48 protein-coding genes are annotated in these 50,229 nt (G+C 46.6%); 39 read left to right on the top strand and 9 right to left on the bottom strand.

Annotated elements, in window-relative coordinates; all coding sequences use genetic code 11:
• Positions 1-465: 465 nt before the first annotated feature.
• From HMPREF0650_RS00470 to HMPREF0650_RS00550, 17 genes are all read left to right on the top strand, one after another.
• Positions 466-1,155 carry a ParA family protein gene (locus HMPREF0650_RS00470; protein WP_004347456.1) on the top strand — a complete coding sequence of 230 codons (690 nt, stop codon included), beginning with the start codon at positions 466-468 and terminating at the stop codon, positions 1,153-1,155.
• Positions 1,152-1,559: a hypothetical protein gene (locus HMPREF0650_RS00475; RefSeq protein ID WP_004347457.1), complete on the top strand. Its 408-nt coding sequence runs from the start codon at positions 1,152-1,154 to the stop codon at positions 1,557-1,559. Before HMPREF0650_RS00470 ends, HMPREF0650_RS00475 begins: the two co-directional genes overlap by 4 nt.
• Positions 1,552-2,154: a hypothetical protein gene (locus HMPREF0650_RS00480; RefSeq protein WP_004347459.1), complete on the top strand. Its 603-nt coding sequence runs from the start codon at positions 1,552-1,554 to the stop codon at positions 2,152-2,154. The genes HMPREF0650_RS00475 and HMPREF0650_RS00480 overlap by 8 nt, the downstream gene beginning before the upstream one ends.
• 12 nt (positions 2,155-2,166) lie before the next feature.
• Positions 2,167-2,547, top strand: a complete 381-nt coding sequence (locus HMPREF0650_RS00485) for a hypothetical protein (protein WP_040561909.1) — start codon at positions 2,167-2,169, stop codon at positions 2,545-2,547.
• A gap of 103 nt (positions 2,548-2,650) precedes the next feature.
• Positions 2,651-3,013, top strand: coding sequence for a DUF4134 domain-containing protein (locus tag HMPREF0650_RS00490; protein WP_004347460.1), 363 nt, complete (start codon positions 2,651-2,653; stop codon positions 3,011-3,013).
• A 61-nt stretch (positions 3,014-3,074) separates the two neighbouring features.
• The gene (locus HMPREF0650_RS00495; RefSeq protein WP_004347461.1) at positions 3,075-3,353 is read left to right on the top strand and encodes a DUF4133 domain-containing protein; all 279 of its coding nucleotides are present in this window, start codon (positions 3,075-3,077) and stop codon (positions 3,351-3,353) included.
• Between the two features lie 5 nt (positions 3,354-3,358).
• A complete protein-coding gene (locus HMPREF0650_RS00500) occupies positions 3,359-6,238 on the top strand; it encodes a TraG family conjugative transposon ATPase (RefSeq protein WP_004347462.1) in 2,880 nt (959 codons plus the stop codon).
• Positions 6,226-6,954 (top strand): hypothetical protein, encoded by a 729-nt coding sequence (locus HMPREF0650_RS00505; protein WP_040561910.1) that lies wholly within the window; start codon positions 6,226-6,228, stop codon positions 6,952-6,954. The genes HMPREF0650_RS00500 and HMPREF0650_RS00505 overlap by 13 nt, the downstream gene beginning before the upstream one ends.
• A 13-nt stretch (positions 6,955-6,967) precedes the next feature.
• Complete coding sequence (locus HMPREF0650_RS00510; RefSeq protein WP_004347464.1) at positions 6,968-7,663, top strand: hypothetical protein; 696 nt, start codon at positions 6,968-6,970, stop codon at positions 7,661-7,663.
• Positions 7,660-8,340: a DUF5045 domain-containing protein gene (locus HMPREF0650_RS00515; protein ID WP_040561912.1), complete on the top strand. Its 681-nt coding sequence runs from the start codon at positions 7,660-7,662 to the stop codon at positions 8,338-8,340. Before HMPREF0650_RS00510 ends, HMPREF0650_RS00515 begins: the two co-directional genes overlap by 4 nt.
• Positions 8,341-8,344: 4 nt before the next feature.
• Positions 8,345-9,703, top strand: a complete 1,359-nt coding sequence (locus HMPREF0650_RS00520) for a TraJ family protein (RefSeq protein WP_004347468.1) — start codon at positions 8,345-8,347, stop codon at positions 9,701-9,703.
• A gap of 17 nt (positions 9,704-9,720) precedes the next feature.
• The gene (gene traK / locus HMPREF0650_RS00525) at positions 9,721-10,317 is read left to right on the top strand and encodes a conjugative transposon protein TraK (RefSeq protein ID WP_040561914.1); all 597 of its coding nucleotides are present in this window, start codon (positions 9,721-9,723) and stop codon (positions 10,315-10,317) included.
• A gap of 4 nt (positions 10,318-10,321) precedes the next feature.
• On the top strand, positions 10,322-10,798 hold the full coding sequence (locus tag HMPREF0650_RS00530) for a hypothetical protein (RefSeq protein ID WP_004347472.1): 477 nt from the start codon (positions 10,322-10,324) through the stop codon (positions 10,796-10,798).
• A gap of 4 nt (positions 10,799-10,802) precedes the next feature.
• Positions 10,803-12,191 (top strand): conjugative transposon protein TraM, encoded by a 1,389-nt coding sequence (locus tag HMPREF0650_RS00535; protein ID WP_004347474.1) that lies wholly within the window; start codon positions 10,803-10,805, stop codon positions 12,189-12,191.
• A gap of 30 nt (positions 12,192-12,221) precedes the next feature.
• Positions 12,222-13,157: a conjugative transposon protein TraN gene (gene traN / locus HMPREF0650_RS00540; RefSeq protein WP_004347476.1), complete on the top strand. Its 936-nt coding sequence runs from the start codon at positions 12,222-12,224 to the stop codon at positions 13,155-13,157.
• Positions 13,158-13,161: 4 nt separating this feature from the next.
• Positions 13,162-15,495, top strand: a complete 2,334-nt coding sequence (locus HMPREF0650_RS00545) for a type IV secretory system conjugative DNA transfer family protein (protein ID WP_004347478.1) — start codon at positions 13,162-13,164, stop codon at positions 15,493-15,495.
• 1 nt (position 15,496) lies between these two features.
• Positions 15,497-16,159 carry a TraX family protein gene (locus HMPREF0650_RS00550; RefSeq protein WP_004347480.1) on the top strand — a complete coding sequence of 221 codons (663 nt, stop codon included), beginning with the start codon at positions 15,497-15,499 and terminating at the stop codon, positions 16,157-16,159.
• Positions 16,160-16,208: 49 nt separating this feature from the next.
• On the opposite strand, the gene HMPREF0650_RS00555 is transcribed toward HMPREF0650_RS00550, so the two are convergent.
• Both HMPREF0650_RS00555 and HMPREF0650_RS00560 read right to left on the bottom strand, forming a co-directional pair.
• The gene (locus HMPREF0650_RS00555) at positions 16,209-17,141 is read right to left on the bottom strand and encodes a replicative DNA helicase (RefSeq protein WP_234181318.1); all 933 of its coding nucleotides are present in this window, start codon (positions 17,139-17,141) and stop codon (positions 16,209-16,211) included.
• Between the two features lie 186 nt (positions 17,142-17,327).
• Entirely contained in the window at positions 17,328-18,380 is a 1,053-nt protein-coding gene (locus HMPREF0650_RS00560; protein ID WP_004347483.1) for a peptidoglycan DD-metalloendopeptidase family protein, read from the bottom strand.
• A gap of 83 nt (positions 18,381-18,463) precedes the next feature.
• On the opposite strand from HMPREF0650_RS00560, the gene HMPREF0650_RS00565 reads away from it, so the two are divergent.
• The 8 genes from HMPREF0650_RS00565 to HMPREF0650_RS00600 all read left to right on the top strand — a co-directional run bounded on the left by HMPREF0650_RS00565 (position 18,464) and on the right by HMPREF0650_RS00600 (position 26,115).
• The gene (locus tag HMPREF0650_RS00565) at positions 18,464-19,231 is read left to right on the top strand and encodes a DUF4099 domain-containing protein (protein ID WP_004347484.1); all 768 of its coding nucleotides are present in this window, start codon (positions 18,464-18,466) and stop codon (positions 19,229-19,231) included.
• Positions 19,232-19,389: 158 nt separating this feature from the next.
• On the top strand, positions 19,390-21,162 hold the full coding sequence (locus HMPREF0650_RS00570; RefSeq protein ID WP_040561931.1) for a MutS N-terminal domain-containing protein: 1,773 nt from the start codon (positions 19,390-19,392) through the stop codon (positions 21,160-21,162).
• Between the two features lie 48 nt (positions 21,163-21,210).
• Positions 21,211-21,438 carry a hypothetical protein gene (locus tag HMPREF0650_RS00575; RefSeq protein ID WP_004347487.1) on the top strand — a complete coding sequence of 76 codons (228 nt, stop codon included), beginning with the start codon at positions 21,211-21,213 and terminating at the stop codon, positions 21,436-21,438.
• Positions 21,419-22,738, top strand: a complete 1,320-nt coding sequence (locus HMPREF0650_RS00580; RefSeq protein WP_004347489.1) for an ArdC family protein — start codon at positions 21,419-21,421, stop codon at positions 22,736-22,738. Before HMPREF0650_RS00575 ends, HMPREF0650_RS00580 begins: the two co-directional genes overlap by 20 nt.
• Positions 22,739-22,760: 22 nt before the next feature.
• Positions 22,761-23,960, top strand: a complete 1,200-nt coding sequence (locus tag HMPREF0650_RS00585) for a toprim domain-containing protein (protein WP_004347490.1) — start codon at positions 22,761-22,763, stop codon at positions 23,958-23,960.
• Positions 23,957-24,679 carry a hypothetical protein gene (locus HMPREF0650_RS00590; protein ID WP_004347491.1) on the top strand — a complete coding sequence of 241 codons (723 nt, stop codon included), beginning with the start codon at positions 23,957-23,959 and terminating at the stop codon, positions 24,677-24,679. The genes HMPREF0650_RS00585 and HMPREF0650_RS00590 overlap by 4 nt, the downstream gene beginning before the upstream one ends.
• Positions 24,680-24,800: 121 nt before the next feature.
• Positions 24,801-25,598: a topoisomerase C-terminal repeat-containing protein gene (locus tag HMPREF0650_RS00595; RefSeq protein ID WP_040561918.1), complete on the top strand. Its 798-nt coding sequence runs from the start codon at positions 24,801-24,803 to the stop codon at positions 25,596-25,598.
• A 13-nt stretch (positions 25,599-25,611) separates the two neighbouring features.
• Entirely contained in the window at positions 25,612-26,115 is a 504-nt protein-coding gene (locus tag HMPREF0650_RS00600) for a hypothetical protein (RefSeq protein ID WP_004347493.1), read from the top strand.
• Positions 26,116-26,213: 98 nt separating this feature from the next.
• Here HMPREF0650_RS00600 and HMPREF0650_RS00605 read toward each other — a convergent pair whose 3' ends face one another.
• Positions 26,214-27,467 (bottom strand): ATP-binding protein, encoded by a 1,254-nt coding sequence (locus HMPREF0650_RS00605; RefSeq protein WP_004347494.1) that lies wholly within the window; start codon positions 27,465-27,467, stop codon positions 26,214-26,216.
• Between the two features lie 433 nt (positions 27,468-27,900).
• Between HMPREF0650_RS00605 and HMPREF0650_RS00610 the strand changes: the two genes are divergently transcribed.
• Both HMPREF0650_RS00610 and HMPREF0650_RS00615 read left to right on the top strand, forming a co-directional pair.
• Complete coding sequence (locus tag HMPREF0650_RS00610) at positions 27,901-28,380, top strand: hypothetical protein (RefSeq protein ID WP_004347495.1); 480 nt, start codon at positions 27,901-27,903, stop codon at positions 28,378-28,380.
• Between the two features lie 4 nt (positions 28,381-28,384).
• Complete coding sequence (locus HMPREF0650_RS00615; protein ID WP_040561937.1) at positions 28,385-28,606, top strand: hypothetical protein; 222 nt, start codon at positions 28,385-28,387, stop codon at positions 28,604-28,606.
• Positions 28,607-29,108: 502 nt separating this feature from the next.
• On the opposite strand, the gene HMPREF0650_RS12945 is transcribed toward HMPREF0650_RS00615, so the two are convergent.
• The gene (locus HMPREF0650_RS12945) at positions 29,109-29,291 is read right to left on the bottom strand and encodes a hypothetical protein (protein WP_155813533.1); all 183 of its coding nucleotides are present in this window, start codon (positions 29,289-29,291) and stop codon (positions 29,109-29,111) included.
• Positions 29,292-29,955: 664 nt separating this feature from the next.
• On the opposite strand from HMPREF0650_RS12945, the gene HMPREF0650_RS00635 reads away from it, so the two are divergent.
• Positions 29,956-30,327, top strand: coding sequence for a DUF2958 domain-containing protein (locus HMPREF0650_RS00635; RefSeq protein WP_040561922.1), 372 nt, complete (start codon positions 29,956-29,958; stop codon positions 30,325-30,327).
• A gap of 606 nt (positions 30,328-30,933) precedes the next feature.
• Here the strand turns inward: HMPREF0650_RS00635 and HMPREF0650_RS00640 are convergent.
• The 5 genes from HMPREF0650_RS00640 to HMPREF0650_RS00660 form a co-directional block, all read right to left on the bottom strand.
• Positions 30,934-31,242, bottom strand: coding sequence for a helix-turn-helix transcriptional regulator (locus tag HMPREF0650_RS00640; RefSeq protein WP_004347501.1), 309 nt, complete (start codon positions 31,240-31,242; stop codon positions 30,934-30,936).
• 14 nt (positions 31,243-31,256) lie between these two features.
• Positions 31,257-31,805, bottom strand: coding sequence for a hypothetical protein (locus HMPREF0650_RS00645; protein WP_004347503.1), 549 nt, complete (start codon positions 31,803-31,805; stop codon positions 31,257-31,259).
• A gap of 63 nt (positions 31,806-31,868) precedes the next feature.
• Positions 31,869-34,982, bottom strand: a complete 3,114-nt coding sequence (gene dnaG, locus HMPREF0650_RS00650) for a DNA primase (protein WP_004347505.1) — start codon at positions 34,980-34,982, stop codon at positions 31,869-31,871.
• Positions 34,983-35,090: 108 nt separating this feature from the next.
• Complete coding sequence (locus HMPREF0650_RS00655) at positions 35,091-35,294, bottom strand: helix-turn-helix domain-containing protein (RefSeq protein ID WP_040561925.1); 204 nt, start codon at positions 35,292-35,294, stop codon at positions 35,091-35,093.
• A complete protein-coding gene (locus HMPREF0650_RS00660) occupies positions 35,287-35,622 on the bottom strand; it encodes a hypothetical protein (RefSeq protein WP_004342086.1) in 336 nt (111 codons plus the stop codon). Before HMPREF0650_RS00660 ends, HMPREF0650_RS00655 begins: the two co-directional genes overlap by 8 nt.
• Before the next feature lie 507 nt (positions 35,623-36,129).
• Between HMPREF0650_RS00660 and HMPREF0650_RS00665 the strand changes: the two genes are divergently transcribed.
• The 11 genes from HMPREF0650_RS00665 to HMPREF0650_RS00705 all read left to right on the top strand — a co-directional run bounded on the left by HMPREF0650_RS00665 (position 36,130) and on the right by HMPREF0650_RS00705 (position 49,709).
• Positions 36,130-37,542 carry an ATP-binding protein gene (locus tag HMPREF0650_RS00665; protein WP_040561939.1) on the top strand — a complete coding sequence of 471 codons (1,413 nt, stop codon included), beginning with the start codon at positions 36,130-36,132 and terminating at the stop codon, positions 37,540-37,542.
• A gap of 760 nt (positions 37,543-38,302) precedes the next feature.
• A complete protein-coding gene (locus HMPREF0650_RS12950) occupies positions 38,303-38,461 on the top strand; it encodes a hypothetical protein (protein WP_211205565.1) in 159 nt (52 codons plus the stop codon).
• A 191-nt stretch (positions 38,462-38,652) separates the two neighbouring features.
• Positions 38,653-40,149 carry a TrkH family potassium uptake protein gene (locus HMPREF0650_RS00670; RefSeq protein WP_004347509.1) on the top strand — a complete coding sequence of 499 codons (1,497 nt, stop codon included), beginning with the start codon at positions 38,653-38,655 and terminating at the stop codon, positions 40,147-40,149.
• 56 nt (positions 40,150-40,205) lie between these two features.
• Positions 40,206-41,327, top strand: a complete 1,122-nt coding sequence (locus HMPREF0650_RS00675) for a universal stress protein (protein WP_004347510.1) — start codon at positions 40,206-40,208, stop codon at positions 41,325-41,327.
• A gap of 14 nt (positions 41,328-41,341) precedes the next feature.
• Positions 41,342-42,799: an ATP-binding protein gene (locus HMPREF0650_RS00680; RefSeq protein ID WP_004347511.1), complete on the top strand. Its 1,458-nt coding sequence runs from the start codon at positions 41,342-41,344 to the stop codon at positions 42,797-42,799.
• 18 nt (positions 42,800-42,817) lie between these two features.
• Complete coding sequence (locus HMPREF0650_RS00685) at positions 42,818-44,155, top strand: sigma-54-dependent transcriptional regulator (protein WP_004347513.1); 1,338 nt, start codon at positions 42,818-42,820, stop codon at positions 44,153-44,155.
• Between the two features lie 393 nt (positions 44,156-44,548).
• Positions 44,549-44,629, top strand: a complete 81-nt coding sequence (locus tag HMPREF0650_RS12535) for a potassium-transporting ATPase subunit F (RefSeq protein ID WP_004347514.1) — start codon at positions 44,549-44,551, stop codon at positions 44,627-44,629.
• Positions 44,630-44,636: 7 nt separating this feature from the next.
• On the top strand, positions 44,637-46,343 hold the full coding sequence (gene kdpA, locus HMPREF0650_RS00690; protein ID WP_004347515.1) for a potassium-transporting ATPase subunit KdpA: 1,707 nt from the start codon (positions 44,637-44,639) through the stop codon (positions 46,341-46,343).
• Between the two features lie 3 nt (positions 46,344-46,346).
• The gene (gene kdpB, locus HMPREF0650_RS00695) at positions 46,347-48,365 is read left to right on the top strand and encodes a potassium-transporting ATPase subunit KdpB (protein ID WP_004347517.1); all 2,019 of its coding nucleotides are present in this window, start codon (positions 46,347-46,349) and stop codon (positions 48,363-48,365) included.
• A 13-nt stretch (positions 48,366-48,378) separates the two neighbouring features.
• Positions 48,379-48,969 carry a K(+)-transporting ATPase subunit C gene (locus tag HMPREF0650_RS00700; RefSeq protein ID WP_004347518.1) on the top strand — a complete coding sequence of 197 codons (591 nt, stop codon included), beginning with the start codon at positions 48,379-48,381 and terminating at the stop codon, positions 48,967-48,969.
• Complete coding sequence (locus HMPREF0650_RS00705; protein WP_004347520.1) at positions 48,966-49,709, top strand: TorF family putative porin; 744 nt, start codon at positions 48,966-48,968, stop codon at positions 49,707-49,709. The genes HMPREF0650_RS00700 and HMPREF0650_RS00705 overlap by 4 nt, the downstream gene beginning before the upstream one ends.
• The last annotated feature ends 520 nt before the right edge of the window (positions 49,710-50,229 follow it).

The raw sequence follows: 50,229 nt of genomic DNA on the forward strand, positions 1-50,229 counted from the left end.
AAGGACGTTCAAGGGCTTAGTTGCGGATTTGAGGTAAACTACAAGAAGAATGTTTTTGTTATTATCCCATGATATCGTTTACAATTAGAATCATAGCAGAGCATTACCGGATATTTTCATCTCCTGTAGTTAAACTACGTTAAAGAAAAAGGATTGCAACCTATAATCCATATTCCCAATAAGTTGTGCGTACTATCACTACCTTACTATAAATATTATTATGGCTTGAAACCATCACCAGAATATCGGCATTATCGTGCTTGCTGACGAGTTAATAGCCTCTTGCAAATTTCATTTCCATTTTTTATCTTTGCCAATGATTTCACGATTTAGCATCTTCCTCATTTACCTAATTCGCAAGATACTTATTTCTCGAAATAATGCTACTGGGGCCCAACTCCATTTGATAACCGGCCTTCCAAAAAGGAGTTTGTTATTATCACACAACTAATAACAACTTCGACAATGAGAGACAACATCATGATCACCTTTGCCAATCAGAAGGGCGGTGTCGGTAAGACTACGCTCTGCACTATGTTTGCCGATTACCTGGCGGCAAAGGGAGAAAGCTTACTTGTTGTGGATTTTGACCGACAGCAGACCATTTACTCCAAACGAAAGGAGGATGTAGAGAAATATAGAGGGGTACGTTTGCCTTATACCGTACAGCCTTTCGACATCAAAGACACCAATAGCGTCAGGGAGTTTCTTACCAGTCTGCGCGAGGGTTACAAAGGCATCGTGCTGATGGACACACCCGGCAACCTGTCGCAACAGGGACTGGTGCCTATCTTTGCCCTCAGTCATTACATCGTATGCCCCTATCAGTTCGAGGCAACTTCCATCAATTCCACCGCTACTTTCATCGGCTTCATCGCCAAGCTCCAACGTATGCTGCCCATCATGAAGTGCCAGTTCGTCTTCGTGGTTAATAAATGGGACAAACGGTATGGCAAGAAAGCGGAACTGGAGTTGTGGGATAAAACAGAGGAAAAGCTACGCCACTTCGGACTGGTTACGCCACGCATAGAAGTCAAGGCGGACATGCAACGATACAACACTATCGAACTGATGGGACCACAAAAGGACATCGTATCACCTACCTTCGACTTTATGTATCAACAGATATTCAAACCTAAAGAGCAGACAAAATGAAAGTAGACATTCCCCATTCGCAGACGCCGCCTACCAACGACCTGCTCAACCTGCCCGATATAGACGGGGTGTTTAATGAGGTGAAAGGACCATCTGTTCCACAACCCTCGCAAACTGCACCCCAAACAGTGCAGCCCAACATCCACAAGTCTGATGACAGTTGGCAGCTTTTCCAGCAGTATGCACAACAATACGGCTACCGTGTCAAGAAGTACGACCGCAAGAACTACGAGATAGACAACGAGGTGGTGGAGCTGCTGAAGCTCTGCAATATCAACAACATGTCGGTTACCGACATCATCAATGCCGCCCTTCGTGCCTTTATCGGCACCAACAGTGGCTACCTCAAAGAGTTTCTACGCAGTAACGATTATATTGTCAATAACCTTCAAAGTCATGTATAGGCAAAATATTATCTGGACCGTATCTATGGTGGATTTCCTTATCAACCACCACAAGGAGATGAACAATACCGCTTTAGCTGGACATTTGGATATTTCTCTGAGCTGCCTACGGCGGAAGTTGCATGAGTTGGGCTTGCGTAAACGTCCTGTCACCAAGGCGATGGCGGCGGCTGACACGGTCAGGCGGTTATATAACAATCACTCTCATAGTGAGATAGCACTGCTTACAGGTATATCTACTAGGTCGGTTTCACGAATCGTTAAGAAGTACCACCTTGAAAGAACGGCAGACGAAACCCGACAGATACGGTCGCGCAGCAGGAAGAGCATCATCAAACGGGAGAAGGCCCGCGTGTTGTTCGGACTACCACAAAAAACAAACATCAAGGTGGTGGGCAACAAGAAACGTGTAGTCTTGAAGAGCATCCTGAAATCGTATGGCTATCTGACCATTCCTGGCCATAACACCTTATATTATAATGAACAGCTGAAGCGCAGACCGATCCGTGAGAGCAATGGGCAGAAGCTGGGATTGCAGTTTCAGCCAATGAGTGTCTATCTTGCCATGTCGGTTCAATGCCCATCGTTCACATAATGCCTTTTGCGTATGAGTTTTCAAATATTCCTTGGTTTTATTGTGGCTTGCTACCTCTGCTATTACTTGGGTACGGTGGCCTACGACCTGCTGGCAAACAGAAAGCGTGCTACCAGCGAAGACGATAAGGTACAGGAGGAAGCCATTGACATCTCCGATGAAGTAAGGGAATTTACGCCTATCCTTATCACTCGCCCCATCATCAAGAAACAGAAGACAGCTGCCCTGAAACGAAAGCAGACAGCAGAGCTCTTGATGAGCGGCGGTATTGAAGTAAACAACCTGCTGGTCAAGGTGGAAGACCTGTCGAAAGACGGTGAGAACAGCGAACTGGGCAGCTTGCTTGCCAAATGGAAGGAGTTTGATCCCGAAAGAGGGGACATTTCTTCATAAAACATACCAACCTTTTATCTTTAATATTTCTGACCTAGCACTTTAACTTGTTTGACTTTCGGCTTTAACATGGAATTGAAGTTCAAATTTAATCCATTCGATTATGTCGCAATTGAGAAAACAAGCAGTAAAATGCGTGGGACGTGCTTGGAGTTTTGCGAAGTGTCAGTCTTTGAAATTAGCAGTAAGCGTGGGAATGTTCGCCATGAGTACTGGAACAATGCTGGCCAACAGCAAGGGTGCTGGCGGATTTTCCAAAGCTACCACGGAGATCTCTTCGTACCAAACCCCTGTTTCCAACCTGATGAAGGCCATCGCAGCCGTCATCGTGTTAGTAGGAGCGTTCAATGTGTATTTCAAGATGCAGAACGGCGACCAGGACGTGAAAAAGACTATCATGCTCACCATCGGTGGCTGTGTGGCTTTCATCGCCATGTCGGAAGCTCTTCCGCTCTTCTTCAAGTAATCAATCGGTGGGAGCCGGACCTGCAACCAAGCGTCTGGCTCCTACCAAATTTCAAAGTTTTATGGAAGATTTCTTTCCTATATACAAAGGCATACAGAAACCGTTGGAGTTCATGGGCATCAGAGGGCGTTTCCTAACCTTTGCCGCCATTGCCATTGGTATATCCTTTCTCGGTTTCATCCTTTTTTCCATCATCCTGGGCAAGCTGGCTGGCTTTATTGCCATGATTGTTCTAGCCTTTGTCGGACTGGTCACCATCTACATACGGCAGCGAAATGGGCTTCACGCCAAGCATCGGAATAAGGGTATTTACATCTATCATGGGATTTTCAAACACTAACGGTTATGGCACAGCAAAGAAAACCTTTCGATAAACTTTTCTCCCAGTTGCAGGACATCAGGGATAAGGACGGGAAACTGCTCAATACGGTGCTCTGGTCCCAGAAGGGGAATCCGTCCGTACTCTTCGAGATTGAGAATCCCGTGCAGCAATATTGTACCGATGCTGACCTATATTGTCTCTTCCAGGACGTACTGGCCAACATTATAAAGACACTCGGTGAGGGGTATGCCCTACAAAAACAAGACATCTTCTGCAAGCAGGAGTATCACCATGAGCCGGAGGGAGAACAGGAGTTCCTGACAGAAAGTTACTTCAACTACTTCGAGGGACGGGAATATACCGACATACGCACCTTCCTCATCGTTACGCAGGAGTGTGCGCACAATGCCTTTGTGAAATACGACGCCAAACGATGGGAGGACTTCCACGTCAAAGTAACCAAGGTAGCTGACATTCTGCAAGAGAAAGGTATCGCCCACCGCAAGCTGAGCAAGTCGGAGATAGACGAGTATCTTCACCGCTTTATGGCATTCCAGTTCAAGCAGGGTCCATTCTCCATGACCAACTTCAAGTGTTCTGACGAGAACCTGAAGATAGGCGACCGGACGGTAAAGTCTTTTCCCTTGGTGGATATAGATGAAATCAATATGCCCAACTTCGTGAGGCCGTTCCTTTCGGTCAACATCAACGGCACCTACATTGCCACTGACCTCTTCTCTTTCCTAACGGAGATACCTTATACTGACTGCGTCATCTACAATCAAGTCATACAAATACCTGCCCAGCGCAGACTTATGCGCAAGCTGCAAAGCAAAGCGAAGCGCCACGGCTCCATGCCCGATCCGTCGAACCGCATCGCCAAAGAAGATATAGAACGCCTGTTGGACACACTGGCTGTGGATAGCAAGCTGATGGTTTATACCAATTTCAATATCCTCGTCAGTTGTCCGCATGACAAGATAACGCCGGTTACATCGTACATCGAGACGAAACTCTACGACTGTGCCATCATGCCCTCTCGCTCGGCATATAACCAGCTGGAGCTCTTCACGTGCAGCTTTCCTGGCAATGGCTATGCCTTCAATCCTGATTACGACCTTTTTCTTACGCTGTCGGACGCGGCACTCTGCCTATGCTTTAAGGAGCATCTGAAACATTCTGAGGAGACGCCGCTCAAAACCTACTATACAGACAGGCAGGGACTTCCTGTGGCGATAGACATTACCGGCAAGGAGGGAGTACACAAGTACACTGACAATGCTAATTTCTTCTGTATCGGACCCAGTGGCAGCGGTAAGAGCTTCCACATGAATAGTGTGGTGCGCCAGCTTCTGGAGCAGAATACGGATGTGGTGATGGTAGATACTGGAGATAGCTACGAGGGTATATGCAGCTACTTCGGTGGCACCTATATCACGTACTCCAAAGATCATCCCATCTCCATGAATCCGTTTAAGATTACCAAGACGGAATACCGACAGAACTTCGGAGAGAAGAAGAACTTTCTCAAATCGCTTATTTTCCTCATCTACAAGGGAAGCGAGAGGCCTTCAAAGATTGAAGATGCCATCATCAATCAGGTCATCGTGGAGTATTATGACGCTTTTTTCCACCCCTTCCGTGGTTTTTCCGCAGAAGAAAAAGATAGGTTGCGACACCGACTCTTGCTGGAGGATAAAAAAAACGGTGAGTATGAGAAGTATGGTGAGAAGGTGGAGCATAGCTACTATCAAGATTTTGAGGGATATCAGGGAAACACTTCTGCAAGTGTAAATTCAGAAAGCAGAGATACCATCTTTTCTGAAGCCGAGGTTGCGCATCACATCAAGGCAAAGCGCCAGGTGGAAAAGCTGCATGCTCTGGTCAATGACCAGGCTGCGACGGAGGGTGAGAAGGTGGCTGCCAACCGTCAACTCATGCGCCTCATGGCTGAGGTTATCGAAGGCAGCTACCTTATGCGCATCGAACAGAAAATCGAGAAGATGGAGCAGCGTAGACGTAAGATGACGGTCTGGAAGCTGTCCTTCAACACTTTCTATGAATATGCGCTGGAACGTATTCCACAGCTGATGACCGAAAAGAAGATAGCCTTCGACATTGACAACTTTGCTGCCATTCTCGAACAGTTCTACCGTGGTGGCGAGCTGGAGTGCACGCTGAACAACGATCTGGAACAGTCACTCTTCGATGAACGGTTTATTGTCTTTGAGATTGACAAAATCAAAGATGACCCTGTGCTGTTCCCTATCGTGGTGCTCATCATCATGGATGTGTTTCTCCAGAAGATGCGTATCAAGAAAGGCCGAAAAGCTCTCATCATCGAAGAGGCATGGAAAGCTATCGCCTCGCCTACGATGGCAGAATATATCAAGTATCTCTACAAGACGGTGCGTAAGTTCCACGGCATCGCTGGAGTTGTGACACAGGAACTGAACGACGTGATTGATTCTCCCATTGTCAAGGAGGCTATCATCAACAACAGCGACGTGAAAATTCTGCTTGACCAGGCCAAATTCAAGGATCGGTACGATGACATTGCGGCTATCCTCGGACTGACAGCGGTTCAACGACAGCAGATCTTCACCATCAACAGTCTTAACAACCACGAGGGCCGGAATTACTTCAAGGAGGTATGGATATGCCGTGGACAGGTATCGGATGTGTATGGTGTGGAAGAACCGCCTGAATGTTACTGGGCCTACACCACGGAACGGGCGGAAAAGGAGGCCCTCAAGATTTACACGAAGCATTATGGTGGTAACATCCAACGTGCCATCACAGAGATAGAGAAAGACCGCAGAAAGGCAGGAATAAGCAAATATCTCGATTTCGCGCGGCATGTCAACGAACATCAAAACATTATGAGCTTATGGAAAAGTTAAGGTTAATTTTCGTTCTGGCGATGCTCCTTGCCTCGCTGAACATTCGGGCTGGATGGCGAGTGGTGATAGACAAGAAAACCACGGCCGCCGTTATGTCCAATGCTGCTTCGCAGAAACTCATAGAGGACAGGCACAACGGGCGTCTGGATTCCATCAATACCAAGCAAGAGAAGCTGATGAAGTATACCGCTACGATGGCAAGCATCAAGGAACTTTACCAACTCTCCATGCAGAACATCACTGGTTTTGGGGAAGAAAGCAGATACTACGGTGAAATCGTCTCGCTCACTGCCAGCATCTTCAAGGATGTGCCCATCGTGCTGAAACAGCTCGGCAAGTCACCGGGCAAGAACTATGTGGTATGCCTCAATGAGATGACCAATCTCGTGTCCGAGACGCAAGGATTGGTACACGACTTTGTGGATATTGTAAACAACGGCAAGGTACGCAATCCTTTGGACACGGCCAAAGATGATGGCAAGGACGACGGATATAACCTGCTCAACCGCTATGAGCGGCTGACGATGGCCAACAAGATTTACAGTCGTCTGCTTGAAATCCACTATAAGCTGGAGGTTATGGTGATGATGTGCCAGTTCGGTAACAACTGGGGGGATGTACTCATGGCCATTGACGTGGAGTCGTGGGCTGCCTATATCACGGCTCAAAACTCCGTTGACGGATTGATTGATAATTGGAACGGCTTGGATGTCTAAAGAAGTTTGGCTTATGAAAAAGGCATGGAATATAAAAAGATATGGGCTGTTGTTATGGTGCTTCATGGTAGCAGCTCCCATCTTTGCCGATGTTATACCGACGCCGAGGGATCCGCTAACCATTGAAGCCCTTATCAGTCTGCATAAACTCATCAAGGGTGAAGAGGACAAGGCCTTGGCAAAGGTGGCAACGAGTTTTGGTGAACAGAGCATCATCACAAAGGGTGCTACCAAGTTCAATGATGTCAGAACGACCTTGGACAGTAAATTGAATAATGGCTATTCCTACGTCATCTTAGCCAGCGCATTGGGTTCGACAGTCAACAGCATGTATCGCTTGATACAGGAGTACTCCCAGTTTACACGCTCCACTTTTCAATATACCTCCAAGAAGCCGATGGTGGCATGGTACTATACAGAAGCGAATATGGCTTGTGCAAGAGAAATCAAAAACATCAAAGCCCTTTATGCATCGCTTGCCGCCAGCGGTGTCAATGTAATGAAGGCCTCGATGGACGAGAAGCTTCACCTTATCATGGAGTTGAAGACTTCCATAGAAAACATGAGAGGTATCATCGACGGTGCCAACGTCTGGTGTAGCATCATTACCGTCGGCGGGGTCAGATACGATTATATTTGGGACATCCTCAACAGTGAGGTGACGGACAAAATAGCAGAAGGAGTAATTAACAAATGGAACAGTATATGAGAAAATTTCTATTCATCATGACAGGGTTACTTTATCTTTCCCTGTCCACATTTGCTCAGCATCCGACCTACGATGACCAGAAGGAAAAGCAGTGGAAGTCAATGGAGAACGGACCATGGGACTTTGCTCCAGCATGGTATTATTACTTATTACACAAGAAATATAGCGGCGGTGAGGCTTACTGGCAATGGAGATTTCTCAAATCTGGCTGGAGAGTTAGGTTTAAGGAAAGTAAGTCCAGCGTGAAACGCATCATGCCCACTCGTATCACCGCCGAAGAGACGCAACGACAGAAGATGAAGGAAACCGAGCAGGAACGTGCGAAGATAGAAGAACTCTACAAAGAGGAAGTGGCGCGTGCCGCTGACAGGAATGTCGATTTGGTTTATTCCTCCTTCAAAGCCGACTTCGAACGCATGCAGAAATCTATTTCCGACGGACTGCTCTTCTGTATGCAGAGGAGCAGCGGCAAACTGAAATTTCAGGTCGATGAGCTGACCCGGCAGAACGAGATGATTTGCCAGGATATAGCCTATATCCATCGGACGGGTGTGGGATATGAACTTGAAAACGCCAAACGGCAGAAAGCCTACCAACAATATAAGAAACAGATGGAGGAAATTGTCAGTCGCGTGGCGCATCTTGTAGGCATGGCGCAAAACTATTACAAACGATAAAATTATGGTTACAGATATTTTGATGAATATTGCAAGTCAGCTACTCACCATGGGACTGCCCTCTATCGACCAAAGCCTTGAGAAGCTGCTGGTGGCGATGGAGACTTTTCCGAAGTCGGCGGTGCTGGGCAACACCGTGGGTTACGCCCGTGTCATAGGCTTGTGCCTCGCCCTTTGTGTGGGTTCCTACGAGTGCTGGATGATGATGCTTGGGCGTAGGGCGATGGACGTAATGAAACTTCTCCGCATCGTGGGACTGTCCATCTGCATCACTTACAGTTCTTGGATCTGTCAGGAACTGGCCCGACCGGGTAAAGCGTTGGAGGCGACCACCAAACAGATGGCGAGCAGCAAGAACAAGGAAGTGGCTGCGCTGGAACTCAAAGTAGCACAGAAGCAGTCGGACTATCTCAAACGACTCCGCCAGGTGCAGGACAGTATTGAAACGGCGAAGCAGGTACAGACCATCGGGGAGGATGCCCATTGGTGGGATAAGCTCATCTACAACATGGAAAATCTGGGCACGACCATCAACAATTATGCGCAGCGAGCCACCGTAGCCGCTGAGACAAAGGTGTCGGAATGGATAAACGACGTGATACGTTTCATCGGTGAACTGATATTCCAGATGTCGTATTATGGCATCTTGGTAGCCCAGCGTATTTTCATGGCTATACTGGCCACATTTGCCCCCATCATGTTCGCCCTCTCGATAGTACCGCCATGGAGCAGTGCATGGTCGCAATGGATCAGCAAATATCTGTCCTTGTCGCTATGGGGATTTGTCACCTATATGTGCCTGTACTATATCGACTTCATCCTGATGTATAACCTCGGAGAGGACCTCAATGCCTATGGCAGGCTTCTGCAGGGACAGGTGAACTCTTGGGGACAGATAGGCGCTTTGGGCATTCAGGGCATCGGCTCCAACTGCATGTATGCTATGGGTATGCTGGTGGGTGCCTATATCATCCGTTTCGTCCCTGAAGTGGCATCATGGCTAATTCCAGGGGGTGTGAGTTCAAGTGCCGGCAGTGCAGCCGGAGGTGTCGTAGCAGGAGCCGTGGGCGGAGTTGTGGGCAGTGCCGCTTCTACTGGAGTGGGTATCGCTTCAGTGGCTACACCAATGGCGGGTGCGGCAGTCTCTGGTGCGGCGCATCTTGGCGCAGCTGGTATGGCTGGAGCCGTGAGCGGCGCAAGTGGCTATTCCGATGGCGGAGTGGCTACTATGGCTGGAGTCATGGGAGGCGCTGCCTCAGGTGTGGCGAAAGAGGCCAAACACATGTTCAAAGAAAGCTCTGCTGGCAAGGCGGCATCGAAGATGGGCAACTCCATGAGAGATTCTTACAACAGAGGAAAATAAACTAAAAACGACAGGATATGTTAATACAAAGTTTGGAACAGAAAACAAGGCTCGCACTGACAACTGTACTGCTGACCATCATCGGCAGTGCGGTGGTCTGTGCCTGCTGCATCTTCTACTGTGCCAAGTTGGTAACGGAAGAGCGTAATCAGATTTATGTCCTCGATGGCGACATTCCTTTCCTCGCTGAAAGGAGTAAGCAAGAGGCGAATTTTGTCATGGAGGCAAAAGCACACATCCAGCTCTTCCATCAGTATTTCTTCAACCTGCCGCCCGACGACGACTATATCAAATGGACGTTGTCCAAAGCCATGTATATGGCGGACGGTACGGCTCTGAAACAGAAACAGGCGATGGAGGAAAACGGTTTTTACTCGGACATTGTCTCTTCTTCGGCCGTGTGCATGATCATCTGTGACTCCATCAAGCTGGACGAACACACTCGGAAATTCAAATACTACGGTACGCAGATTATTAAACGTCGTTCACGCGACATGAAACGCTCTCTTATTACGGTGGGCGGCATTGAGAATGTACCCCGGACAAGGAACAATCCGCACGGTCTGCTGATTACCAACTGGAGAACATTGGAGAACAAAGACTTAGACTACTAAGGGTATGAGGAAGAAAATGAAACGTGCGAAAGAAGCCAAAGGCAGATGGGAACAGGAAACCAAGGGGAAGCTGGAGTCCTTTGTAAGGAAGCTCTCTTTGCAATGGAAGATACGGGAACGGATAGATGCTGCCAACGCATGGGCTGTGAAACACCCGAAGCGTACGGCGGCCATGACCATCGGTGCGCTGGTCTGTTCGCTCTGCTTGGGGATAGTCGTGTCACTCTATACCCCGCAACCCAGCAAGGATATTGTGGGGGAGATAGAGAATGTGCAGCCTATGTTCGCCGGACTGCAGAGCATACAGAACGGCAAGAACGTACAGGTTCGAGAGGTCGGACAACTGGCTCTGCGAGGACAGCAGCTGAAATGGGAACTGGATTCCTTGGTGCGTATTCCTATCAAGACGCATCAGGATTCCACGCTTATCATCTATAAATATAGGCAGCTCGAAATGATAGTGACAAACTTAAAACATTAATGATATGAAAGAACTGATTAAGAAATTCTTGCTTAAAGCTGGACTGACAAAGGAGGATGCTCCGTCAAACGCTGCACGGACGGAGGCTAATGCAGAAGCGCAGGGCGAAAATAAGGAAGAGTCCGACGAAAGGGAAAAGACTATTCCGAAAGAACCTCCAGTGGTGAAGCCCTTATCACAGGGCAAGAGTTGGTGGCGCATCGATTTCAAGCAGCCCAAGTATATCTTTCCATTGGCCATCCTCCTGCCCATCTTGTTCTTAGGCTATGAGCTGATTGGTGTGTTCGGAGGGCAGGGCGATGCCCAGAAGGGTGTTGCCACCGACAGTATCAACGCTTCGCTGCCCACAGCAGCCAATGATGAAATGGGGGACAAGATGGCGGAGATGAACAAACGTTATAACGAGGAAGATGCGGCATCGGCAGTGAACGGCATCGGTGAGGACCAGCCACAGCAGGACTCGCTCAGCAACAGTTATCAAGAGCATGAGCTGGACGATATAGACCGGCAGAATGCCATCAATGCGCAGCGGCAGAAGGACATGGAAGCCTTGCAACAACGACTGGAACAGTCTCGGAAGCACATCAATGCCTATGAGGGTGGAAGTTACGGCGGTGCATCCAGATACGGTTCGGGCAGCAGCTACGGCCGTAGCTCCCGACAAGCTGAGATGGATGACTATGCAAGGGAGGTGGAAGCGATTCAGAAGAGAAGCCTTGCCCGGCAAAAATCCTTGGAGAGGAGCATGGGCATCGGCGATGAGGATGAAAGTGGCAAAGAATCAAAAGTGTCACAACCCTTCAATGCACCTAATCGTAAGCCCAAAGAGAAACCTGCCATTGTCAAGAAGGTGATGGAGGGTAATGCGGATAAGTTCAACACTGTCAGTGCCGAGTCTACGGCGGAGGTTCCGTTGATCCGTGCCATGATAGACAAGACGACCAAAGCACACGAGGGTACGCGCCTCCGGTTCAAACTCCTCGATGATGTGACGCTCAAAGGGACAAAACTGAAGAAGGGTACCTATCTCTATGGTACGGTGACGGGATTCGGTCAGCAGCGTGTCATGGCTTCCATCACCAGCATCTTGGTTAAAGATAAGTTCATCAAGGTGGGACTATCCGTCTATGACAATGACGGCATGGAGGGCTTTTATGTGCCGGAATCGGCCTTCCGTGACTTGATGAAGGATGCCAAGGCGAACGCCTTGCAGAGCAATATCAACTTCGACGGTGGGTATGGCGGCGGACTGAGTTCTGAGGCAGTGGCTCTGCAGGCTCTACAGAACATGTACCAGTCAGCAACCTCTGCCGTGTCTGCCAATATCAGAAAGAACAAGGCACGGATCAAGTACAACACCATCGTCTATCTGGTCAATACCAATGCTGAGTAGCATTCAACAATTCATCAAACATTAGAAAATATGAAGCAGTTTTTAGTTATCTTGGTTGCCCTCATGGGATTGTGTGGCAGCCTTCAGGCACAGAAAATGTATAAGAACATTGAGGCAGACTCGGTTTCGGTGAGATATATCCGCAACGCAAGGCTCACGGACAGCTACATCTTTGACGAGAACAGACGCAAGGATGTGGTGTTTGTCAACGAAGAGGTGACAACGCATCTGCTGATGCCAGAGAATATCAAGCTCGTGGACATTTCGACGAACAAGATTGTAGGTAACCAGTGTACGGACAATATCGTGCGTATTAAACCCTCCAGGAGAATGTACGACAATGAGTTGGTAGGTACAGTTACCGTTATCGGTGAGCGACATATCGTACAACTCAACGTGGTTTATACTGCCGGACCAGCGAAAGCCAACTCCATCTATCGCATCAAGACCAGGGATATGGGCAGATATGAGAATCCCGACGTGACGATGCCACGTAAAGAAATGGCAGCCTACGCCTGGGCTATCTTTGCCAGTAAACCGCAAAAGCATATCCGTTCCCATGAGTATGGCATTAGGGCAAGAGTGAACAATATCTTCAGCATCGGTGATTATTTCTTCATCGATTATTCACTCTACAATGCCACCAAAATCAAGTATGACATCAGTGAGGTACGCATCAAACTCACGGACAAGAAGGAGCTGAAGGCCACCAATTCGCAGACAATTGAGCTGACTCCAGTCTATTCCCTGAACAGTGCCAAGAGCTTCAAGAAGGCATATCGTAACGTGCTGGTACTCGACAAGCTGACCTTTCCTGAAGAAAAGGTGCTGAAACTGGAGATTTCGGAGGAACAGATTTCTGGTCGTGTCGTCACACTCAACATTGACTATAAGGATATTCTTCATGCCGACGGCATTGGTGAACAGATAATGGCGTTCCTCCCGGTTCTTAATTCTCAAAAGTAGCATCATGGCAGTAGAAGAGACAAGGGAACAACAACAGATGTACAACACGTTCAGGAGTTGCATCTACCTTTTCTTGATTGTAGAGCTAATCATGAATCTCCCCATCACGGCGGACAACCGTGTGACGGGATTTATCCTGGAACTCATCACACGCTTCAAGGTTTTCAACAATGTAGCATCGTGTAAGCTCATCGAACTGATATGTATTGGTGTGACCTGCATCGGTACACGTCCACAGAAGGCGTTGAAGTTCAACGTCAAGACAATGGTGCTTTACCCTATCGGCATCGGCATTACGTTCATCGCGCTCTGCATGATGCTTCATAAAGGCGTCTGGGGCGGAGTTTCATTTGGCTTCCCTACCAATCGCGTGCTCTACGCCATGACTTCCATTATCGGTACGATGCTTCTGCATCAGGGGTTAGATGGTATCTCTCGCTACTACAATTACAAATTGGGTGAAGACCGTTTCAACTTTGAGAATGAGTCGTTCCAGCAGTCGGAGGACCTGAATGAGAATCCTTATTCTGTCAATATCCCGATGATCTACTATTTCAAGGGACGCATGCACAAGGGATGGATCAACATCATCAATCCGTTCCGTGGAACCATTGTACTGGGTACGCCCGGTTCTGGTAAGTCGTTTGGCATCATCGACCCATTTATCCGTCAGCATGCGGCCAAAGGCTTTGCCATGATGGTGTATGACTATAAGTTTCCAACATTGGGAAAGACGCTATTCTATCAGTACTGCAAAAACAAGAGACTTGGCAGGCTGCCGGAAAACTGTGGTTTCCACATCGTGAACTTTACCGATGTGGAGTATTCCAACCGTATCAACCCTATACAACGGAAGTATATCCCTGACTTGGCAGCAGCGGCAGAGACAGCTGCAACGTTGCTTGAATCGCTTAACAAGGGGGGCGACAAGAAAGGCGGCTCGGAGGCGTTTTTTCAGAACTCGGCCATCAATTTCCTTTCGGCTATCATCTATTTCTTCGTCAACTTCCATCCAACGGGGTTCAAGGACGGCAAGAAACTCACTCGTTACATCAAATACAAGGGGAAGAAACTAAGGCTGATGACAAAGAATTGGCATGACTACCGAGCTGTCGATAAGAACGGTAACATGATTCTTGACTTTGTGGATGAGCTGAGCCACGATGTGTCGGTGGATGAGGATGGCATGTTCGTGGATCTGAATGATTTCACTTATATCAGCCGTAACGGACAGAAAGTGCATATCGCTTCGTCCTGGTATGAGGATGAGCAGGGGCAGGTAGTGGAGCCTGACACCATTACAGGAGAATATTCGGATATGCCACATGTACTATCCTTCTTAGGTAAGCAGTACAGTGACGTATTTGACATCCTGATGCAGGATCAGAAAATACTCTCGCTCATGGCTCCGTTCCAGTCGGCTTATACCAACAAAGCGATGGACCAACTCGAAGGTATGGTGGGTACGCTCCGTGTCAATGCAGCTCGCTTGGTTTCACCGGAAGCCTACTGGATATTTACGGGGGATGACTTCGACCTGAAGATTTCAGACCCTGCCAGCCCTTCCTATCTCGTGATTGCCAACGACCCGGAGAAAGAGCAGATTGTGGGGGCACTGAATGCGTTGGTGCTCAACCGTCTCGTGACCCGTGTGAACAGCAGAGGGAATATCCCTGTTTCCATCATCGTGGATGAGTTGCCAACCTTGTACTTTCATAAGATTGACCGACTGATCGGTACGGCGCGAAGCAATAAGGTGGCGGTGACACTGGGTTTTCAGGAACTGCCACAGCTGGAGGCGGACTATGGCAAGAACGGTATGCAGAAGATTATCACCACTTGCGGTAATATCTTTATGGGTGCCGCCCGTAACAAGGAGACACTGGAATGGGCACAGAACGACGTGTTCGGCAAGGCGAAGCAGACGTCCAAGTCTATTACTATCAATGACCAGAAGGTTTCCACATCTATCTCGGAGCGGTTGGACTTCCTAGTCCCTGCTGCCAAGATAGCGGACATGGCGACTGGTTGGCTCGCTGGTCAGTCAGCTCGTGACTTTACTCCGACGGAAGGCAGCATGATGCAGGGCTTCGACATTGAGAAGTCGGAGGAGTTCAAGACCTCGAAGTATTTCTGTAAGACCCACTTTGATATGGAACAAATCAAACAGGAGGAAAGTCTGTATGCCGACCTGCCAAAGATTTATCAGTTTGCCTCCAACCGTGAGAAGGAAATCATGCTGGGGCGTAACTTCAAGCGTGTCAATGACGAGGTGGATGCGATGATTACTGAGCTTTTGGGTAAGGACAGGAAAAATAAACAGGAAACTAATCAGTAGTATGGTACTTCATCAGTGGAAAGGTTTGTCAGGCAGTGCCCTGAAGATAATAGCATTGGTGTCCATGACCGTGGACCATATCGCTTATTACCTGATGGAACATGGTAGTTGGACGTATGACATGATGCGGACGGTGGGGAGAATGGCGTTCCCCATCTTCGCCTTTCTACTGGTGGAGGGGTATGACCACACTCGTTCCACAAGGAAGTATGCGCTCAGTCTCTTGGCTTTTGCGCTCATATCTGAAATCCCATGGTGGTTACTCAATCATGATAATTCTCACAACGTGTTCTTCACGCTTTTGTTGGGATTGATTGCAATAGAAGGTATGAGTAAGATTGACAATAAACCTTTGTTATGGTGTGTTTTGATGATTACCATTTGCGCCATAGCTACATTTCTACACGTCGATTATGAGTATTCCGGCATCCTGCTGATATGTGCGTTCCATATCTTTCAGCCAGACAAGGTGATGAAATGCCTTTTAGCCACCCTGTTCATGTATCAGTATGGTGTAGTCGGTTTGTGGTTGGGCTTGGCTGTTATACATTGCTATAATAGGCAGAGGGGATTTATAAAAGGGCAGTATGCGAAGTATTTGTGCTACGCATACTATCCTTTACATTATATTGCTCTTTTATTATACGCAAATTTTTCACGATAGCTACATATTGGTAGGCCAGAAATCATTGGAATATAATGCTCCCAAAACTTTAGAAAAAATCACCTTTGGGTATATTTGAGAATCTTGCAAATTTTGCTTCAAACTTCAAGGATAACTGACCAGTATAACCCATGCGATGCTTTGCAATAATAATCTGTGCTATACCACGCATATCATTGCCCTTTTCGTCTTCATAACAATGATAATATTCTGGACGATGTATGAAGATTACGATATCGGCATCATCTTCGATTGTTCCCGATTCTCTTAAATCCGTTAATTGAGGTAAGTTATAAAATGATTGATCGCGGTTTTCAAAATAGCGATTCATTTGAGACAAAACTATTATAGGAATATTAAGTTCCTTCGCAAGAGCCTTGAATGAATGCATAATATATGCAAGTTCATCATTTCGTGTAAAATTTGCTGATATTTTGAATGGTGTTTGTATCAACTGAATATAATCTATAATAGCTATCCTTGCATTATTGTGTTCAACCATATTTCTGATACCATCGCAAATTTGGTCAATATCAAAAGTTTGATCGTCTAAATAAATTGGAGCTGTTGAGATTTCTTGAGTAAATTTATCAAATTTCTCCCAATCCCCTGTGGATAATCTTCCTGACATCAATCCAGAGATTAGAATATCGGAATAATTTGCAATGAGCCGATTAGCAACTTCGCGTGCTTTTGTTTCCAAACAGAAGTATACACATGGAATTGATTTTCCTACTGCAATATACTTTAGCATACTTGTAGCAAATGAGGTTTTACCCATCGAAGGCCGACCTGCCACAACAATGACGTTACCATCTTGCCAACCAGAGGTTAACTGGTCTAATTCGTGAAATCCACTTGGAATTCCACTTAATCCAGATGGATCATTAGAAATCTTAGCAAGTTTTTCTATTGCTATATTTATGACCTTATCCATTGATACAGACTCCGCACTGTACATTTTATTATTCGCATTTTTCATCTCTATCCTATTTGTGAAGTAATTCTGTTTTCTTAACGCATTTATAACTATAGTCAAACTCACTATAGCCCATTGGAAATACGAGATTATGCTTATCTCGGTATTATGTTCATTATCTAAACACCAAACAAAGATAGTATATTATTTTCCAGTTTCCAAACATTTCCGCCACTCTTTATGCAAAAGTCATAAGCTCTCGACAATTCTCTTCACTTTAATAAGATATGCTTGATCCTCAGCATACCCAATCTTATTTAGGAAATCGTAATAGCTACCCTCTCTGTACTTGTACTGCACATAGTACTTGTATGCCTTCACGCTTTCTTCCCATGAGTTGAAGGTGTAGTAGCCGCCGTTGCTGGGACGGCGGAGTCCGAAGAGGTTGTTGTTCTCTAAGCATACCCGTGAAGTGAAGTAGCCTGTCTCAAGCAGGGCTTGTGCAGCTACTATCTGTGGGAACTTCATATCATACTGCCGGAGAACGGCCATCAGATTCTTGATGTTCAACTCTTTGTCGGGCTTTGTCCCGAATCTGACGTATGCCATCTTATCCTGTAGCTGTGTGATGTAACCGTTAAGATAATCCACAAAAATATTAGGATCGACACTCTTCCCACCTTTCCTAATTCTGATATGGAGGTGCGGGCCTGTGCTTTTGCCTGTGTTCCCTGATATTCCCACGATGGTTCCTGCCGAAACGGCATCGCCAGCTCTTACGGTTATCTGGTCAAGATGCCCATAAAGACACTCAAAGATGCCATGTTCCAAAACAACATAGTTGCCATAGCCTCTATTCCCAAAATGTACCTCCTTGATGATACTGGGGAGCATCGCATAAACTCGTGCATGGTTGCATTGCAGGTCTATGCCGTCATGGAACGCTGTGCATTTACTTACAGGGTCTTTGCGATAGCCGAAAGCTGAATTGATTTTTAGGAAGTCGAGCGGAAGGCAGACATTCATGCGCTGGCTGATCAGATTGAAAAGCAGGGAGTCCTTCACATTGACAAACAGTGGTACATCCTTCTCTATGGTGATTTCCAAGCCACGACCAGTTTGGAAAGTTACGTCAGGATGTTTTGTATCTATGCTATCTGCATTTTGCTTTGTAACTATTTGTTTTACAGGCTTTACCTGTTTGCGAACTACCTCCGGACGGAGAGTATAAAACTGCGCTGCCATCTTCATGCTGATTGCGGTAGCGACGAAAACCAATAGAAATAATCTGTATCGTCTCATCTTATCATCTTGCTTTTTGATAATTTTGTTTGGTGAGAAGCGCAAGTCTTCTCTCGACAAATTTACCGATAAACATTCAACGTATGGAAAATGTGATGACTTTTCAAGCTCAGGGAGCTGTCTTAGAGAAACTGATGCAGTTGGGAATCGACAGGGAAAAAATGGAGTTGATGCCTGATGGTCTGAAAGTTCCGCTGCTTTGTGGAGAGGTAACGCCTGTTTTCATGGCCAACACGGAAACATCAAATGGCAAGGTGATACAGTTACCGATGAAAGCCCAATTCGTACTGGATGATAACGGGCAAGTGTTACTAATGACTTACCCACTCCGTAGAGAGATTGCCAATGAATTAGGACTTAACCAGAATGAACTCCAACGAGTGCTGTCTGGCGAGGTAATACGCAAGGAAGTGGACGTGGAGGGAGAAAGGAAAGTAAGATTTGTTCAGTTGGATAAGGAAACAAACTCGCTCATGCACCGTAATGTGGCCAGCATTCCTATCGAGACAGAACTACAAACACGAGATAAAGTGAAGGACATCGAGTTGGGTGCCAATCAAAAGGAGGCTTTGCAGGAAGGTAAACCTGTGGAACTGGCTCTCGGCGACACCAAGGTAACGGTGGGCGTTGACCTACGTGAGCCACAAGGCTTCAAAATTGTCAACGGCGACATGAGGGAGTGGGAACGATTGCAACAGACGCGCTACGATGATGTTCACGAGGATTTTATGGGTTATGTGATGACCGACGAAAACCGCTGGGAATACCAGAAAGTGGTGGAACGCCAAGCCATGACCAACAACCGCTCAGAGTCTATCGAAAAGAAGCAACATACAGGCTTGATTCGATAGCAAAAGACGAATAACCATCCTCCCAACAAGGGATTCTTTAATATTCTGCTCCCGGCTTGTCACTTTCATAAGAGCCAGTGAGTGCTTTAACATTCTTCTCTATTGGCGAGTTCTTCTGTTGTAGAACCGTAGCGTTAAAGCATATCACGACAAGCAAGGTGGGTAGAAAGAAATACAAAAATCTTGATTTTGACTACATCGTCAGCTCCGTGGCTGGCTATGCCAAAGTTGCTCCTATTGCCCGAAAGGTGAAAGCTGGGGACGACATGGCCATTGCCAAGGCTGCGGCGATGATGACTGCGGCAGTCAGGAATGTCATGCCTAAAGACAAGCAGGTGGTACTGGTACCTATCCCAAACCGCACCGGCAGGGCCGGTTACACCAAGACGCTGGCCGAGAAAATAAGCGAAGCACTGCACCTGCCTGTCATAGATGCGCTGGCAAGCAATACTCACGATCCGCTTTATCTTGTGAAGAAAACCAATGGCTCGCTCGATGAGGTGCCGCTCTACTTTTATCGCATCCGCAGGCTACCCAGGAACAAGATACCCATACTCATTGACAATGTACTCGACACCGGGCATACGGCAATGGCCGCATATGAAGCAATGGGCAGACAGGACACGCTGATGGCGGTACTCGGTGATACGCATAAATTCACGCCCAACAAATGGAAGTCGGATATTTACCCTTTAATTGACAACAATATGGCAAGTAAGAAAAAAGAAGAGGTGCAGCAGCAAGCTACCCTGAAGGAAGAGCCGACGGCTCAAACCGAGAAAAAAGCTGCAAAGAAAACGACAAAGCTCCCGAAGTCAAAGACGCTGGCAGAGCTGTACGAGAACATGAAGGAGATGCACCCTGATGCCATCCTGCTCTTCAGAACGGGAGACTTCTACACAACCTTGAACGCTGATGCCTCCAAGGTGGCTGACACATTGGGGCTCAAAGCGAACAAGCCTGCCAAGGCAGGAGACGGCTCTCTGCAGGTTACATTTCCCCATCATGCGCTGGACACGAATCTGCCCAAACTCATCCGGGCTGGTCTTCGTGTGGCTATCGTGGACAGTCTGGAGAAGAAGCAAAATGTGGAGAAAGCCGTGTCTGAGAAAACGGAAACCACAACTCAGGAAAAGAAAGAGGAAGGAAAATCCGTGGAGAAAACGGCAACCGTCAAGCAGGAACACCGGCCGCGTGAGCCGCAGATGGTTACGGTCAATGGCGACAAGGTTTCCCATGCCCATGCCTTCCAGTCCAAGGTGAATCCTGCCGACTGGTTCTATGTGGCGCAGCTCAACGGTAAGCAGCTCAACCCCATGAAGATGGACGCTGCCGACATCGCTGCCTATCAGAAACGGGAAGCGAAGGTGGAGAATATGATGCAGAAATATTATCCCACAAAGTTGGCTCCTAAAGTATCTGCCGAGGAGTACAAGGCCGCCAACATCCTATCTGACGGCAGGGTGATTGACAAGATGACAGTGTATAAGGAGAAAGATGAGCAGCGGGCTGACTTTGGCAAGTATAAGCTCTATGCCCAGGTGGGCGACCAACGAATGTCGGCTCCTATGACCAAAGAAGACCAGAGTGCTTTCTTCGACCGCGTGACGACACCGGCGGCATTGGTGGAAAAGAACTTTGGCGAACGGCTGCACCTGGCATCGGCCTATGCCGTCTATCAGCTCCCTGCCAACATCAAAGTGGAGGATATTCGGGTGGCAAAGGACAACATGGACGGCAAGTGGAAGATTTCAGCAGCCGTGGGCGAGAACGGACGCACGGACAAGAAGGCGATTTCCTTTGACGACGGCTTTTCTCTCTTCCAAGCCAAGACCGTCACTCGTGAACAGCTGGCAGCCAAGTATCTCTCAGAGGACATCAAGATGCTGTCGGGTCAGAAGCAGGCTATCAGCAATGGACTGAAAATGTAGCCTTGGGGAATTTCTATAATGAACACAGATAACATAAATTCAAAGAAAATGGCATATAGTTTTGAAGAGCTGGTCCAGCTCAAACAGGACAGACGGATAGGATGGCTGCAGTTCACGCTTGAAGGTGAACATGCGGACGACTTCATGCAGTGGTGCAAGGAACACAACACCCATCCCAGCGAAGATACCGCGGAGTTCTATATGGAGTCGGTGGAACTGAGTATGCAGGATAAGCAAATCTTGGCGGAGGACGACTATGACTACAGCTGGAACTGAAACAAAGACGCTCGGTCAGAAAGCCGTGGACAGGTTCACGGAGATGATGATTGAGCGCATGGAACAGATGAAGTCCGTTGGCTGGCATAAGGGGTGGATTGGCAGTGCTACTGCTCCTGGTGCCATGCCGCAGAATGTATCTGGGCGTGGATATTCGGGAAGTAACTCTTTCTTCCTCCAACTGGACACGGCTCTTCGTGGCTACTCCATGCCCGTGTACCTCACTTTCAAGCAGGCCAACGACATGGGAGCACATGTGAAGAAAGGTGAGTCGGCTATGCCAGTGCTCTACTGGGATATCATGGCAAGGGACAAGGATGGTAAGAAAGTTTCTAAAGAGGCCTACCGCAAGATGAGCCTTGCAGAGCGGATGCAGGTGCAGACCATTCCTTTCCTGAAAGCCTTCAATGTGTTCAATGTCGATCAGACCAATCTGGCTGAGGTGAAGCCTGACAAGATGGAAGCTCTCAAAAAGCTGTTTGCCCCACCGGAGCTGCGTGATGCCGAGGGGATGTTTACCAGCAAGGCTCTCGACCGTATGTTTGAGAAGCAGGAGTGGATTTGTCCTATCCAATATGATAAGCAGGTACCCGGTGCATACTTCTCTCCCTCCAAGGATATCATCGTCATTCCAAAGAAAGAGCAGTTCAACATCGGCAAGACACTGGAAGAGGTCTATAAGGACGGTATGGAATACTACTCCACGGCCCTGCACGAGATGGCTCACTCCACCGGTACGGAACCTCGGCTGAATAGGGGCAGCCATGAGAAGTTCGGCGATGCGAAATATGCCAAGGAGGAACTGGTGGCTGAGCTGACGGCAGCGATGGTAGGCAACTCGATGGGCTTTGACAAGCGTATTCTGGACAACAATGCGGCTTACCTCGATAGTTGGATCTCCACTCTCAAGGAAAATCCTAAGTTCATCGTGTCGGTGATGGCCGACGTGAACAAGGCTGCTAACATGGTACTGGAAGAGGTGGACAAGCAGAAAATGGCATTGGGTGAAGAGCCCTTGCTCGATAAAAACAGAAACCTTTCTAACGACATTCCCAAGGACAAGGTCGTCTTTGAGAACGCCTCCATCATCAAGCAAAACGACGGCAACTATGCGGTGCGAGCCTCATTCCAAGGTCAAGATTTGGGACTCAAACCGATTGACCGAAATGTGGGCATCCTCTATTTCTCTCTCTCGGAAGAAACGGAGAAGGTGCGTCTGCTCTCCCATACGCTGGAAAAAAGTTTTGGCGATGTGGTCATGGCACAGACGCAGCAGCATGCTCATCGTATGAAAATATAACCCTTTATACTTGTAGGCAGTTATGAAACAGAGTGTAAACTACAAAAGCCTGAAAACAAAGGTAGGCGTAGATGATATTGCCTATTATCTGGGCTATCGTCTCGACCGTTCGGCTGGTGTGGGAAAATACATTGAAATGGTCTTGGCTGACTCCACGGGTCATCAGGACAAGCTCATCATCAAGAACCCGAAGGAGAAGGCGGCGCAAACTTATTTCCGGCGTAACGGGGCAAGAGGCGGTGATGTGGTTTCTTTGATACGTGAGAACCTTAGCAGCTTCCACGAGTCTGGAAGAAACGAGTGGGAAATCATCGGCAAGGTGATGGCCCACTTCGCCAATGAGCCGATTCCTGACTATGGAGATAGCCAGTATCTTGCGAAAGCTGGGTACACGGGTAATACCGTGTTTGATCCGAAACGCTATGAAACGAAGGATGTTAATGGTGCGCCTTCTGAAGTGATGGCGTTCTTTGCCCAGCGTGGCATCAACGAGGAGACGGTGAGTGCCTTCGCACCATTTATCAAGCAAATAAGGGACAACAGCCATACCACCTACAAGCAGTTCAACATCGGCTTCCCTTATACGGAGGCTGGCAAGGACAAGGTGGTGGGCTATGAAATCCGTGGCTTTGGCTCATTCAAGAGTAAGGCAGCTGGTACTAACTCGACGACGGGGGCATGGATTGCTGATCTCTCACAAGGTGGAGAGCCTACAGACATCAGAAATATCTATTTCGCTGAAAGTGCCTACGACATCATGGCGTTCTATCAGCTGAATCACCTTCGCTTAGATGGTACTCATTCGGTATTCGTATCGTTGGGTGGCACGTTCTCCGACAGTCAGATCAAGGGTATCATGGCGCATTACCCGGAAGCCAAGGCGATGGACTGTTTTGATAATGACCTTGCCGGGCGTATCTATGGAATCCGCATGGCTGCCTTGCTGGAGGGCATCCGCTTGAATGTGCATAAGGAAGAGGACAAGGTGAAGATTACTGTTGGCGCGAAGAACTTTGCCATTGCTAATGAACAGCTGTCCATCCGTGAGCTTCGCAAGCATATCCACATCCGCTATAATGTAGGTGAATGGAAGGCTGCTGCGAACTACAAGGACTGGAACGACCAGCTGATGGGTAAACAGATGGAAGTTGTGGCGGTAGAAAACAAGTTTGCAAGAGATCGGAATCTGGCTGACCGCCGAGAGAAAGGGGTGGGCTTATGAAACGAATCTTCATCATATCATTGTTGGGTAGTTTAACTTTCTGCCCTATGATGGCACAACAGACGGACCCGACGCTGACGGGTGCAGTGATAGCGCAGAGCGGAATGCTGAAAAAGATTTTCAAGGACCGCGAGAAGACACAGAAGAAAATCATTGCTGCGGAAACGGCAGTCACTGTGGCGATGGACAGAATGCACAAGGTGGAGGACAAGATGCTGGCGTATCTCTCCAATGCACAAGGAGCCATGCAGAACCTTTATCAGATCAAGCGAGCGGCAGAACTGACAACAGTAGAGATTCCACGAAACATGAGCCTGTTGCGCCAGTCGCTGCCCGGTCATCTGAAAGGAACGGCCATTGCTCTCTTGGTGTCTGATGAACTGACGGATGCTGCCACGCAAATGGCTTCGCTCTATCCGTTCATGAAACAACTGGTAACGAGCGGCACATACAACGTGAGTGGCTATGATGTCACCGGCAAGTCTGTGAATGAGAAGCATAAGGTAAACCTACTGTCATCGGCGGAACGGTATTACATTGCCAATGAGGTGGTGACGAAACTGGAGACGATCAACACCGATCTGTGGCTGCTGGCATGGCAGATAAGGACGTACTCGTGGAATGACCTGTGGTTTGGACTTGACCCTGAAGGTTGGGCCACGGTGATGTCAGGAAAGGCGATTGTGGATGGACTAATCTATGAGTGGAAATATATTTGAGAGGTCTGAATATGGGCATTTTTCTGTACTTTTGCATGGCGACACTTTGTTATTTCGAGGAAGAGCAGTGCAAACAACGGATTTGTCTGGTAATCATTAAACTTTAAGAAATAGCAAAGATATGAGTGATACAAATAACTTAATGATTTGCCCCGTTTGTGGCAGAGGTACAATGGTGCACGACGAGCAGGACTGGAAGTGCAGTGAACAGTCCTGTGGATTCGTTATCCCTAATCGTTTGTTTAATTTGGAGGTAACGGAGGAACTGGTGGCGCAACTTGTCAAGCATGGTCATACGGGGGTGCTCTCTCTGCAAAACAAGGACAGACAGTATTTTAAGGCGGCTCTCGTCATCCGTAATGGAAAAGTGATGGTATCATCAGGTGTACATTATATCGACGGAGTATGTCCTATCTGTGGAGGTAAGATGCGCAAGACCTCGAAGGGCTACCGATGTGAAAATTCCATCGGTGAGCATCCATCGTGTGACTTTATGATTCCGGGTATTATCTGCAACCGTAGGATTACGGAGCAGGATGCCGTGGCGTTCTTGAATGGCAAGCATATTGCCCTGGAGGGCTTTGCCTCGAATGAGTGGAAGATGTTTGCCTCGTCGTTGTCGATAGCTGAAGGCAAGGTGAAGCTGGAATCGCGCATCGCAAAGTGTCCGCATTGCGGCGGCGACCTGCATGTTGGACTGAAGGCCTACAACTGTGCCAACTATCGCAATGCCGAATATCCATGCAAGTTCTCTATCTGGCGTAACATCAGCGGTCATGCCGTATCGGTGGAGGAGGTGAAGCAAATTTGCGAACAGGGCGTAACCAGGGACTGCATCGAATTTTACAAGGAAGACGGTACGGTGTACTACAAGCGGCTGCAACTGACACCTGAAAAAGACAGAATAATCATGATTTAAGCAGTTATTAGTGATGAAAAGAAAAAGTATTATATATGTAGTGGTGGCATTGTTATGCCTCACTGGTTGTACGAATAAGCGTCATGCGTTGAAGCAGTTGGCTGTGGAGAATCTGAAACAGTCGGTGGAATATCCTAAGCAATTGCAGGTGTTGGCTATATCAGAGCCTGATTCGGCTTTTGGTTTCTGCTACTTCTCGCAACAAGAGAAGGCGGGCATCATCCGTATCATGAAGTCGGTCACGGACAGTATTATGAAACGTACCAACAATATGCAGTCGCTGGACATCAATGACTTCTACGTGATGGATCTCGCCGAAAGGCAGATGCGTGCTAACTCGGACATTCGACAGATGCTCAGTCAGGCTACTGGCAAGAAGGAATGGACGGGATGGAAAGTGAAGATCGACTATCAGGCGGTAACGCATCACGGCATGAAATACAATGCTGAACGGTGGTTTTTCATCAGTAAGGACGGCAAGTCAGTGGTGAGGACGTTTGAACTACCGCTGCCATAAAAGTTCTTTCATGAAGATACATGGTAAAAAAATAGCAGGGGAAGTTATCTGTAGCTTCCCCTGTTTCTTCCTTTAGTATTATAGACTTGCTGTTTATACTATTTCCAGATATTCGCTTTTTCCAACAGAAAATCGTAAAGTCCAATTACCAAGATTCCATTCTCATTGTAACCAGTACTGTAATGATCGCCGGCAATGATAATCTTGCGAAAGCCGTCTGACACTTGCAAGAGTGAGGCTTGTTCCTGATCAACTTTCTCCTTTGAAGGTAAAGCATAGGCAGACTGAATGTATAATCGTTCATCATGTCGATTGACGACAAAATCTATTTCGAGGTTTCGTCTTGTTAGTTTGCCGTTATTATCGCGTTTGAAACTTTCAACTAATCCGACATCAACCGAGAAACCATTGCGGCATAAGTCGTTATATACAACATTCTCCATAATATGGGTTGGCTCAAATTGGCGGAATTCAACAACGGCATTCCTTATCCCTAAATCCTCGAAATAATACTTGGTTTCTGTGCCGATATATTTCCTACCCTTGACATCATAGCGTAATGCTTCGCTGATGATGAATGCATCTTGCAGACACGCGATGTATTTGGCTATCGTTGCAGGGGCAACATCTATGTCTGCGGCAGTCTTGAAAGTGTTTGAAATTCGTCGCACGTTGGTACTCGCCCCCATAGTAGAGGCAAGAATACGAACCAGCTCCCGTAAGCCGTCTGCATTCTTTAGATGGTTGCGGTCAATAACGTCTCTTAGATACACCGTCTCAAAAATCTCGCGGAGGTAATTCTGCTTGTCTTTAGCTCGTTTCATTCCTGCCACAGCTGGCAGGCCACCATATTTATAGTATTGATCCAGGGCTTCTGCCTTTTCACCACCTATCACCTCATAATATTCTGCAAAACTAAGTGGGTGGATGCGTACTTCCCATCCTCGTCCACGAAATTCCGTTATAATATCTCTTGAAAGGAATTTTGCATTTGAGCCGGTAACATACACTTCTGCATTGGGTACGTCAAGGTAAGAGTTAAGAACATCCTCAAACTCACTGACCAACTGCACCTCATCCAACAGAATGTAATACTTCTCTGTATCTGTCATCAATTTATCGATATGTTCAAGAAGTGCATCTGGATTACGTAGCTTCTTATTTCGGCGATCCTCCAAATTGACTTTAATAATGTGATCTTCGTGAATGCCCCTTTCAAGAAGACTCTTTCGGAAGATATTGAAAAGGAGGAATGACTTGCCACAGCGTCGCATCCCGGTGATGATTTTGATCATACCGTTTCCATCAGCATTCTGTAGCTGGCTTAGGTAATACTTCCGTTCAAATAGCATTTTAGAATATATTTTTGTGTCACGACACAGATTTATGCAGCAAATATAACTATTTCATGTCATTTAAGCAAGAAAACAGTAATTATTTTCTTGTTTTCCCTATTATCAGAGAAAGGTACGTCATGATGTGCGGTATTTACTTTCTATCATTTCCATGTTTGCGGTTGCCTCCTTGCTGCAAGTACTCATTTTCTTTGCAAAGTTACGGCATAGGAAAGAGCGGCAAGCACCGCTGCGACTATACGCAGAAAAATAGACGGCAGCCTTCCTCAAATCAAGATTTGGGTATTCCGTCAATTTTTCCGTGCATTGCTTGCCTTGTCTTTCCCGCTTATGCCGTCCTGTTTTGCTCGAAAATCAAGTACCTGCAAGAAGTCTTTCGACTTCACAAAAGGGAAAAGATTAAGATTGATAACCTTTTAAAATGATAAGTATGCACGCATGGATTTTTCAATTATCGGAAGAACGCATTGAGGGCTATCTTTGTGAAGATACCTTGTTGCAGGGTGATGGCAGCGATTATGACTATTGTGCCGCCATATCAGAAGAAGAACGGAAGAGAGCCGTTTACTCGCTCATGACTCATATTCTGCCATTGGGCATGTTTCGCCTGAAAGATGAAACGACCTTGGTGTATCAAGGCGGGTTTGAGCAGTGGAAACGTGAATGGGTTGAGCGTATTCAGACGAAAGCGGCAAAGGTAAACACGGAAAACGTGATGAACTTTTGCGGTGAGTTGTACCAGTTGGAGACCGAGCTGCAAAATCCGCTGGACACTGATGCCCAATTCTACCTTTGTAATGACGACTATCAGACCTTTGCGGAAAAGTCGGCGGAGTTGATGCGCATGGTGGAGCATCTGACGGAGGGTGACGAACTTTATATCGGTGGTATCATTGATTTTCATTTCTAAAGGCATGGGGAATATCAGTATTTTTTCGATAGAGGGCGTTGATGCAAGAGAGATTTGCAATGCGCAGTTGGGCGATGCACTATTTGCACCCTGTAGTGTGTGCGACAAGTGGAAAGAAGATTTTCCATCAGTGGACAATCAATTTTACGGATATGTGGAAGATGACATCTTCTACAGCTATTCAGACGACGAGTTTGAAACCCACGTCAATGCGATGTTTGACTAAGTAGAACCAGGAGTGTGCCGAGTTTCAGGCATACTCCTTCAAAAGGAAATACAATGAAGAAGATTTATAGCGTATCGGCTCGATACATCTTCGAGGGTACTTTCAAGGTAGAAGCAGAGCGCAGCGAGGAAGCCAAGTGTTATGCAAAATCCTAAAACACTGTGGAATGGTCATGGACAGTGGCATAAAGACCACTTTTTCATACCGTGAGATTGATTGGGTGCTCTGCACCATCCTTGTAAGCAGGTGGGCAGAATAAGTAGGGAGAAGTAAGGTGCGGCTGGGCATATCAGGCTGGTTTGCCCAGCTTTCAAAATCGGGCAGCGGTCACAGTCCGCTGCCTGTTTGGGAGATATTTGTCCTCCTGAATAATTCTTGGTCGAAGTGAAAGCCTTGTTTTTTATGTCAAAAACAAGACAAATATATTAAACAGTTTTGTTTTCCCCTAAAAGCCGTGTTATGCTATCACGTCATAAATGAGTGTGATGGCTCCACACCGCTTTCATCGCTCTGCCGGGACACAGAGCGACAAAGGAGAGTGGTTAGGTCGTTTTGTGCTGGATGGAGTGCATAGCATGGTACAGGAAGGATAGGCTGCCGCTGTTACGCTGGTGATGGACTGTCGCCCATGACCGCTCCACGGCTCCGCCCATCTTACTTCCTGCTCCGTGCCTATGCACACCATATCGCACATTTTTCCTGTGTAACGTCAGTGCATCTCCAGTGTAACCCAATTCTTGTGTTGCAGTGGAGTTACACAGACTACCTATGTGGTTTTATCTATATTGCAGAAGTCTTTTCACTGAAAGCCGTATCTCCATTCTTTGCGCATGGAGCAGCAATCATTACAATACCGCTTTCATCATTCTTCAGAGACGTAGAATGACAAGGGAGAGAGGTTAGGTCATTTCGTGCGCAACAAGGCCAGTGATGAGTTGAAGATGCCACATTCCATTTCAAACTTGCAGCAAGATGCCCAAGCATCCCTGCATGCAGTTCTTCCATTCCATTTCCGGTTCTCTTCAACTCATTACCTGCCATGGCGCTCTCTTTTTGCTGCGAGAAACTAAACTTCTTCGGTGTTCATCCATTTTCTTCGCGAAGTTCGCTATTGGCACATTATGATCAAGTACCAGTGCCTTATTTTTCAGGTTTTTATGGGCCGCTCTTTATTTTATCATGGTATGTGAATAAAAACTTGAAAAATTCCTTGCCCTTGAATGTTCCATCCAATAGCAACTGATATGCTCGAAAATAGTTTTCCCCGAAGAAGTCATTAGACTTCACAAGAGGGAAATGAGTCAGAAGGTAACGGGGTGGCTCACCACTGCTCCACAATAGCATTTTATATGGCAAATCGTTTGATGACGGCAAAACTCGCCGAACAGTTGAAAAACTTCCCTCTTTATTCTCAAGACGGGAAGCAGAAGGACGCCACTTGCGTCTGTGTGTTTGAAATTGGACTCATCCGCTGGTATGTACTGGAGGGGCAGCCAGAAGACGACGACTTTACTTTGTTCAGTATCGTTGTAGGGATGGCTGAAACGGAGTATGGCTATGCCTCTGTAAAGGAGATGGAAGACATCAAGGTGGATGGCTCACGGTATGGACTGGACATGTTGAGCATTAGGCAAGTACCAGGCTTTAAGCCCTGTCTACTTACCGAGATACAGGATAAGCGACTACAGGACTTCCTGTCAAGGCTATATGATGAGCAGTAACGAAAGGCTTTGCAAGCGAGAGCCATGAAAGCTAGCTTTCAAATGGCCGAGTGCTGCTAAGCGTTATAGAAAAGGCGGAGCTTCCGCCTTTTTATTTTTTGTAGGACACATATATTTTGGCTGTCTTTTCTGTCTTATTTGTCATAAACACATAAAGTGTTGATATACAATAATATAATATTCTTTGTTATTAGACAAGACTTATATTATTTGACTAAAATAGAAAGATTGTCCACTTCGACCTCTATCTAAGACAAGTAATGACAAGTCAAGACAACATCAGAGTCATATAATTTATTGATACTCAACGACAAGACATATAAGACAAGCAAGACAAGCATTTTCGGGGTTTACTGAGATTTTTTTAGGGCAAAAATGAAGCCGCCATTACCAGGACAAATTACCTGATAATGGCGGGTAGCCTATCATGACTCACAAGCAGTTCTTAAGGTATACAGAGTGATTCCTGTTACTTCTCTTTTTTGCTCAAAGAGCGTCTTTTATCTTTTCAAGAAGCGATTCATTTTCTGCTCGTAAGCACTACGGGCAGGCGTGTTTTGCTGCCCAACACTCGGTTGAGCTTCTCGTCATGTGAGTATAACTTCATCAAACCGTTTCTACCTCGCTGGGGAGTAAATGGAGTGAGAGGGCATCTTCTATCTTGCAAAGCGTCTCGATGGAGAGGTTCTCTTTCCCTCGGAGTATCTTTGACACATACTGCTGCGAGCAGCCCATGCGTTGGGCAAGTTCTGTCTGTGTAAGATGGAGTTCGTCCATCTTATCGAGCATAAGCATCGCAATACGCTGCGAGTGGCGGAGCCACGACTTATTGGCCTGTCGGTACTCGGCAGCCTCACGCCAGCGAGAGGGTGTCTTGCTCTCATGCGCCTCCAGTTTGCTTATAATTCGGTTCATACTTACCTCCTTTTTTATATTGTGGTAACATAATCTATAAAAGAATCATCGTCGATAATATCCTCATTCAGGAGAAAACGGCGGACTTTTTCCAGTTTTGCCAATTCCGCCTTTGTGTGGTTTCGCTCTTCCATTTTGAGCGTAAGTTTAATAGCCCCACCTGTGATGACATACACGCCTTGTGATAACTTTATAGCATAGATGCGAAGCCACGAAGAATGACGAATCGTTCGTTTCAGCCTGGCTTTTTCTTTGCCGAGCACCACCTCCGAGGTGCGGAAGTTTTCCAGTGGGTGAAATAGCAATTCTAAGTCTGAATCAGGATTTAAGTCCAGCATCAAACATTGCAGTTGATCGCTGTCCTCAATCGTGTCTTCTATGGCTTGGTTGATGTCTGTCACCTTGAAGTAGGCTATCAGATCATCCCAATTATCACGGAAGAATTGTCTAAGCCATACTACGTCGCCCCACTTGTCAAACAGCGTATAGAGTGCATTATCGCTCTCTCCATTGTATCGCACAGCCCATAGACGACCGTCGTCAGTAATTTTATCGAACGTCATGTTCTTTCTTTTATGTTGCAAAGATAAGTTATATATTTGAATTATACAACTCATAGGTTGTATTTAACTATTATTTTCTTCCCTTGCCATCTCCAGATTGATGTCAAACGCCTTGACGAGCTTCTCATAATCAAAGCAATAGGAACGTTGTTGGACGGACATTTTGGTGGGCTGCCCCTTGGCATCACGGTGATCGAAGTCAAGGACCTGATTACCCTTTTTGACAACATGATACGTCATGCGCTGCTCGCCCAGATACTCTTTGCTGTTTTCTAAATAGTAACGGAGCGACTCTTCGGGCAGTGAGGTCTCTCCGTTGCGGTGGGCATTGAGCTTATAGAGCATGAAGATGCGGGTCTTCTGAAGATAAAGTATCTTGTGCGGCTCTGCCCATTCCGTTTCATTGATGATACTGGAATGGAACCGGCTGACAGTTCTAATTCTAAAATCGGCATCTTCGTAAATTTCTCCCTCACTATTGAGAAACTGCACCATACGCCAGAAGCTACCCAACTCGTCGTTTGTCTTACATTCCATGTTTTGGTGTATAATGCCTTCAACCGTGATATTCAATATTTCTGAATACGAGAGAGGCAAATCCAATTTGCCTTCCAAACATCGGAAGGCTGTAAGTGGGACCACCCAGTTTTGCACAATGCGGTCGATGACATTCCTACTGCCTAACCGTTTGTTTACATCATCCAATATCAAATGATACTGATCATAAAAGGCTTTGACAAACAGTTCCCTATGAGTCAAAAGCTGTAGGGTTAAGTGCGTCATTCCTTTAGAACGCATCATGAGCAATCTTTGGTAGTTCTTCTTTTCATCATCTGTAAAGTCTGACTTGGGAAACGAGAGGAAGATAAGCCGGCTGAAGAGTGCGATGTCGGTCGTAGGCATCTCTTGTCCGGAGATAATCACGCCTGCATCTACGGCGGTGGTCTCCTTCTTCTTGTCGGTGGCCATGTTCATGCGCGTGCGCCCCGTACCGTCCCAAAGGCCCTTGATAAACTCTATCTTGGCGGTGTCGATGCCGTTCTTGTATTCGTCGATGTGCACCAGAGCATTGGCGGCGGCAGCTACCGTGTCGTTGAGGGCGGGAATGGTGGAGTTCTGTATGTTAGGCGGTATGTTGTCAATCACAAAGAACGACATCAAGGTGTGTCCTAACTCACTCTTGCCAGAACCCTTCGGACCGAAGAGATCGAGGATGGGGAATGAGCGTGTGGTGAGGGTGATGATGTCACGGAAAAGGGTGGCAAGATAAAAGCAGAAGCCTATCTTGCCATTGTCGCCAAAGACGAGGAAGAGCTGACGGGTGAAGTCTCGGAGCAAAATCATTGAGAAATTGAAATGCACAAACTGACGCTCAAAACGGAAATAGTCAGTGTTTTCCTTATAAATCTGAGAGAAGGCTGGCAGGTAGTAGTTACCCTTCTCGTCCAGGTGTACGATACCGTACTCGTTGACTTCACTGAACTTGCCTCCATAATAGATGCCGTTGCCAAAAGCATAGAAGCCTTTCTTGTTCCAGCCGAGCTGCTTGATTTGGGCTGCTGTCTCGGTCTTTTCGTAGAGGAAGCACTTTAGCTTAATGAGTTCCTTCTCGCCAGCTTTCCAGATGAAGTTGCCGAGAGATTCGAGTTTTTGGCGGAACTTTTGTAACGAGATAAGGTCTTCCTGCTCCATCTCTATAATTTCCTTGATGCCTAACTCGTTGGTGAGCAAGAAGAGTCGTTTGGCCATGAGCGGGTCCTTGATGTGGAAGAGTGGTGTCAGCGTAAAATTGCTCCATTCAATCACTCCTCCCTTCTCGGTGGTGGAGAAGTATTTGCCGTGGTCTATCCAAAAACCGTACTGACGGTTTAGGTCGATTTCGTCCTCCTTTGGGCTGTCGCGCCTCGTCCTCTCGTTCTCGACGGCTTTCTGCCAGAAGAGTTTTCCTCGGTGATATTTGGTGAGGGCATCAATGAACATAGTGAGCTTGGTGTCGTCATCGATAAAGGACAACAGGTGGGCTATTTGCTTCACGGCATCACTCTTTTGCTCAGTGTTGCCGCTTGTTTCAAATAGTTTGGCGGCCAGCCACAGGATAAAGTCCTCTTCCTCTACAGCCTTGAAGAGCGTTTGATTCTTGAAATAGGTATCGGGATCTTCCTTCTTACCTTCCTTAGTGATGGGTATCTCCTTGACCGATACGATAAGGTGCTGTTCAGTGGCGAGCTTCCCTGCCTTCATTACGGCTTCGATACCCGTACCATAATCGGCGCCACCCTTGGGTGGGTCGTTGTCGGGAATGAAGCAAACCTTACTGACTGCCCTCTTGATGAGTTGAAACTGCTCCGCTGTCCATGCCGAACCAAGGTCGGCCACGGTGTTCTGCACACCAATGGCATGCAGACGCATACAGTCGGGGGCTCCCTCCACAAGGTACATCTGCTCGGTCTTTCCTGCCGCCCGCCATGCCACGTCCAAACCAAAGACCGTGTTACGCTTATTGTAAAGAAACGACTCCTTGCTATTGAGATACTTGGGCTGACTGTCGTCCATCACCCTTGCCGTGAAGCCGATGATGTGCTGGTAGCGGTCTTTGATGGGGATGACGATACGGTCCTGGAAGAAGTCGTAGCCCTGCTTGTTAATGAGTCCCAACTCCTGGAGAAATTCCTTTTGCAAGGGCAGATGAGCGAGGGCTTTGCCGTCGATGGGCGCAAAACCGATCTCTATCTCATCGCAATACTTCTGCCCCCAGCGGCGGTAGGCATAGTCCTGGGCAGGCTTGTAGCGCAGAAACACCTCACGGTAATGTTTATGTACGGTGGCATTGACAATCAGTAGCGACTCACGTTTCAGGCGCTGCTGCTTCTCATCGATGGTTTCCTCGCGTTCCTCCACCTCTATGCCGTACTTCCTGCCCAGCCACTTCACGGCCTCTAGGTAGGTCATGTTCTCATGCTCCATCAGGAAGGTAATCGCATTACCTCCTTTATGGCACCCGAAACAGTAGAACATGCTGCGGTTGGGCGTAACTGTAAACGACGGTGTCTTCTCCTGATGGAAAGGACACAGCGCACGATAGATGATGCCTCGCTTCTGGAGTGACAAGAATTCGCCCACCACCTCTTCTATATGCGTCGCATCAAGTACCTTTTCTATAATGGCCTTGGGTATCATTTCATCCTCTAATCATGTTTGGGGTTACAAAAAAATGCCTCAGCCGACTGGCTTCTCAGCGGGTCGGCCAAGGGCTTCTACTTAGTCACTTGTTATTTAGAGGATTTGCTAAGTATCTCTCAGTCCCGCCACCAGTTCCGACTTCAGGATATACCAGCAACGTCCCATCTTGTGGGCTGGAATCTGTCCATTCTCTATCCGGCGGCGGATGGTACATTCCTTGCGTTGCAACATTTTTGCAATGTCAGGCACAGTATAAACGGTGTCCGTTGCATCTACAATACCGTTGGCAGTAAGCATGGACTTAATCATACTCTGTTCCAATCTCCCATTTGTCTCTTTCGAAGAAACTCTTTGGGAATTTGTTTTTCCAATTTTGTGCATCTTTATTTCCGTTAAGTTCATTTTCTCGTTCTTCTCGCGAAACCACATAGATACCTAAACGCTCTGCCTCTTGGTTGTAGGCTACATGGACAAACTTGCCTGTACGACGACCATGCCCTGTGTTGTACTTACTGATAACATTTCTCACACTGTGTTCTTTTTCAAAAGGCACATTGGCAACCTTTAGCTCGCCAATTTTCGTTTTGCGCACCCATTCTAAGGGGCGGACGAGCCGTTCTACTTTAATCTTATTCATATCGATGAATTTTTAATTATACCAGGCAATATGCGATGGCACATTAAAGTAAAAACTATTCGTACATTATTAGGTGCTGTAATGCTGTGCAAGAATCCATTTACTTCCATTATACTATATCGTTAGGGTAATCACTTTTTCGTGATTTCGAGATTCATTGCTGCAAAAATATAGACAAAAATATGGAGAAAAGAGAACAAAACTCGTAAACTGTGCCAACCAACCAACTATTTAACTTTTGGTATGGGAAGCTATAGGATAGAATGAGTTTTTTAGGGAAATAATCTTGCTGTATGTGCAAACCTAAAAGCTTTTTCAAAGGGATTATTGTTTGCATGAAGAGTGTCATTCACAGTATTCACTTCACCCATATTATGTTCGGTAAACATTATCTTTCGCAAACATAATTTTGATTAGAATTAAAAGATTGGTGATTTTGTGTGTTGATAGTGATTAAAATATTATCTTTGCAAAACATAATGTTTGGCAAAGATAATTATTGATAATATGGAATTTATTGATAGAATAGAAGAAACTGCAACGTTCAAGCGCACTCTGGGCCTTAGCCGGCCTGTGCTGATTGTGATTTATGGTAGGCGGCGTATTGGAAAGTCAGAACTCATCAAGCATGTTTTGACCAATCAGGATGTGTACCATTTGAGCGAAGAAGCACAGACGCAGCAGCAGATAGATTCCTTTGCTAAGACTGTTTCGTTTACGTTTGACGGATTTGACCGTGTGTCATACCATGATTGGGAAACGATACTCACCTCTATCAATCTATATGTTGGGGAGAACACATCAGTTTGCTTAGATGAGTTTTCTTATCTTGTCAAGAGCGACCCTTCGCTGCCTTCCATCATTCAACGATTGGTGGATAGCAAAAAACTGAAATACAACCTAATACTTTGTGGTTCCTCCCAACTGATGATGCACTCGTTGGTACTCAATGAAACATCGCCCTTGTATCAACGCTGTGCTTGGCAGCCAAAGCTGAAGCAACTGCGTTTGCCTTATATAAAAGAAGCCCTGCATTGTTCCGACCAGCAGGCTGTTGAGGAATATGCCGTTTGGGGTGGTGTGCCACGCTACTGGGAACTCCGTGCCGACTTCGACAGCTTGGAGGTAGCGGTGCGCAATCTTTTGGTCAATAATTATGGCACGCTGTACGATGAGCCAACACGGTTGCTTCGTGACGAACGTCGTGATACGGCTACATCTTTCTCATTACTTACTACGGTGGGCAACGGGGTGAATCGCATTTCGGAAATAGCCAGTCGTATGCAGCAGCCTGCGACCAACCTTTCTCAGCCCATCAGCATACTGACCGATTTAGGCTATGTGGAGAAAGATATACCATTTGGCGACAATCCGAAGAGTAGCAAGAAAGGACTGTATCGTCTTGGTGACAACTTTCTTTCCTTCTATTACAGATTTATCAATCCCAACAAATATCTCATTGAACTCGACCGCCAGAATCTCGTAATGGATATTATCCGTAAAGACTTCAGCACATACGTTGGTCAGGTATGGGAAAAGATTTGTCGCGACTTCGTAACAGGCAATGAAATCGATGGTGTAGTCTATGGCATTGCCTCACGGTGGTGGGGCGGCATACCAAAAGAAGATGGCAACAATGACTACGAACAGATAGAGCTCGACCTTGTAGCTGAATCGCTCGATAAAAAGCACATCCTCGTGGCAGAATGTAAATGGCGGGAACGCGACGAGGCACAGAGCGTATATGAGCAATTAACAAGCCGTGCCAGCCGCTTACCCTTCGTAAAGAAGGGGCAAAAGGTACACACGATATTGTTCCTCAAAACAGAAACCAAGGCTGATGTTCCATGTTATTATCCCAAAGACATCATAGCGTCTATGCTGCAAGAGGATGCCTCCAAAGACAAAGCTTCATATTAAACATTCTTGAGTCGGTAACTTTTGCAAGTTATGAAAAAAAATATCCGCCACAAAATAGAGATGTGATCTTCATATAATATTGTGTACAATATCTTATAAGAGGTGTTGGGAATACTCGATAGTTGTCTGTTAAAGAAACTAAAATGAGATTTGGAACTTTCATGGATATTAGTTATCTTTGTATTGTTATTTAGAGGATTTTAGTTGTGCCGATTGAGTCTCTTTCGAAAGATCTTCATCCAGACTATTCTCCTACAATGATCTTTGATTTAATTAACGGCAGATTTCTTCTTCATGTACTATAAAGCCAAATAGCGCTACGGGGCAAAAATGTGTTACCAACGATGCGTTTGTGTTACCAATGTGTTACCACTTGATATTTCACAAATTGACCATACTTTTTATAAAAGTTTCGTATATCACTGAAAACGAACTTGTTGTAGCGTTTTTTATGGTGGCATATAAGGCTTAACTCCATGCAAATCGCGACCCCATGCGAGTCACAAAGTACTAAAAAAGAGGATTTCAGCAATGAAGCCCTCTTTTCCGTTTATACAAGCCACTTGTTAGCTAAATAGCACATTTAGAGGAAGTTATGCTAAATGTTGAACCTGCGGCTAACAGGACGTAACGGGAATTAAAAAGCCCTATCGGGAACAAAATGTGTTACCAATATGTGTTACCACCCCCCAAAAATGTGTTACCACTTGTATATGATGACCCCAAAATTACTCCTTTAGTCGATTTAATTAGTTAAATTATGCTAAAAGAGAATGTAACGGTTATAAGTGCTGCCATCGAACTGGCAACAGGCGGAGCCGTAAAACCACATGTAGGCACTGGTGGTGGAGGTTCAACATCAGAATTGCCGTGGAGAGATAAGTACAAGGATAAATACAAACCTATGAAAAAGAGATGACAGTTGTTTGCAAAAAATAAAGATTTCGCTTTGTCAGAATGGAAAGCAACCTTTTCAAAATGAAAGGGTATTACAAGGATGTTGTTTATTTTGTAAAATCATATCTTACTGATTATCTGCTGTTTGTTACCATCCTTAGCTCTTTGGTACTCCATTTGTATATAGTGATGTAAGTATAATAAGTGACATTTATGGATATAAAGCAATACGGGGTAAGTCCCAATATGGAAAAGGAACTCAGCTATCGGTTTATTGCCTATCTGATAGGTTTGCTCTTGGCATTCGAATCGATGCTGCTGCTAGCATGCTGCTGCGTGTCCCTGATGTATGGCGGGAGAGATTTGATAGCCTTCGCCGTTTCGTGTTCTGTATGTCTGGCGGCAAGCATCATGCTGTTAGTCTATGGTCGGAAAAAGAAGTCTGCTCCCTCACGCTATGAAGCCTATATCGTGGTGGCTCTTTCCTGGGTGTTTTACACGGTTTTCGGAATGTTCCCCTACCTGTTGGGCGGCTACATCCCGAATATTACCGACGCTTTCTTTGAGACAATGTCAGGTTTCACCACCACAGGAGCCACCATATTGGACAACATCGAGAGCATGCCTTATGGCATATTATTCTGGAGAAGTCTGACGCAATGGATAGGCGGTTTGGGGATTGTCTGCTTTTCCATAGTTCTCTTGCCTGAGTTCGGTGTCAGCAGTCAGATGCTCTATCTCTCTGAGGCAACGGGAGTGACTCACAACAAGATTTGTCCCAAGACACGTGTCATGGCACGGTATATATTCTTGGTTTATATCTTGTTGACTGTCATCGAGAGCGCACTCTTGAAGGTTGGGGGCATGAGCTTATTGGATGCCGTGTGTCATTCCATGGCCACCATAGCCACAGGAGGCTTCTCTACCAAACAGGAAAGCATTGCCTATTGGCATTCTCCGTATATAGAATACGTGGTGTCGTTGTTCATGTTGCTTTCTGCCATCAATTTCTCGCTCTATATTGTTGCCTTAAGGGGAAGTTGGAAACAACTATGGCAAAACGTGGAACTCAGATGGTTCGCCTCCTCCGCAGGTCTGCTTACCCTGATTATCTCGACGGCACTCATCCTGAACAACGGCTATGGCGTGGAGGAAGCATTCCGCAAATCCCTGTTCCAAGTGGCTACTTGTCACACCTCGTGTGGCTTTGCCACTGACGACTACAACCTGTGGCCGTCATTTACATGGATGCTGCTGATTTTTGCGATGCTGTCGGGTGGATGCACAGGGTCAACCAGTGGAGGTATTAAAAATCTCAGAATGATAATAGTCGCCCATTGCATACGCAACCAGTTCCGTCAGATACTGCATCCGCGTGCCGTATTGCCTATAAGAGCTGGTAGTATGTTTGACAATAAGCTGGTGACAATGGTTCTTGTATTCTTCGCCGCCTATATGTCAGTTGCCTTTATCGGCTGGACACTGCTGATGGTATTCGGAGTAGGACTTACAGAAGCCATGAGTACCGTGATTTCTGCAATGGGTAATGTAGGACCTGGGTTAGGCAGCTTCGGTCCTGCCTTCTCATGGGCAGCATTGCCCGATGCCGCCAAATGGATACTCTCATCACTGATGCTCATAGGCAGACTTGAAATTTTCGGTTTCCTTCTCATATTCTACAAATCGACGTGGAGTGGCAGTTGGTCATAGAGAAATATGGTTGCCCCTAAGGGCAATAAATGTATTATAATAAACGCTATATATATATGGAAGAAAATATACAGCAATTTCTTGACCTGATACGACGGTCACATCGGGGACGGTTCAAGATATACATCGGAATGATTGCCGGAGTGGGCAAGACCTTTCGCATGCTTCAGGATGCACGAGAGATGCTACGGTGCGGCACAGATGTACAGATAGGCTATGTGGAGACACATGGTCGGGCAGACACGGTGAGGGCACTGAAAGGACTGCCCGTGATTCCCCGCAAGCGGGTGTTCTACAAAGGCAAGGAGATTGAAGAGATGGATTTAGACGCTATCCTTCAGATTCATCCTGAGATTGTAATTGTTGATGAGTTGGCACACTCCAACGTGGAGGGACAACGCAATGCCAAGCGATGGCAAGATGTGATGGAACTGCTTGATGCCGGTATCAACGTACTCTCTGCGGTAAACATACAACACATAGAGAGTCTGAAAGATGAGATAAAGGAGATGGTAGGCATCGATGTGAAGGAACGCATTCCAGACCGAGTGTTGCAAGAAGCCGACGAAGTGGTGAACATTGATCTTACGGCCGAAGAGCTTCTGGAACGTCTGAAATCCGGGAAAATATATGCCAAGGACAAGATACAAACAGCCCTTGACCATTTCTTTCAAGCAGGGAATATCCTGCAACTGCGAGAACTGGCACTAAGGGAAGTAGCCTTTCGAGTAGGGAAAAAAGTAGAGGAAGAGGTACTGCCACGAACATATAGGACTAAAGGGATGTCAAGGATTGTGGTATGTGTAAGCAGCAATAGCGAAACACAGCAACATATCATCCGCAAGGCTGCACGAATGGCGGACAGTTTTGACGCTGACCTATTGGCACTATATGTTCAGACACGTGGCGAGAACAACGACCTCATTCCTTTGGACTCACAACGTCATCTGATGAGCCATCTGGAACTGACCATCCAGCTTGGAGGACAAGTACATAAGGTGGTTTCCGACAACATTCCGCAGAGTATATCAGAGTTCTGCCGACAGCAGCATGCCACACTGCTTTGTATGGGACAACCATCATTCTCCTTTCCCCGCTTGCTGATGCGTGCAGGAAGTTATCGGAAATTGTTGTCTGAATTGAAAGAAATGGGCGTAGATTTAATTATTTTCGCATAAAAAATTAAAAGGATATGACTGCAAAAGAAAAACTTACACTCTCAGTGGGTATTCTAGTGTCGCTCATCATCGGTTTGGTGGTGCTTTCCGTCATCAGCCTGCAGATACTCACAGCCACAGAACCTACTTCTCCTGTGGCAGACTATGGTCTGACGAGAGCCTTGACTCTGTTGTTGCTGTTTGGCGGATTGAGCATCGCCGTGGGAGTATGGATGCTTCTGAAATTGCCGGAGTATATCACCCGCCCTTTCCAGGAACTGACCAAAAGCATCAACGAGATTGCCAACCACAACTACGATACTCAGTTGCACCTTCATGGTGGTGAGGCCATGGAGCAGTTATCCACCAATTTCAACCAAATGGCATGCCGTCTGCGTGATTACCACAACTCATCGCTTTCGAAACTGAAGGTGTCAAAACAGTACATAGAGACCATCATCGACTCTATCGACGAACCTATCGTCTGCTTAGACCATAAACTGACACTCTATTTCATCAACAATGAGGCACTCAGCATTCTCAATCTCCGACGTGAGGATGTCGTGGGAAAGTCAGCACAGGAAACAGCCATGCGCAACGACCTGCTGCGCCGACTACTGGTAGGGATGGACAGACATAAGGTACATGAGACCGACGAGAAAAAGACAGAGCCACTGAAAATCTATGCCGACAACAAAGAGAGTTATTTCCAGGTGAAATATCTGCCTGTAAGAATGACAGACCACGAGGGAAGCATAAAAGAAAGCGGTACAGTGATTATGCTGAAAAACATCACCGAGTTTCACAAACTAGATGTGGCAAAGACAACATTCATCTCAACGATATCCCATGAATTGAAAACCCCGATATCAGCCATTCTGATGAGCGAGCAACTGCTTGCCAACAATCGTGTGGGCGGTCTCAACCAAGAGCAAAAAGAATTGTCGGACAGCATCCGTGAGAATGGAGAACGGCTGCTCAGCATCACGGGCGAATTGCTCAACATGACACAAGTAGAAAGCGGAGTATTGCAGCTCAAACCTCATATCACAAGGCCAATAGAGCTGATTGATTATGCCATAAAGGCCAACCAAGTACAAGCAGACAAGTTCCATATCAACATAGAGGTGGATTACCCAAAGGAAAAGATAAACAAGCTCTATGTCGATAGCGAGAAAATAGCATGGGTACTGACCAATCTGCTGAGTAATGCTATACGATATTCTTCGGAAAATGACCGGGTGACTATAGGAGCCTTGCAACAGGACGAGCACCACGTAATGCTGTATGTACAGGATTTCGGACGAGGCATAGACCCTCGTTATCATGATAGCATCTTCGAGCGGTATTTCCGTGTACCTGGTACCAAGATACAGGGCAGCGGACTGGGACTTTCCATCTCGCGCGACTTTGTCGAGGCGCATAATGGCACACTTACAGTTGAAAGTGAATTGGGTAAGGGCAGCAAGTTTGTCGTTTCCTTGCCAGTGTAAAAAGATATATAAAAAACTATGAACAAGATACTTATTATTGACGATGAACCAACCATCCGTATGCTCCTCTCACGCATGCTGGAACTGGAAGGTTATGAGGTACTAAAAGCAAAAGACCGTGCCACGGCTATATATACCTTAAAGAACAATGAAGTGCAGGTGGTGCTCTGCGACGTGTTCCTGCCTGATGGCAACGGCGTGGATATGGTGCAGGAACTGCAATTGTTGGCTCCTAAAGCCAAGATAATTCTCCTCACCGCCAACGGCAACATTCCCGACGGCGTGCAGGCCATCAAGAATGGGGCTTTTGACTATATTGTCAAGGGTGATGACAACCGCAAGATTATCCCTATCGTGAGCCGTGCAATAGATGTCATTGCGTCAGAAAATAAGAAAAAGAAGCCAAGTGCCACAACGGCAAAATCGCATACGTTTGACACTATTGTAGGAAAATCAACTGCAATCTCTGACGTCCTCCGACAAGCCCAAAAGGTGGCTACAACAGATGTTACCGTGCTCATCAACGGTGAGACCGGTACTGGCAAGGAAGTCTTTGCCCAAGCTATCCACAATGCAAGCCATCGAAGCAGTGAGGCATTTCTTGCTCTTAACTGCTCGGCATTTAGCCGTGAATTGCTGGAAAGTGAGCTTTTCGGCTATAAGGCTGGGGCATTCACTGGTGCTGTGAAGGATAAGAAAGGATTATTGGAGGAAGCCAATCATGGTACGGTGTTTCTCGATGAGATTGGTGAAATGGCGCTTGAGTTGCAGTCGAAGCTACTGCGTGTGCTTGAGACTGGAGAATTTGTGAAAGTTGGCGACACAAAGACTACCCACGTAGATGTGCGCATCCTTTCAGCCACCAACCGCAATCTGAAAGAAGAAATAGCCAATGGGCGATTCCGCGAAGATCTTTATTTCCGTCTTTCCGTGTTTCGCATAGAACTTCCACCATTGCGCCTGCGCAAGGAGGACATACTGCCGCTTGCCCAGCATTTCATTGAGCGCTATGCCAAGCAAATTGGTTGCCCACCCCCTGTGCTGTCTTCCGAAGCAAAGAATTTGTTCTTGTCTTATCCATGGCCAGGTAATGTGCGAGAAATGATGAATTCCGTAGAGCATGCCATCATCGTATGCGAAAGCGAAATCACTAATCATGACCTGCCTATAGACATGCTTTCGGACAATACATCCGCTGTAGCCAATGATTCCTTTGACCTGAAGAGTGTGGAGCGCAACCACATCATCAAGGTTCTCCACCATACTCACGACAATAAGACAGAAACGGCTCGACTGCTCAAAATCGGACTTACCACTCTCTATCGTAAGATTGAAGAATATGGGATAACCGTATAAATGCTCCACACTGTCATTCCCGCCCTTCCAAAGTGAATGTGTTTATTTCATTTTGGAAGGGTTTTTATTTGCTACATTTTCAATCTTTATCTTTGTATGATATTGATACACAGTATAATATATGATTAAAAACATATTTGGCACATCCATTGCGATACATAAGGTGACAACGATTTCGTTAAGCCATATGAACAAAGTCGAGTTTACTCGAGCTTTGCCATGGCGAGAAATCGCACTTTTAAAAACATTTATGTATAACTTTTAAAAACAGAAAGAAAATGGATTTGTTTACAATCGGTTTCGCAATTTGCTTGTTGAGCGGCATAGGCTGCTTCTGGCTATTCTTCAAATGTATCGACTGGTTCGAGAAAATCTAAAAAGGAGGTAGAGATTATGTACACAACATTATTTATCATCAGCTTGGTGGTTTTTGCGTACCTAATGTACGTACTCATCAAGCCCGAAAAATTCTAAATGACGTATGAATACGGAAGTTTTGGGAGTAATCCTACAGATTGTCGTTATGGTGGGACTCGCCTGGCCACTTGGCAAGTATATTGCCCGAGTGTATAAAGGCGAACGAACGTACCTCGACTTCATGAAGCCGGTGGAACGCCTTATGTATAAGTTGAGCGGTGTGAATCCCGACGAGGAGATGGACTGGAAGAAGTTTCTCCGTGCACTGCTTGTGGTGAACCTCTTCTGGTTTGTGTGGGGTATGGTGCTCTTGGTAGCACAAGGAGTATTGCCTCTCAACCCCGACGGCAACATCGGACAGACATGCCACCAGGCTTTCAATACCTGTATCTCGTTTATGGTTAACTGCAACCTGCAGCACTACAGCGGTGAGAGCGGTCTGACTTATTTCACGCAGCTCTTTGTCATCATGCTCTTCCAATTCATCACAGCCGCTACAGGTATGGCAGCAATGGCTGGTATCATGAAGGGTTTGGCGGCAAAAACAACGCAGACTATTGGTAACTTCTGGCGTTATCTGGTGTTGAGCACTACCCGCATCTTATTGCCATTGTCTTTAGTTGTAGGTATGATTCTGATAGTGGAAGGTACACCCATGGGCTTCGACGGAAAAATGGAGCTGACCACCCTTGAAGGTCAGAAACAGGAGGTGTCGCAAGGCCCTACGGCAGCCATCGTGTCCATCAAACAACTTGGAACGAATGGTGGCGGTTATTTCGGCGTGAATTCATCGCATCCGCTTGAGAACCCCACTTACCTTACAAATATAGTAGAGTGTTGTAGTATCCTGATTATCCCGATGGCATTGGCTTTTGCATTCGGCTTCTATCTGAAACGCCGCAAGTTGGGCTATAGCATCTTTGGAGTGATGCTCTTTGCCTATCTTGTGGGTGTGGGCATCAACATGTATCAGGAGATGAACGGCAATCCACGGATATGTGCCATGGGGATTGCACAGAATGGAGGAGCTATGGAAGGCAAGGAAGTGCGCATAGGTTCGGCCGCTGGTGCATTGTGGAGTGTCACTACCACTGTCACCTCCAATGGCTCGGTCAACTCAATGCACGACTCCACCATGCCATTGTCGGGAATGATAGAGATGCTGAATATGCAGATAAACACTTGGTTTGGCGGTGTTGGTGTTGGCTGGATGAACTATTTTACCTTCCTTATCATTGCAGTGTTCATCAGTGGACTGATGGTGGGACGAACTCCTGAATTCTTAGGGCATAAGGTGGAGGCACGCGAGATGAAGATAGCCTCGATGGTAGCTTTGCTCCATCCGTTTATTATTCTCGTTGGCACTGCATTGGCGGCATACCTCTTCGTTCATGCTCCTGAGTTCGTTGCAAGTGAGGGCGGATGGCTCAACAATCCCGGCTATCACGGACTGAGCGAGATGCTTTACGAATACACATCGTCGGCCGCCAATAATGGTTCCGGCTTTGAGGGCTTGGGTGACAACACCTGGTTCTGGAACTATTCGTGTGGCATAGTGCTTATCCTTGGACGTTTTGTGCCCATCGTAGGTCAGGTGGCAATAGCTGGTATTCTTGCTAAGAAAAAATATATTCCCGAAAGTGCAGGAACGCTGAAAACTGATACCGTTACATTCGGTGTGATGACCTTTGCCGTCATCTTCATCGTGGCAGCCTTGTCGTTCTTCCCCGTACATGCACTAAGTACAATCGCTGAACACTTAACATTGTAAGTTATGAACAATCTATTTGAAAAAGAACTTGTTATAGCGAGCATCAAACAGTCGTTTGTGAAGCTCGACCCGAGGCAGATGAAAAAGAACCCCATTATGTTCACGGTGGAGATTTGCACTGCCGTTATGCTGCCCGTGACCATCTATTCGGCGTTTAGCAGCGAGCAAGGCTCGTTTGCCTACAACGCATGGGTTTTGCTTATCCTCTTCGTCACCCTGCTGTTTGCCAACTTTGCCGAGGCCATAGCCGAAGCACGTGGTAAGGCTCAGGCTGACAGCCTACGCAAGACGCGCGAGGAGACGCCAGCAAAGCTGTATGTGAACGGTAATATCAAAACCGTCAGCAGTTCTTCTCTGAAGAAGGGCGACGAGTTTGTGTGCGATGCCGGCGATGTTATTCCTGCCGATGGTGAGATTGTTGAGGGACTTGCCTCCATCGACGAGAGTGCTATCACAGGTGAGTCTGCCCCAGTCATCCGCGAAGCCGGTGGCGATAAGAGCAGTGTCACTGGTGGTACAAAAGTGCTTAGCGACCATATCCGTGTGGTTGTCACTACGCAACCTGGCGAGAGTTTCCTCGACAAGATGATAGCCCTCGTGGAGGGTGCATCACGTCAGAAGACCCCTAACGAGATTGCACTTACCATTCTGTTGGCAGTGTTCACATTGGTGTTCTTGATAGTCTGCGTCACTTTAAAGCCCTTTGCCGACTATACGGGTACAGTGATCACCATAGCCTCGTTCCTCTCATTATTCGTTTGCCTGATACCAACAACCATCGGCGGCCTACTTTCTGCCATCGGTATTGCCGGTATGGATCGTGCGCTGCGTGCCAATGTCATCACTAAAAGCGGTAAGGCTGTGGAGACAGCGGGTGACGTGGATACGCTGTTGCTTGACAAGACAGGAACCATCACCATTGGCAACCGTAAGGCCACTGCGTTCTATCCTGCCGAAGGGGTGGATAAGGCCGAATTTGAACAGGCATGCCTCCTTTCCTCAATTGCCGACGATACTCCCGAGGGAAAGTCAATAGTAGAGCTTGGACGAAACGACGGATTCAGGATGAGGGCATTGCACACCGAGGGTGCCCACATGATAAAGTTTACTGCCGAGACGAAGTCGTCGGGCATCGTGTTGAAGGACAGCACAGAGATTCGCAAGGGAGCCTTCGAAACCATGCGTCATATTACCGAGGATGCCGGCTACACCTTTCCCGAGCATATCTCTTGTCTCGTGACAGCCATAACTGGCAATGGCGGTACACCTCTTGTTGTGACTGTCAACAAAAAAGTTGTTGGAGTCATCGAACTACAGGACATAATTAAACAAGGAATCCGTGAGCGTTTTGAGCGTCTGCATAAGATGGGTGTGAAGACAGTTATGGTGACTGGTGACAATCCACTGACTGCCAAATATATCGCAGAGAAAGCTGGAGTGGATGATTTCATTGCCGAGGCTAAGCCAGAAGACAAAATGAACTATATTAAAGCAGAGCAGAAGAACGGCAAACTCGTTGCCATGATGGGCGACGGCACCAACGATGCTCCAGCATTGGCACAGGCCGACGTGGGTGTGGCCATGAACAGCGGTACTCAAGCGGCCAAGGAGGCTAGTAATATGGTAGATCTTGACAACGACCCGACAAAGCTCATTGAGATCGTTGAGATTGGCAAGCAATTGCTCATGACACGTGGCACACTCACCACCTTCTCCATCGCCAACGATGTGGCGAAATACTTTGCCATTGTGCCTGCCCTCTTCATGGTATCCATACCAGAACTTGCAGCTCTGAACGTCATGAATCTTCATTCTCCCGAGAGTGCCATTCTCTCGGCCGTCATCTACAACGCCATCATCATCCCGCTGCTCATCCCCTTGGCATTGCGTGGCGTGAAGTACAAGCCGATAGGGGCAAGCGCTTTGCTCCGACGCAATCTGCTGATATTCGGAGTGGGAGGTATCATTGCTCCATTTGTGGGTATCAAACTGATTGATTTAATCGTAGGTTTATTCTTTTAATTGAAATACAGATATGAAAAATTTTATAGTAGCTTTCAGGCTAACGATGGTATTGTGCATGTTCCTGTACCTCGGTTATGTAATGGTATTATGGATTTTTGGCAAAGTGGCAGGTCCGGGAAATGGTAATGCCGAAGTTGTGGAAGTGGATGGCAAAGTGGTAGGTGTAGCCAACGTAGGGCAGTACTTCACCAAAGACATATATTTTTGGGGACGACCCTCGTGTGCAGGCGATGGATATGATGCTGCCAACTCGTGTGGCAGCAACAAGGGACCTACGAATCCCGAATATCTTGTCGAAGTGGAGACACGTATAGACTCTTTCCTGATACATCATCCATACCTTGAGCGCAAGGACGTGCCGGCTGAAATGGTGACGGCGAGCGGTTCGGGACTCGACCCCGACATCACTCCGCAGTCAGCTCGGGTGCAGGTGAAACGAGTAGCTGCCGCAAGGCATCTCGATGAAAAGCAAGTTGCAACATTGGTTGAGAAATCCATTGAACGTCCGTTGCTTGGCCTATTCGGTCCTGCAAAGGTAAATGTATTGAAACTGAATGTAGCTCTTGATAAACTTAAACCAATCTTGATTTCACAAAAATGATGAAGATAAAAATTATTTTCGCATCTATTTTGGGAGCGGTCATGACCTTATCGTCAGCCGCTTCCGCACAAGACAAAGTAACCGTGAATGGCAACATTGACTTGGTAAATAACTACGTATGGCGTGGAATGGACCAGAACTCCGGCTTTTCGGTGCAGCCTAGTCTTGGCTTGTCGTACAAAGGATTGTCCCTGTCGGCATGGTGTAGTCAGAGTCTGACAAATAATGCTGACCGCGACGTTCAAGAACTGGACATTAATCTATCTTACTCCATTGGTGGATTATCAACCACATTGACAGATTATTGGTGGGGCGGATTGCATAATCCTTACGGTTACTACAAGCAAGGTCCAACAGACAATCCCATAGATGGAGGCCATCACTTTGAGGCGACTGTTGCTTACAACTTCAGCACTAAACTGCCTCTTACTCTCAGTTGGTCAACATGGTTTGCCGGAGCCGATATGCGTACGGACAGCGACAAGCGTTGCTGTTCAACTTACATCAATGCGTCATACGACATCGCTTGCCCGGTCGAAGTGACATTGACGCCATCAATTGGCTTTACACCATGGAAAGGCTACTATAACGGCAAGGCCGCAATAACCGATGTATCGCTGAAAGCATCGAAGAGTTTTGGAATATCTGGTAAATTCTCGATACCACTCTTTGTTCAAGCAATAGTCTCACCCACCAACGACCATGTCTATCTCGTTGCCGGTGCAGGTATAGGATTTTGATGTGCCCGAAATTATGACGACCGTGCCATAATCATCATCGACTATGGCATGGTCTCCTAATGTCTTGACTGATGGAAGAAAGTTGTTACGTTTACTTGATGGAGCTTGTCTATAATAACATCAAGCCAGAGGCGATATGCCCCAGAAGGGCATAACACACAACCAAGTGTAAATGAAAGTTAATTTAAAAACATTGGAGAAGCAACAAACTTTGTGCATTCCTATTAGTTTTGGGAAATTAAATTTATAAGTAGAACAAGATGATTTGTAATGGGAATAATTTGGTATCAAAGCATTCTCATTATGATATCTTACTTCTTATTATCAGTTAGTTAAGTGCGAAGTTTAGGTTCAAGTGTGGAATCGTCCTATTGTCTATTCCACGAACTGAGGCTCTTCCAACTGCCTATCAAAGTTGAACAGACAACGTCAGAGCCCACGTCGATATGAAAATCATTACCGTAAAGAGACCTATATAATACATTAGACTGCGCCAAAATGGTACAATCCATGCTTACAA

Origin of the sequence: Hoylesella buccalis ATCC 35310, assembly GCF_000177075.1 — a bacterium.
GTDB lineage: Bacteria > Bacteroidota > Bacteroidia > Bacteroidales > Bacteroidaceae > Prevotella > Prevotella buccalis.

Coding starts and splice junctions, on each gene's coding strand:
- HMPREF0650_RS00660 (WP_004342086.1), bottom strand. CDS start 35,622: ATGAATAAGATTAAAGTAGAACGGCTCGTCCGCCCCTTAGAATGGGTG.
- HMPREF0650_RS00605 (WP_004347494.1), bottom strand. CDS start 27,467: ATGCTATTTGAACGGAAGTATTACCTAAGCCAGCTACAGAATGCTGAT.
- kdpB (WP_004347517.1), top strand. CDS start 46,347: ATGAACAATCTATTTGAAAAAGAACTTGTTATAGCGAGCATCAAACAG.
- HMPREF0650_RS00665 (WP_040561939.1), top strand. CDS start 36,130: ATGGAATTTATTGATAGAATAGAAGAAACTGCAACGTTCAAGCGCACT.
- HMPREF0650_RS00530 (WP_004347472.1), top strand. CDS start 10,322: ATGAGGAAGAAAATGAAACGTGCGAAAGAAGCCAAAGGCAGATGGGAA.
- HMPREF0650_RS00685 (WP_004347513.1), top strand. CDS start 42,818: ATGAACAAGATACTTATTATTGACGATGAACCAACCATCCGTATGCTC.
- HMPREF0650_RS00545 (WP_004347478.1), top strand. CDS start 13,162: ATGGCAGTAGAAGAGACAAGGGAACAACAACAGATGTACAACACGTTC.
- HMPREF0650_RS00505 (WP_040561910.1), top strand. CDS start 6,226: ATGGAAAAGTTAAGGTTAATTTTCGTTCTGGCGATGCTCCTTGCCTCG.
- HMPREF0650_RS00575 (WP_004347487.1), top strand. CDS start 21,211: ATGGCATATAGTTTTGAAGAGCTGGTCCAGCTCAAACAGGACAGACGG.
- HMPREF0650_RS00610 (WP_004347495.1), top strand. CDS start 27,901: ATGCACGCATGGATTTTTCAATTATCGGAAGAACGCATTGAGGGCTAT.
- traN (WP_004347476.1), top strand. CDS start 12,222: ATGAAGCAGTTTTTAGTTATCTTGGTTGCCCTCATGGGATTGTGTGGC.
- HMPREF0650_RS00595 (WP_040561918.1), top strand. CDS start 24,801: ATGAGTGATACAAATAACTTAATGATTTGCCCCGTTTGTGGCAGAGGT.
- HMPREF0650_RS00655 (WP_040561925.1), bottom strand. CDS start 35,294: ATGATTAAGTCCATGCTTACTGCCAACGGTATTGTAGATGCAACGGAC.
- HMPREF0650_RS12945 (WP_155813533.1), bottom strand. CDS start 29,291: ATGGTGTGCATAGGCACGGAGCAGGAAGTAAGATGGGCGGAGCCGTGG.
- HMPREF0650_RS00565 (WP_004347484.1), top strand. CDS start 18,464: ATGGAAAATGTGATGACTTTTCAAGCTCAGGGAGCTGTCTTAGAGAAA.
- HMPREF0650_RS12950 (WP_211205565.1), top strand. CDS start 38,303: ATGCTAAAAGAGAATGTAACGGTTATAAGTGCTGCCATCGAACTGGCA.
- HMPREF0650_RS00480 (WP_004347459.1), top strand. CDS start 1,552: ATGTATAGGCAAAATATTATCTGGACCGTATCTATGGTGGATTTCCTT.
- kdpA (WP_004347515.1), top strand. CDS start 44,637: ATGAATACGGAAGTTTTGGGAGTAATCCTACAGATTGTCGTTATGGTG.
- HMPREF0650_RS00490 (WP_004347460.1), top strand. CDS start 2,651: ATGTCGCAATTGAGAAAACAAGCAGTAAAATGCGTGGGACGTGCTTGG.
- HMPREF0650_RS00535 (WP_004347474.1), top strand. CDS start 10,803: ATGAAAGAACTGATTAAGAAATTCTTGCTTAAAGCTGGACTGACAAAG.
- dnaG (WP_004347505.1), bottom strand. CDS start 34,982: ATGATACCCAAGGCCATTATAGAAAAGGTACTTGATGCGACGCATATA.
- HMPREF0650_RS00680 (WP_004347511.1), top strand. CDS start 41,342: ATGACTGCAAAAGAAAAACTTACACTCTCAGTGGGTATTCTAGTGTCG.
- HMPREF0650_RS00670 (WP_004347509.1), top strand. CDS start 38,653: ATGGATATAAAGCAATACGGGGTAAGTCCCAATATGGAAAAGGAACTC.
- HMPREF0650_RS00645 (WP_004347503.1), bottom strand. CDS start 31,805: ATGACGTTCGATAAAATTACTGACGACGGTCGTCTATGGGCTGTGCGA.
- HMPREF0650_RS00590 (WP_004347491.1), top strand. CDS start 23,957: ATGAAACGAATCTTCATCATATCATTGTTGGGTAGTTTAACTTTCTGC.
- HMPREF0650_RS00485 (WP_040561909.1), top strand. CDS start 2,167: ATGAGTTTTCAAATATTCCTTGGTTTTATTGTGGCTTGCTACCTCTGC.
- HMPREF0650_RS00510 (WP_004347464.1), top strand. CDS start 6,968: ATGAAAAAGGCATGGAATATAAAAAGATATGGGCTGTTGTTATGGTGC.
- HMPREF0650_RS00585 (WP_004347490.1), top strand. CDS start 22,761: ATGAAACAGAGTGTAAACTACAAAAGCCTGAAAACAAAGGTAGGCGTA.
- HMPREF0650_RS00475 (WP_004347457.1), top strand. CDS start 1,152: ATGAAAGTAGACATTCCCCATTCGCAGACGCCGCCTACCAACGACCTG.
- HMPREF0650_RS00520 (WP_004347468.1), top strand. CDS start 8,345: ATGGTTACAGATATTTTGATGAATATTGCAAGTCAGCTACTCACCATG.
- HMPREF0650_RS00515 (WP_040561912.1), top strand. CDS start 7,660: ATGAGAAAATTTCTATTCATCATGACAGGGTTACTTTATCTTTCCCTG.
- HMPREF0650_RS00705 (WP_004347520.1), top strand. CDS start 48,966: ATGATGAAGATAAAAATTATTTTCGCATCTATTTTGGGAGCGGTCATG.
- HMPREF0650_RS00470 (WP_004347456.1), top strand. CDS start 466: ATGAGAGACAACATCATGATCACCTTTGCCAATCAGAAGGGCGGTGTC.
- HMPREF0650_RS00555 (WP_234181318.1), bottom strand. CDS start 17,141: ATGAAAAATGCGAATAATAAAATGTACAGTGCGGAGTCTGTATCAATG.
- HMPREF0650_RS00500 (WP_004347462.1), top strand. CDS start 3,359: ATGGCACAGCAAAGAAAACCTTTCGATAAACTTTTCTCCCAGTTGCAG.
- HMPREF0650_RS00560 (WP_004347483.1), bottom strand. CDS start 18,380: ATGAGACGATACAGATTATTTCTATTGGTTTTCGTCGCTACCGCAATC.
- traK (WP_040561914.1), top strand. CDS start 9,721: ATGTTAATACAAAGTTTGGAACAGAAAACAAGGCTCGCACTGACAACT.
- HMPREF0650_RS00495 (WP_004347461.1), top strand. CDS start 3,075: ATGGAAGATTTCTTTCCTATATACAAAGGCATACAGAAACCGTTGGAG.
- HMPREF0650_RS00600 (WP_004347493.1), top strand. CDS start 25,612: ATGAAAAGAAAAAGTATTATATATGTAGTGGTGGCATTGTTATGCCTC.
- HMPREF0650_RS00615 (WP_040561937.1), top strand. CDS start 28,385: ATGGGGAATATCAGTATTTTTTCGATAGAGGGCGTTGATGCAAGAGAG.
- HMPREF0650_RS00550 (WP_004347480.1), top strand. CDS start 15,497: ATGGTACTTCATCAGTGGAAAGGTTTGTCAGGCAGTGCCCTGAAGATA.
- HMPREF0650_RS00640 (WP_004347501.1), bottom strand. CDS start 31,242: ATGAACCGAATTATAAGCAAACTGGAGGCGCATGAGAGCAAGACACCC.
- HMPREF0650_RS00675 (WP_004347510.1), top strand. CDS start 40,206: ATGGAAGAAAATATACAGCAATTTCTTGACCTGATACGACGGTCACAT.
- HMPREF0650_RS00635 (WP_040561922.1), top strand. CDS start 29,956: ATGGCAAATCGTTTGATGACGGCAAAACTCGCCGAACAGTTGAAAAAC.
- HMPREF0650_RS00580 (WP_004347489.1), top strand. CDS start 21,419: ATGACTACAGCTGGAACTGAAACAAAGACGCTCGGTCAGAAAGCCGTG.
- HMPREF0650_RS00700 (WP_004347518.1), top strand. CDS start 48,379: ATGAAAAATTTTATAGTAGCTTTCAGGCTAACGATGGTATTGTGCATG.
- HMPREF0650_RS12535 (WP_004347514.1), top strand. CDS start 44,549: ATGTACACAACATTATTTATCATCAGCTTGGTGGTTTTTGCGTACCTA.